The organism is Streptomyces sp. NPDC052023 (assembly GCF_044548465.1).
In the GTDB taxonomy this organism is placed as follows: domain Bacteria; phylum Actinomycetota; class Actinomycetes; order Streptomycetales; family Streptomycetaceae; genus Streptomyces.
Genome location: NZ_JBIUBW010000019.1, coordinates 1 through 57,042 on the forward strand (window position 1 = coordinate 1; position 57,042 = coordinate 57,042).

At 69.8% G+C, this 57,042-nt stretch carries 49 protein-coding genes and 3 pseudogenes; 26 read left to right on the forward strand and 26 right to left on the reverse strand.

The features are described 5' to 3' along the window. Positions 1-546: 546 nt before the first annotated feature. The 3 genes from ACIHCM_RS29255 to ACIHCM_RS29265 form a co-directional block, all read right to left on the reverse strand. Positions 547-1,218, reverse strand: coding sequence for an enoyl-CoA hydratase-related protein (locus ACIHCM_RS29255; protein WP_399902133.1), 672 nt, complete (start codon positions 1,216-1,218; stop codon positions 547-549). 118 nt (positions 1,219-1,336) lie between these two features. Next, entirely contained in the window at positions 1,337-2,371 is a 1,035-nt protein-coding gene (locus ACIHCM_RS29260) for a hypothetical protein (protein WP_399902135.1), read from the reverse strand. A gap of 80 nt (positions 2,372-2,451) precedes the next feature. Further along, positions 2,452-3,468 carry an alcohol dehydrogenase catalytic domain-containing protein gene (locus ACIHCM_RS29265; protein WP_399902138.1) on the reverse strand — a complete coding sequence of 339 codons (1,017 nt, stop codon included), beginning with the start codon at positions 3,466-3,468 and terminating at the stop codon, positions 2,452-2,454. A gap of 218 nt (positions 3,469-3,686) precedes the next feature. On the opposite strand from ACIHCM_RS29265, the gene ACIHCM_RS29270 reads away from it, so the two are divergent. Continuing rightward, entirely contained in the window at positions 3,687-4,259 is a 573-nt protein-coding gene (locus ACIHCM_RS29270) for a TetR family transcriptional regulator C-terminal domain-containing protein (protein ID WP_399902141.1), read from the forward strand. A gap of 727 nt (positions 4,260-4,986) precedes the next feature. Here the strand turns inward: ACIHCM_RS29270 and ACIHCM_RS29275 are convergent. After that, the gene (locus tag ACIHCM_RS29275; RefSeq protein WP_399902144.1) at positions 4,987-5,451 is read right to left on the reverse strand and encodes a hypothetical protein; all 465 of its coding nucleotides are present in this window, start codon (positions 5,449-5,451) and stop codon (positions 4,987-4,989) included. A gap of 249 nt (positions 5,452-5,700) precedes the next feature. Further along, on the reverse strand, positions 5,701-6,588 hold the full coding sequence (locus tag ACIHCM_RS29280) for a septum formation family protein (protein WP_399902147.1): 888 nt from the start codon (positions 6,586-6,588) through the stop codon (positions 5,701-5,703). A 397-nt stretch (positions 6,589-6,985) separates the two neighbouring features. On the opposite strand from ACIHCM_RS29280, the gene ACIHCM_RS29285 reads away from it, so the two are divergent. Then, complete coding sequence (locus ACIHCM_RS29285) at positions 6,986-7,276, forward strand: hypothetical protein (protein ID WP_399902150.1); 291 nt, start codon at positions 6,986-6,988, stop codon at positions 7,274-7,276. Between the two features lie 317 nt (positions 7,277-7,593). On the opposite strand, the gene ACIHCM_RS29290 is transcribed toward ACIHCM_RS29285, so the two are convergent. Together ACIHCM_RS29290 and ACIHCM_RS29295 are read right to left on the reverse strand one after the other, a co-directional pair. Further along, the gene (locus ACIHCM_RS29290) at positions 7,594-9,183 is read right to left on the reverse strand and encodes a hypothetical protein (protein WP_399902153.1); all 1,590 of its coding nucleotides are present in this window, start codon (positions 9,181-9,183) and stop codon (positions 7,594-7,596) included. 272 nt (positions 9,184-9,455) lie between these two features. Beyond that, positions 9,456-9,716 (reverse strand): inner-membrane translocator, encoded by a 261-nt coding sequence (locus ACIHCM_RS29295; RefSeq protein WP_399902156.1) that lies wholly within the window; start codon positions 9,714-9,716, stop codon positions 9,456-9,458. Between the two features lie 459 nt (positions 9,717-10,175). On the opposite strand from ACIHCM_RS29295, the gene ACIHCM_RS29300 reads away from it, so the two are divergent. Together ACIHCM_RS29300 and ACIHCM_RS29305 are read left to right on the forward strand one after the other, a co-directional pair. Next, complete coding sequence (locus ACIHCM_RS29300) at positions 10,176-10,691, forward strand: peptidoglycan-binding protein (RefSeq protein WP_399902159.1); 516 nt, start codon at positions 10,176-10,178, stop codon at positions 10,689-10,691. 132 nt (positions 10,692-10,823) lie between these two features. Continuing rightward, positions 10,824-11,204, forward strand: a complete 381-nt coding sequence (locus ACIHCM_RS29305) for a hypothetical protein (RefSeq protein ID WP_399902162.1) — start codon at positions 10,824-10,826, stop codon at positions 11,202-11,204. A gap of 99 nt (positions 11,205-11,303) precedes the next feature. Here the strand turns inward: ACIHCM_RS29305 and ACIHCM_RS29310 are convergent, their stop codons facing one another. Then, positions 11,304-11,789, reverse strand: coding sequence for a GNAT family N-acetyltransferase (locus ACIHCM_RS29310; RefSeq protein ID WP_399902505.1), 486 nt, complete (start codon positions 11,787-11,789; stop codon positions 11,304-11,306). A 531-nt stretch (positions 11,790-12,320) separates the two neighbouring features. Between ACIHCM_RS29310 and ACIHCM_RS29315 the strand changes: the two are divergent. The 9 genes and pseudogenes from ACIHCM_RS29315 to ACIHCM_RS29355 all read left to right on the forward strand — a co-directional run. Continuing rightward, positions 12,321-12,827 (forward strand): annotated as a pseudogene (locus tag ACIHCM_RS29315) (hypothetical protein); the annotation flags it as partial. Positions 12,828-13,128: 301 nt separating this feature from the next. Then, on the forward strand, positions 13,129-13,377 hold the full coding sequence (locus tag ACIHCM_RS29320; protein ID WP_399902165.1) for a helix-turn-helix transcriptional regulator: 249 nt from the start codon (positions 13,129-13,131) through the stop codon (positions 13,375-13,377). A 394-nt stretch (positions 13,378-13,771) separates the two neighbouring features. Beyond that, on the forward strand, positions 13,772-15,214 hold the full coding sequence (locus ACIHCM_RS29325) for a family 2B encapsulin nanocompartment shell protein (protein WP_399902168.1): 1,443 nt from the start codon (positions 13,772-13,774) through the stop codon (positions 15,212-15,214). Positions 15,215-15,233: 19 nt separating this feature from the next. Further along, positions 15,234-16,292 carry a family 2 encapsulin nanocompartment cargo protein terpene cyclase gene (locus ACIHCM_RS29330; RefSeq protein ID WP_399902171.1) on the forward strand — a complete coding sequence of 353 codons (1,059 nt, stop codon included), beginning with the start codon at positions 15,234-15,236 and terminating at the stop codon, positions 16,290-16,292. Between the two features lie 82 nt (positions 16,293-16,374). Continuing rightward, the gene (locus ACIHCM_RS29335) at positions 16,375-17,241 is read left to right on the forward strand and encodes a geranyl diphosphate 2-C-methyltransferase (protein ID WP_399902508.1); all 867 of its coding nucleotides are present in this window, start codon (positions 16,375-16,377) and stop codon (positions 17,239-17,241) included. Positions 17,242-17,412: 171 nt separating this feature from the next. Continuing rightward, positions 17,413-18,339 carry a restriction endonuclease gene (locus tag ACIHCM_RS29340; protein ID WP_399902174.1) on the forward strand — a complete coding sequence of 309 codons (927 nt, stop codon included), beginning with the start codon at positions 17,413-17,415 and terminating at the stop codon, positions 18,337-18,339. Between the two features lie 139 nt (positions 18,340-18,478). Further along, positions 18,479-18,835, forward strand: a complete 357-nt coding sequence (locus ACIHCM_RS29345) for an ArsR/SmtB family transcription factor (RefSeq protein ID WP_399902177.1) — start codon at positions 18,479-18,481, stop codon at positions 18,833-18,835. Beyond that, positions 18,832-19,146 carry a hypothetical protein gene (locus ACIHCM_RS29350; RefSeq protein ID WP_399902181.1) on the forward strand — a complete coding sequence of 105 codons (315 nt, stop codon included), beginning with the start codon at positions 18,832-18,834 and terminating at the stop codon, positions 19,144-19,146. Before ACIHCM_RS29345 ends, ACIHCM_RS29350 begins: the two co-directional genes overlap by 4 nt. A gap of 199 nt (positions 19,147-19,345) precedes the next feature. Beyond that, a complete protein-coding gene (locus ACIHCM_RS29355; protein WP_399902184.1) occupies positions 19,346-21,448 on the forward strand; it encodes an MMPL family transporter in 2,103 nt (700 codons plus the stop codon). Positions 21,449-21,612: 164 nt separating this feature from the next. On the opposite strand, the gene ACIHCM_RS29360 is transcribed toward ACIHCM_RS29355, so the two are convergent. From ACIHCM_RS29360 to ACIHCM_RS29380, 5 genes are all read right to left on the reverse strand, one after another. After that, on the reverse strand, positions 21,613-22,374 hold the full coding sequence (locus ACIHCM_RS29360; RefSeq protein WP_399902187.1) for an MIP/aquaporin family protein: 762 nt from the start codon (positions 22,372-22,374) through the stop codon (positions 21,613-21,615). Between the two features lie 38 nt (positions 22,375-22,412). Then, complete coding sequence (locus ACIHCM_RS29365; RefSeq protein ID WP_399902190.1) at positions 22,413-24,299, reverse strand: amidohydrolase; 1,887 nt, start codon at positions 24,297-24,299, stop codon at positions 22,413-22,415. A gap of 193 nt (positions 24,300-24,492) precedes the next feature. Then, the gene (locus ACIHCM_RS29370; protein WP_399902193.1) at positions 24,493-25,203 is read right to left on the reverse strand and encodes a YoaK family protein; all 711 of its coding nucleotides are present in this window, start codon (positions 25,201-25,203) and stop codon (positions 24,493-24,495) included. Positions 25,204-25,381: 178 nt separating this feature from the next. Continuing rightward, a complete protein-coding gene (locus ACIHCM_RS29375) occupies positions 25,382-26,059 on the reverse strand; it encodes a hydrolase (RefSeq protein WP_399902196.1) in 678 nt (225 codons plus the stop codon). A gap of 338 nt (positions 26,060-26,397) precedes the next feature. Next, positions 26,398-27,207, reverse strand: coding sequence for a hypothetical protein (locus ACIHCM_RS29380; RefSeq protein ID WP_399902199.1), 810 nt, complete (start codon positions 27,205-27,207; stop codon positions 26,398-26,400). 333 nt (positions 27,208-27,540) lie between these two features. Here ACIHCM_RS29380 and ACIHCM_RS29385 point away from each other — a divergent pair, with 333 nt between their 5' ends. Then, a complete protein-coding gene (locus ACIHCM_RS29385) occupies positions 27,541-27,999 on the forward strand; it encodes a hypothetical protein (protein ID WP_399902201.1) in 459 nt (152 codons plus the stop codon). Between the two features lie 97 nt (positions 28,000-28,096). Here the strand turns inward: ACIHCM_RS29385 and ACIHCM_RS29390 are convergent, their stop codons facing one another. Together ACIHCM_RS29390 and ACIHCM_RS29395 are read right to left on the reverse strand one after the other, a co-directional pair. Next, complete coding sequence (locus ACIHCM_RS29390) at positions 28,097-30,241, reverse strand: ThuA domain-containing protein (protein WP_399902204.1); 2,145 nt, start codon at positions 30,239-30,241, stop codon at positions 28,097-28,099. Position 30,242: 1 nt separating this feature from the next. Continuing rightward, positions 30,243-33,086, reverse strand: coding sequence for a carbohydrate-binding protein (locus tag ACIHCM_RS29395; protein WP_399902207.1), 2,844 nt, complete (start codon positions 33,084-33,086; stop codon positions 30,243-30,245). A gap of 428 nt (positions 33,087-33,514) precedes the next feature. On the opposite strand from ACIHCM_RS29395, the gene ACIHCM_RS29400 reads away from it, so the two are divergent. The 4 genes and pseudogenes from ACIHCM_RS29400 (at position 33,515) to ACIHCM_RS29415 (ending at position 42,147) form a co-directional block, all read left to right on the forward strand. Continuing rightward, positions 33,515-36,043: an alkaline phosphatase D family protein gene (locus ACIHCM_RS29400; RefSeq protein WP_399902210.1), complete on the forward strand. Its 2,529-nt coding sequence runs from the start codon at positions 33,515-33,517 to the stop codon at positions 36,041-36,043. A 644-nt stretch (positions 36,044-36,687) separates the two neighbouring features. Further along, positions 36,688-40,458, forward strand: coding sequence for a S8 family serine peptidase (locus ACIHCM_RS29405; protein ID WP_399902212.1), 3,771 nt, complete (start codon positions 36,688-36,690; stop codon positions 40,456-40,458). Positions 40,459-40,790: 332 nt separating this feature from the next. Then, positions 40,791-41,350 (forward strand): annotated as a pseudogene (locus ACIHCM_RS29410) (DUF4328 domain-containing protein). A gap of 149 nt (positions 41,351-41,499) precedes the next feature. Further along, positions 41,500-42,147 (forward strand): GntR family transcriptional regulator, encoded by a 648-nt coding sequence (locus tag ACIHCM_RS29415; RefSeq protein WP_399902215.1) that lies wholly within the window; start codon positions 41,500-41,502, stop codon positions 42,145-42,147. A gap of 81 nt (positions 42,148-42,228) precedes the next feature. Here ACIHCM_RS29415 and ACIHCM_RS29420 read toward each other — a convergent pair whose 3' ends face one another. Both ACIHCM_RS29420 and ACIHCM_RS29425 read right to left on the reverse strand, forming a co-directional pair. Then, positions 42,229-43,029, reverse strand: coding sequence for a carbon-nitrogen hydrolase family protein (locus ACIHCM_RS29420; protein WP_399902218.1), 801 nt, complete (start codon positions 43,027-43,029; stop codon positions 42,229-42,231). Between the two features lie 39 nt (positions 43,030-43,068). Continuing rightward, positions 43,069-44,448: an MFS transporter gene (locus ACIHCM_RS29425; RefSeq protein WP_399902221.1), complete on the reverse strand. Its 1,380-nt coding sequence runs from the start codon at positions 44,446-44,448 to the stop codon at positions 43,069-43,071. 97 nt (positions 44,449-44,545) lie between these two features. On the opposite strand from ACIHCM_RS29425, the gene ACIHCM_RS29430 reads away from it, so the two are divergent. After that, the gene (locus tag ACIHCM_RS29430; RefSeq protein ID WP_399902224.1) at positions 44,546-45,232 is read left to right on the forward strand and encodes a DUF2848 domain-containing protein; all 687 of its coding nucleotides are present in this window, start codon (positions 44,546-44,548) and stop codon (positions 45,230-45,232) included. Positions 45,233-45,291: 59 nt separating this feature from the next. Here ACIHCM_RS29430 and ACIHCM_RS29435 read toward each other — a convergent pair whose 3' ends face one another. Beyond that, complete coding sequence (locus ACIHCM_RS29435) at positions 45,292-46,137, reverse strand: transglutaminase domain-containing protein (protein ID WP_399902227.1); 846 nt, start codon at positions 46,135-46,137, stop codon at positions 45,292-45,294. Positions 46,138-46,297: 160 nt separating this feature from the next. Next, positions 46,298-46,474 carry a hypothetical protein gene (locus tag ACIHCM_RS29440; protein WP_399902230.1) on the reverse strand — a complete coding sequence of 59 codons (177 nt, stop codon included), beginning with the start codon at positions 46,472-46,474 and terminating at the stop codon, positions 46,298-46,300. A 204-nt stretch (positions 46,475-46,678) separates the two neighbouring features. Here ACIHCM_RS29440 and ACIHCM_RS29445 point away from each other — a divergent pair, with 204 nt between their 5' ends. The 3 genes from ACIHCM_RS29445 (at position 46,679) to ACIHCM_RS29455 (ending at position 49,607) form a co-directional block, all read left to right on the forward strand. Next, positions 46,679-47,857, forward strand: coding sequence for a spore photoproduct lyase family protein (locus ACIHCM_RS29445; RefSeq protein ID WP_399902232.1), 1,179 nt, complete (start codon positions 46,679-46,681; stop codon positions 47,855-47,857). Positions 47,858-48,065: 208 nt separating this feature from the next. Continuing rightward, a complete protein-coding gene (locus ACIHCM_RS29450) occupies positions 48,066-48,749 on the forward strand; it encodes a DUF899 family protein (RefSeq protein WP_399902235.1) in 684 nt (227 codons plus the stop codon). A gap of 195 nt (positions 48,750-48,944) precedes the next feature. Beyond that, the gene (locus ACIHCM_RS29455; protein ID WP_399902511.1) at positions 48,945-49,607 is read left to right on the forward strand and encodes a GAF and ANTAR domain-containing protein; all 663 of its coding nucleotides are present in this window, start codon (positions 48,945-48,947) and stop codon (positions 49,605-49,607) included. 425 nt (positions 49,608-50,032) lie between these two features. On the opposite strand, the gene ACIHCM_RS29460 is transcribed toward ACIHCM_RS29455, so the two are convergent. From ACIHCM_RS29460 to ACIHCM_RS29490, 7 genes and pseudogenes are all read right to left on the reverse strand, one after another. Further along, positions 50,033-50,869 carry a hypothetical protein gene (locus ACIHCM_RS29460; RefSeq protein WP_399902238.1) on the reverse strand — a complete coding sequence of 279 codons (837 nt, stop codon included), beginning with the start codon at positions 50,867-50,869 and terminating at the stop codon, positions 50,033-50,035. Positions 50,870-50,992: 123 nt separating this feature from the next. After that, on the reverse strand, positions 50,993-52,024 hold the full coding sequence (locus ACIHCM_RS29465; protein ID WP_399902241.1) for a hypothetical protein: 1,032 nt from the start codon (positions 52,022-52,024) through the stop codon (positions 50,993-50,995). Positions 52,025-52,305: 281 nt separating this feature from the next. Continuing rightward, complete coding sequence (locus ACIHCM_RS29470; RefSeq protein WP_399902244.1) at positions 52,306-52,605, reverse strand: hypothetical protein; 300 nt, start codon at positions 52,603-52,605, stop codon at positions 52,306-52,308. Continuing rightward, positions 52,605-52,838 (reverse strand): amidase domain-containing protein, encoded by a 234-nt coding sequence (locus ACIHCM_RS29475; RefSeq protein WP_399902247.1) that lies wholly within the window; start codon positions 52,836-52,838, stop codon positions 52,605-52,607. Before ACIHCM_RS29475 ends, ACIHCM_RS29470 begins: the two co-directional genes overlap by 1 nt. An 86-nt stretch (positions 52,839-52,924) precedes the next feature. Next, positions 52,925-53,188 (reverse strand): annotated as a pseudogene (locus ACIHCM_RS29480) (DNRLRE domain-containing protein); the annotation flags it as partial. After that, the gene (locus ACIHCM_RS29485) at positions 53,077-53,544 is read right to left on the reverse strand and encodes a DNRLRE domain-containing protein (protein ID WP_399902250.1); all 468 of its coding nucleotides are present in this window, start codon (positions 53,542-53,544) and stop codon (positions 53,077-53,079) included. The pseudogene ACIHCM_RS29480 and the gene ACIHCM_RS29485, both read right to left, overlap by 112 nt. An 86-nt stretch (positions 53,545-53,630) precedes the next feature. Further along, complete coding sequence (locus ACIHCM_RS29490) at positions 53,631-53,897, reverse strand: hypothetical protein (RefSeq protein WP_399902253.1); 267 nt, start codon at positions 53,895-53,897, stop codon at positions 53,631-53,633. A 147-nt stretch (positions 53,898-54,044) separates the two neighbouring features. On the opposite strand from ACIHCM_RS29490, the gene ACIHCM_RS29495 reads away from it, so the two are divergent. The 4 genes from ACIHCM_RS29495 to ACIHCM_RS29510 all read left to right on the forward strand — a co-directional run bounded on the left by ACIHCM_RS29495 (position 54,045) and on the right by ACIHCM_RS29510 (position 56,992). Then, positions 54,045-54,362 carry a hypothetical protein gene (locus ACIHCM_RS29495; RefSeq protein ID WP_399902256.1) on the forward strand — a complete coding sequence of 106 codons (318 nt, stop codon included), beginning with the start codon at positions 54,045-54,047 and terminating at the stop codon, positions 54,360-54,362. A 112-nt stretch (positions 54,363-54,474) separates the two neighbouring features. Continuing rightward, positions 54,475-54,915: an RrF2 family transcriptional regulator gene (locus tag ACIHCM_RS29500; protein WP_399902259.1), complete on the forward strand. Its 441-nt coding sequence runs from the start codon at positions 54,475-54,477 to the stop codon at positions 54,913-54,915. A 145-nt stretch (positions 54,916-55,060) separates the two neighbouring features. Further along, on the forward strand, positions 55,061-56,266 hold the full coding sequence (locus tag ACIHCM_RS29505; RefSeq protein WP_399902262.1) for a globin domain-containing protein: 1,206 nt from the start codon (positions 55,061-55,063) through the stop codon (positions 56,264-56,266). 156 nt (positions 56,267-56,422) lie between these two features. Beyond that, on the forward strand, positions 56,423-56,992 hold the full coding sequence (locus ACIHCM_RS29510) for a group III truncated hemoglobin (protein WP_399902265.1): 570 nt from the start codon (positions 56,423-56,425) through the stop codon (positions 56,990-56,992). Positions 56,993-57,042 lie beyond the last annotated feature (50 nt).

The following is a 57,042-nucleotide window of genomic DNA, read 5'->3' on the forward strand; positions in this document are numbered from 1 at the left end:
CCCTCCCCGAGAAGTCCACGCCGAACATGTGAAGTTGCGAGCCGTCGCGTGAAATAGACAGTCAGATCCCTGTCCGAAGAACACGAGGCCCCTCAGTCTTCGACCGCGAACCGTTGCCCGCCGGCCATCCCCTGCGCTCCGCACCGAATGCCGTGGTGACTCCGCACATCGGATACGTGAGCCGGAATTTGTATGAGGTCTTCTACCGGGATGCGGTCGAAGACATCGCAGCTTGGGCCGCGGGCTCTCCACCTCGCCTGCTGGTATGAAAGGCCTGCCGGCACGGTTTCCGCCGCGACGGCGAAGATGGTGCCGGCCTCCGGCCCAAGACCGCGGCCACGTCACGCTCTATGACGATGGTCAGCACATCTGCCTGCTCAACGGCACGCGGCTCTCTGCGCCGTCCCGCTCATGACGTCCCGTGCCGGGCAGTACGCTCACACGTCGCGCACCCGTGGGTGAGCGGGATCTGTCACCGTGACCCAGCGGCAGGACGTCATGGCGGAACGCGCTTCTCGCAAGCGGGAAGCGGTCGGCCGTACGGAGTCAGCCCAGCGTGTTGGTCGTGTCGCGGAGCAGGATGAGCGCCGGAGCGTACATGCGCGTCTTGATGCTTCCGAGGGTGTCGCCGGCCTTGCTCGCGTGAGCCAGGGCAAGCTCGAGGCCGGCGGCGCGCAGCTCGCCCTCGCCCACGGCGTGATCGACGATTCCTGCGGCGGCGGCTTCCTGGCCGCCGTAACGACGGGCGGAGACCATGGCATGGTGCGCCGTTTGCGGGGTGAGCCGGGACTGGATGAGGGACGACATGGCCGGGGTGAAGGAGATGTTGATGTCTGCCTCGGGCAGGCACCAGAAGCCTCGGTCGGCGCGCATGAGACGGAAGTCATGGGCCAGGGAGAACATCGCTCCGGCGGCGAACGTGTGCCCCTGCAGCGCGGCTACGGTGATCAGCGGGAGGGACAGGACCCTTGCGAACAGGGCGTGGACGGAATTGACGTAGTCCTGGTGCTCCTCGCTGTGCGCACCGAGCCATTCGAGGTCCAGACCGTTGGAGTAGAACTTCCCCGACGCAGCGGTCACCAGGGCGCGTGGGCCTTCCGCCTTCTCCACCTCGTCCAGGGCCGCGTTGACCGAGGCGATCCAGTCGGGGTGGAAGCGGTTCTCTCCGTCACCGAGGTCGAGAACGAAGACGGCGTCCTGGCGGTCAAGCGTGGGCATGGTGGCTCCTTGGGACGTTTCGGTGGGGCAGGGCACGTTGGTCGGGTGCAGTCCTGGGGGCAGTTGGGCCGCGACCGGGGTCGCGGGCTGTCACCGGCGGAGGATGGGGCGGCGGAAGTCAGCTGGGAGGTGTTCGCCGTGCCCAGTGGTACAGGGTGGCCGCGGCCAGCAGGGCCAGTGCCAGGGTCGCGCAGGCGAGGAGGATGCCGGTAATGGCCGACGCGCCGGGAGGTGCGCAGGCGTGTATCCAGCGGATGGCGAAATTGGTGCACGCCGCTATCGGGAAGCTGAAAAGCCACAGGCCCGGATGGAACGAGGGCTGGCGCAGTTCGGGGAGGAGAAAGGCGACGAGGAGGACGGTGAAGAGCAGGGTCCCGGCGAAGCCGTAGCCGACGGCGTCGAAGGCGCCCTTGTGAGCAGCGGTCCAGGCGATTCCACCGGTCGCCGGTGGGATGGTCAGGATGGTGAGGGTCGGCCGGGCAGGTCCGGGCAGGGGGCCGCCGGTGACGAGGCCGGCAAGGATGACGGTGCCGAAGGCGAGCCAGTACAGCAGCCCCACCCCGAAGGCGGCGTCGGCGACGCCGGGGAGGTTGAGCGTGGAGGCAACGGCACTCGCCACGAACGGTGCCGAGGAGATCGGCAGCAGGTAGCCAGGGTGCAGGATCGTCGTACTCAGGGAACCCGTGAGCCAGTGGGCGAGCAGGCGTGCGGCGATGAGGGCGGCCGCGGTGACGAACACCGCGTAGGCCCATCGGGGGCCTGTGATCCCGTACTGCGCGAGGTGGCCTGCGATCAGCATGCCGATGATCGGGACGTACCCAAGGGTGAAACCGCGACCGGGATGACGCAGGTCCTGGCGGATGTTGCGCCATCGGTGCCCGCCATGACGCAGGTACTGGGCCAGCAACACGAGCCAGATCACACCGCTGACGGTGAACAGCACGTCGCTGACTCGCATTGCCGCCGGGACGGTGGTCGCCGCCGCCTGCCAGGCTCCGCCGAGGCCGGCGATGCCGAGGGAGACGGACATCAGCCCGATCCGCGCGACGCGGTGCTCGTCGACGTCGGGGATGATCTCGGCGGCTGGACGCGTCGGCCCGCTGCCGCGCGGGGCCGCGCTGGTGCGCTCGGCCGTGTCGGCCAAGTCGGCCATGTGGGTCATCGTGGAACCTTCGGGGGGATCGAGAAGGGCGCGGGACAGGACTCAGCCCGGCGGCTCAGGTCGCGGCGTGGTCAGGCGGCCATGTCCAGGACAACGCGGAAGCGCGCCTTGCCCGAGAGCATGCGCTCGTAGGCGTCCATGGCGCGGGTGAAGGGCATGATCTCGGTGGCGGGGCGGATGCCGTGGGCGAGGCTGAAGGCGAGGTTGTCCTCGTTCTGGATCGACGACCCGGTCAGACTGCCGATGATGCGGCGGGTGCCGAAGATCAGGTCGGCCGTGGCAACGGTCAGGGGGTCGGGGGCGGCACCGACCACGACCAGGCTGCCGCCCGGGGCCAGTCCGCGCAGGAGCGGGTTCATGGACGTACCGCTGGACGCGGTGGCTACGACCAGAGCGGCGCCGCCCATGTCGGCAAGCGCGGTGCCCGGGTCGGTGCCGGTGCTGTCGATGTACTCGTGGGCCCCCAGTTCCCTGGCGAGCTTCTCCTTCTCCTGGCCGCGGGCAATGGCGGCCACCCGGTATCCGAGGCTGCGTGCGTACTGCACGGCCAGGTGCCCCAGTCCGCCGATCCCCTGCACGGCGACCAGGGCGCCCGCCCGGGTGGGAGCCTGCTGGAGCGCGGTAAGGGTGGTCAGCCCGGCGCACAGCAGCGGGGCCGCCTCGGTGGCCGGGATGCCGTCGGGAATACGCACCAGCCCGCTCGCGCGGGCGTACGTCACCTCCGCGTACCCGCCGTCGATGGTGGTTCCGGTCTGTTCCTGGTTCAGGCAGTTGACGAAGTCGCCCCGGCGGCACGGTTCGCACTGCCAGCAGTGCCCGTTCAGGAAGCCGACGCCGACGCGGTCGCCTGGCTGCCAGGCGGTGACGCCCGCCCCGACGGCATCGATCACGCCGACGATCTCGTGACCGGGGATGATCGGTCGTGACGGGTCGGCGCGCAGCCCCTCGACGGCCAGTACGTCGGTGTGGCAGACGCCGCATGCCTCCACCCTGAGCCGGACGTAGCCGGGCTCCGGGTCGACGAGCTCGCGCTCGGCGAGGCGGAGGTGGTGAACGCCGGTGGCCTCGAATGCTCGGTATGCGGGCAAGACGCTTCTCCTCGGTGCTGCCCCTGCCGGCACGTGAGGGCCGAGGGCTCGCGACTGGTTCCCATCCAATATGACCGGTCGCTTTAAACTGAGTCAAGCAGGTCGGTCGGCACAACGGCGGTCGTTCGCGGTCAGGATGTCTTCCACGCGGGAGTCACACCCCGGGTTTGACCTGAAGCAAGCCGACCGGACATATTGGACTGGAGGTGGTGATGAGGATGGCACGCGCGTCCAAGCGTGAGGAGATCGCGCAGGCAGCGCTGGAGCAGTTCCACACCCGGGGCTTCCATGCCACGGGCATCAGCGATATCACTTCGGCGGCAGGGGCTCCCAAGGGCTCGTTCTACAACCACTTCGCCAGCAAGGAGGAGTGCGCGCTGGAGGCCCTGGATCGCTACAGCGCCGGATTGCGGTTCGACCTGCTGGACACTCCTGGGCGCCCTGCGCTGGCGCGGCTCCGGGCGCACTTCGAGTTCCTGGGCGCGGGCACGGTCGACAACGGCTTCGCCCGCGGATGCCTCGTCGGCAACCTCGGCGCCGAGGTGGCGGACCACTCCGAGGCCATCCGCTCGGCCCTGCAGAGTGGCTTCCAGCGGTGGGCCACGCGCCTCCGGCAGGTGCTCGCCGAAGCCAAGGAGGCAGGAGAGCTCAATGCCGATCTCGATGTCGATGAAGCCGCGCTGTTCATCCTCAGCGCCTGGGAGGGCGCGCTGATCGCGGCCCGGGCGGACAAGTCCTCCGCTCCCCTGGACGCCTTCTTCCGCATGGTCTTCGACGTCCTTCTGCGCTGATCGCCGGCCGTGCCTGCTGAGCACTGGCAGGCCCTCTCCTCCACACCACTTGCTCTGCCCCGACGACTGCGACAAGGCAGGTGTGGGCACCTGATGCGCTGTGCTGTCAGGGCCGGTCCCAGGAGTCGACGGTGGGCGCGGACCCGGCAGGTACCCGGCCAACGCCCATTCAGGCTCGGCCAGGAGTCGACTGTGGCGGATCAGCGGGTGGATCCCCCCGTACCACCACGCGCTTGTGCGGGATGCGCGGCATCGCGGGCCCGGCAAGGTCGGCAGGAGAGGTCTCTCGGATCCGTCAGGGGTCAGGCGAGACACAATCCGAGCGCGTGGAGATCTGACGGACGGGGAGTGGGCGGCGCTGGAGCCGCTTGCTGCCAAGAGGCAAGAAGCCCGGCCGACCGCCGATATGGACCAGGCGGCCGTTGATCGACGGTAAACGGCTTCGGGACCGCACCGGCATCCCCTTGCGGGACATACCTGTCGAGTACGGCCACGAGTCCGGGTGTATGACCTCCAAGGGCCTGATCACCTGAGACATCGCCGTCGATTCCACTGTCGTCCGCGCCCGCCAGCACGCCGCCGGGGCACCGAAAGGGGCGATCTCCAGAAGGGGCCGTCCGGCGGCACCACCGTCGAACCGGCCGACGACGCTGTCGAACAGGGGCAAAAATCGAGTGCGCGCCGACAAGGCGTAGGCCTCCCGGAAGAACGGCGCCTACTTGCGACGTCAGGTCAGGCTGCGGCGTGCCAGGGCTAGAAACTCCGTCTTGAACGGCTCGAGGCGCTCGGCCAGGTTCCCCTCGTCACGCTCCTGCCAGACCTCTTGATTGAGGGCGCGGGCATAGGCGGTCGTCGGTGAGTGAAGGCCAGGGGCGCACAGCAACTCGACGCTCTTCTCGGCTATTCGAAGACCGTCCATCGCGGGCCTGGCCGTCACATACCAGTCGTCACCGACCTCCCATTGAGGCGGCCGCGCATGCGCCACGCCCTCGGCCTCCAGCGCGCACCGGATGAACTCCAGCACGGTCCTGATCTGCTCGGCACGCCGCTCCTCCGCCCGCGCCGCAGCCCGTCTCCGTTCTTCAGCCCGGTCGGCCGCCCGCTGCGTCGTGCGCTGGGTCAGGTACGTCAACGCACCACCTACAGCCACACCGACCATCGACATCACTGGGTTCCACAGGTCTCCTGCCACGGCCGACTACTACCAGTACCAGCCCACCTACCGCTGCCGATCTTGCAAGACGGGCGCCTGTCCAGACACCGGGCCGTTCCAAGACCCACTTCCGACGCACGCCCCTCCCACCAGCCGACCGCATCGTTCGCGGTTCTCTCGCGTAGAGCAGCCGTTCATGAACTGGCCAGTGCGACGGGATTGCGGACACGACCCGGGAAGCCGGGGCCGGGTCCTTGGCGGACACGGCCCGGCTCATCCGGCGGAGCGTCAGCCCGCCCAGACCTCTGCCTCGTCGGCCGGGACGGTGGTGGCCAGGCCCAGCTCCTTGCGAGCGGCTACCGACTCGTTCGGGTCGATGCCGGTGAACGCCGGGTCGTAGGCGATGTAGAACGCGTCGGCGTCGGCGGCGTTCGCGGCCTTCTTCCAGTTCCCGGCCGCCTCCGCCAGGGTCGCGCGCAACTTGCCGACTTCGGTGCCCTCGATGCCGTCGAGGCCCTTGACGTGTGCGTCCAGGGCGGCCGCGACGGCCTTGGCCTGCGCCTTGTAACCGGCCAGGTCGTCCTCGACGGTCTCCTTCTCCGACTGGTTCGCCCACAGGGCCTCGTAGACCGCGTTGGAACCCTTCAGGTACGTGCTCTGCTCGGGCTTGAGGGACTTCGCGGTGTCCAGCGAGCCGCTGAACCTACCCTTCTCCGCGGTGTAGGTGCAGCTCACCGCCCGGTCCCCCGTCGCCCAACTCTCCTTGGTGGGGGTGTAGTAGAAGAGAGCGACGCCCTTGGGAAGCGCCCAGGTGTCCGGTGCGTACTTCTGCGCCTCGACCGGGCAGCGGCTGTCCGCGATCGCCGAGACCCCGGCGTCGCCGGGGAACTCCTTGCCCTCGTCGATCGCGAACTCGCCGACGACCTGACCCTCGTGTGCCTCGCCGCAGGGCACGACCTCGACGGCGTATGCCGTCCCCTCAGCCTCGCCGTTCGGGTTGTAGCAGTCGCCGATGTCCAGCGAGAAGACCGACTGCTGGCGAGCCACCTTCTTCGCGCTGTCCTTGGCGCCATCGACGGCGTCGGAGACCTCCGAACATCCCACCGCGCCGATCGCGAGTACGGCGGCAACGGCGGATATGCCGCGAAGGGAGCGATGTGAGGCACGGATTGACATGACGTGTACATCCTCTTATGTAAGCTTTATAAGGGTTGGGCGCATCGTATGTCATTTCTGTGGCCCGGTTGTGCGGGGGCTCTCACCGCGCCGCGGCGTCTCAGACTCACGACCGGCCGCGAGGGTTGTATGCGGATCGTGCGCCACAGAGGCCTACTCGGCGCATTGGCGTTGCCGAGATCGGCGTTCATCGGCCGATCGCCGGTCCGCGCCTACGGCGGGACCCTCCGGACTTGTTGACGACGTGTGGCATGAGCCGACAAGGAGTTGGCGCTGAGTGCCAACGACAGGCAACCTCACCTCGGCCAGGATCCCTGCAGTGCACCGATACAGCTCTCCAAGTTCACATCACAACGCACTGGCACGTCGATATCGTCCCTCGCATCGAAGGAACACCATGACCAACGCAGTACAGCGTTTGCGACCGGCCGCCCTCGCTCTACGCCTTCTCGCAGCTGCCGGCCTGTGCCTGGCCGCACTTGCCGTACCGACCGAGGCATCCGCGGCCCCCAACACCTGCGGCCTGCCCACGTCCGCCAAGCCTGGCAGCACCTTCGTCCGGTCGTTCAGCACCTGCGGCACGTGTCTCGTGCAGGCAACCAACGACAACCAAGGGCCGGGTCCGTACTACTACTGCACCTACAACCCCCGCAACGGCCTCTCCGACGAGCACTACCGCTGGTTCTGATCCCGTTCCCTCCTGGCGTCACCGCAGCACGCCACATGCGAGAGGGAGAATCCCGGCGTCCCGGCCGCTGAACCGGCTGGGACCTCGCGAGTCCTGCGCCTGCTCGCTCTCCGGCGTCACGGAGTGGACGTACGGGGTACCGCGGCCAGTGAGCTCAGCACCGCGGTCCGCGTCCGGTCGGTGCGGTCTGGAACAGTTCGCCACGGCAGTCGGTGTGCCGTCAGCCAGAAGCCGCACTCCTGATCTGGACAAGCCTCTTGAGGCGACCGCTGGCTGCAGTTGGCACATCGTAGTGGCGGCGGTTGCTGCCGAACCGGTCAGCCCTGGACCGTGCAGTCCAGGATCCGACCGTCCACCGTCCCCACGACCAGCCGTTGTTGCTCCGCCCGGTACGCGGCGGACACCGGTGTGACCGGGTGGTCGTGCGCGCCCAGGGTGTGCCGGGCCCGCACCTCACCCGTCGCCGCGTCCAAGGTCTCCACCTCACCGGTGAGATAGACGACGTACACCCTCCGCTCGTCGCCGTCGAGATCGGCGAGCGGCTTGTCGGTGCCGTACACCCAGCGTGCCTCTCCGCCGGGCAGCCGGCGGCAGACGACATATGTGCCCTCACGGGCGTCCACGCAGGTGGCGCCGCGTTCGTACGACCGGCCCGCGTGGACGAGGGCGTGTGTCAGCTCGATGGCGGGGCCGTACGAGGGCTGGAGTGCGGACGCCGGGTCCCAGCGCAAGGGGAAGAGAGCGCGCCGAGTCGCGGGGCCGTGGGCACCCGGAGGGTCGATCACGTGGATCCACGGCGCGTCGTCGTTCGGGCCCGGGCCGTCCACGTACAGCAGACGGGCGCTGTGTCTGACGCGCAGCGCCGGGGGGTGGAAGCGGCTGGGGGCGAGCGCCAGGCGTGCCGCCTCCTGGTGCGTGGGGGCGAACAGCAGCGCGGCGTGTGCGTCGCGCCCTTGCGGGCGCAGGGCGAGCCAGCCTTCGTCCGCGGCGTGCAGTGCGGGGACCGACGGCACGTCCACGCGGTCCACCGCATCGCCGGCCGCCGTCGATATCCGCCGAACTGTGGTCGCGCGGTCAATCGGGCGACCCGTCACCTCGTCGTGCCGGTAGCCCCGGTACGTCACCCACGCCGACTCGCCGTCAGGGGCCGCCTCGACCCGGACGCTCCCTTCCCCGTCCGCGGGAAGAGCCCACGTCAGCGCGCCCGACGGATCCCAGCATTCGAGGTCCGTGTGTGAGCCGGTGGCGAGCACCCGGCCGTCGGCCAGCACCGCCAGGTCCCGTACCTCCGCCCGCCGCCGCCACCGGCCCCCCGTCAGCCGCGCGAGGGTGTCCTCCACATGAGGGTCGTAAAGGAGTCCGCTCCCGGTCGTCGGATGGCGTGCGTGGTCGGGGTCGACCAGACCGGCCGGAGCGGACAGCCAGTCGTCCACCGCGACGGCCAGCTCGAAGCCCTTGCGGAAGCCGCCGTCCTTGTCCTCGGGCGAGAGCAGCATCGCCAGCCTGCCGTCCTCCAGCCAACGCAGGCGGCGCACTTGGCGGCTCTTGCTCAGCAGGTCCGTCACGCGCCCGGTCTCCAGGTTCAGCAGGAGCAGCTGTCCCTGAAAGTCCCACGAGCCGTCGTAGCGGCCGGTGCCGACCGCGACAAGCGGCAGCTCGGGGTGAGGCTCGACGGCACATACGGGGTGACTGGAGGCGACGATGTGGCGCGGACGGAGGGTGCAGGCCTCGTACACACCGATCCGGTGGCTCAGCCAGTGGCCCCTACCGCGCCACATGACATGGCCGAGGTCACCGGCCGCGATGACGCAGCCGTGACGCGCGTCGGCCACCGCCCACACGGGCCGGCCGATCTCGGCGAACGGCTGGTCCCCGAGTATCCGGTGGACGGTCAGCTCATCAGGCACGACAGTCTCCCCCCAGGTGGCGCACAGTCTGCCAGGCCCGGCACTTTCCTGGGGTCTTCCCAGGGGAATCGACTTACCTCTGTACGTGATCGGGCGCCGATCCACGAGAGGCGCATACCGCGGCGAGCCAGATTGCAGACTGTGCGTACGACATTGTCGGCCAACGGCACCGACCTCGAGTCGATGTGCAGCCGACGAGGCCGGACCGGCGGTCTCCTGGCCCCAACCGGGCTCGGCCCGCTGCCCGGCGCATTGGCCGGCCGCTCGTGGGGTCACGTCCAGGCCCCCATCGCGTGGCCTGCTACGACGAGGCAGACCACGAGTTGCCCCGTCCCGATCACTCGGTGACCCATTCTCAGCAGCACGAGGCCCGTCAGGCCGATCGCCAGGGCCAGAGCACCGAAGCACACCAGCGGGGCCAAGTCCGCGGGCGGTGGGCCGGCCGCCCCCTTCGACACGCCGGCGTCCAGCCGGCCCAGTCCTCGTACCGCGAGCAGGATGACCACCAGCAGGCCGGCCGCAACGTCCGCCACAAGGACGAGCAACAGCAGACAGCCGGAGGTGAGGGCAGCTGTCTAGTCGGCGGGTTGTGTGTCGGCAGGTCCGGACATGTCCGTACGGTCGCGCGGAAGGCGCCCTTCCAAACGGGCCGATGCCAAGGCGCAACCCAGGCGTACCTCACTCTTCACGGACCCCTGCGAAACCGGAACGCCCGTCGCGGCAGCGGCAAATGCCGGCCCGGCGAGGACGTCGGCCTTGGCGCCAGTAGCCAACGAGTTGGCACGCAACGCCAACGACATGCCCGCTCGGCACCGCCGACACTCGGCGACGTGCACAGCGGCCGGGGGAATCACCCCGTGACGCGCCGGTCCCGCTCCCCGAGCGGTGTCCGGCGCGTCACGGGCCACGCCTGCCGGTCTGCCGTACGCCCGCAACCCCATACACGACCTCGACGGCCCCGCACGCCCGGCCGTCAAGTGAAGGGATACGAGTTGAGACTCTCCAAGCGCATCACCGGCGCTCTCATCACCGCGGCCATCGTCTGCGGCGGAGTCATGTCGGCACCGACGGCCGGTGCGTCGGTCGCCAGCGGCTCCATCAACGGCGCCGACTGGGGCAACACCGGTGTGAGGAACGACTGGGGCGACGAGGGGCCGTTGGACTACAACTCGCACGACTACAGCAGGGCCGTGGCGCTGTGGCAACTGGTCCTGCGGGCGGAGGGCTTCTACACCGGAGCCATCGACTGCGACTTCGGCCCCGCCACCACCGAGGCCACCAGGGACTTCCAGAGGTGGTACGGCCTCACGGCCGACGGAAGTGCGGGACCCAACACACTGAGCGTGGCGGACAACTCCCTGCTGGATCGCGGCAATCAGCGCGACATCAGGTACGTCGCCTGGGAGGGAATGGGTTCGGTGGACTTCCGGCGCATCAACGGCGTCTACCACGTCTACCTCAACGGGGCCTGGCGGAGCGCTTCCTACACGTCGGCCTCCGGCTGCTGAACGGCCGCCTGACAACAGGGGCGGACGGGCGCCACGAGTCCTACGGTGCCCCGGCGCCCCTGCCGTTGCAGGGCCGGACGGACCGTCCAGCCGGTGGACGGCTCACCACCAAGGAAGGAAAACAACATCATCATGCGCAGCAAGAGACTGATGGCCGCGGGCCTCGCGCTCGCCTGCGGCACGTTCGGGCTGACGATCTCGAACGCGCCCACGGCGAGCGCCGAAACGGCGTTCGGCTGCGGATACCCGCGAGTCTGCTTCTACAAGACACAGGCGGACTGGAACGCGAGGCGGTATACCGCCGCGTACAGGGACATGACCGAGTCCTACCAGAACCTCAGCTCCGCCGCCGCCGGCGCCTACGCGGTGTTCAACTCGCGCAATGACGACGGAGCACGGCTGCATTTCACCAACGGCCCCGCCGAGTGCCTCAAACCGAACACCCTGATGCTGACGAACGGCTTCGTGGTCGACAAGATCCGGATCATGGACTCCCCGTCCTGCTCGTACTGACAGGCCTCCCCGTTCGCGCGGCCCGCGGACCCGCCGCCCCCCTTCGGGCAGGGCGGGCGGGTCCACCCCGTGGCTGTCTCCCAGCCGTGGACCTTCCCCTCAAGCAGGTGGAACCCGGCAGGCAGGAACCTCGAAGACGAGTTCGAGGCCGTCCTCCTCATCCCACTGCTCTCCGACCTCGACGAAGCCGAAGCCCGAGATCGTCGCCAGGGATGCCACGTTGTCGGGGCTGATCGTCGCCCGCACGGTCGTGACTGCGGTTTCGGCTGCTGCCCGGCGGAGCAACTCGATCAGCGCGGCTCGGGCGTATCCCTGGCGACGGTGGTCAGGGGCGACGGAGTAGCCGATCTCGACCATGCCGACCTCATCGGGCGGTCCGTGGAACCCGGCATGTCCGACGACGAGACCCCTGTCACCGACGACCGCTTGCCGCACCATCCACCGCGCATGGCCGGGATCGGCGGCCATCTGGTCGAGCCGGAACTGCCACAGCCACCGTGCTCTGTCGGTCACGAAGTACTCGGTCAGCAAGACCCCGGCCATCTTGCTGGCTTTGGGAAGGTCTCCATCGAGCAAAGCGGACATCGTCTCGCCGGACAGCTCGACAAAACGGACTCGTTTCGGGCTTCGCACAAACGGTCCCTGGTGATCGGCTTTGTTTGTCACCTGGCGGATGCTCGCTGGCTGAACCCGAAGGTGTCCACCGATTTCGACCCAGTCCGGCAACCACCCCGCGGCAAGCGACGTGATCCACTGGCGCTGTCCCACCCCTGCTGAACAGCTACGGGGACATCGACACCGCGCATCGCGTGCTCAGCGGCGCGATAGCCCTGCAGGGCACGCCGTACGACCCGACCGACGCGACGCTGCTGGACGCGATGTTCACCCTGTTGATGGTGTGCTTCTACGGCGGTCGCGCCGAGCTGTGGACGGCCTTCGACGAAGCGCTGGCCGACTTCACGTCGCCGCCGGAGCTGCTGGAGGTGAGCCGGGCCACCTTCGGCGACCCCGCGCACGCGGACCCCGCCGCCCTTGCCCGTCTGGACGCAGCCGTCGGCTCCTCGCTCGGCGCGTCGGATCCGGTGGGGGTCGTGCGGGTCGGTATCGCCGCATCGTGTGTCGACCGCCTCGGCCCGCTGGAAGCGCCTCTGTGGCGCATCGGCTACGGCGAACGGGCGGCCGAGAACGTCTCCCCCCGCCATCCAGGCCCTGGTTCTGTTCTGCCACCACGCCTGGTTCGCGGGACGCTGGGACGAACTGCGTGCCGCCGCCCGCGACGCGCTGGACCTGAGCAAGGAGTACCAGTACACCCTGCGTTCCTGGCCCGCGAAGTACCTTCTGGCCAACGTGACGGCCGCGGCCGGCGACTTCGAGGACGCGCGCCGTCTCGCCGACCAGAGGGACCAGTGGGCCGGGTCCCGCCGCGCACACACCGTCCGCTTCTACGCCGCCCACGTCCGCACGCTGATCGCCCTGGGACAGGGAGACTTCGAGGCGGCGTACCGGCATGTGACCACCATCGCCCCGGCCGGGTCGATCCCGCCCTTCGTCCGGAAGGCGCTGTGGGTCCTTCTGGACACCGTGGAAGCCGCCGTGCGCTCCGGGCGACGCGACTTGGCGCTGCGGCACATCCACGCCGCCCGTGAGACCGGATTGCACAGAACGTCGGCTCGGCTGAACTTCGTCCTCCTCGGCGCCGACACCGTGGCCGCCGGAAGCGACGAGGAGGCCGAACTCCGGTTTGACGCAGCCCTGTCGGTGGAAAGCCGCGAACGCTGGCCGTTCGAGCTGGCCCGCATCCACCTTCACTACGGCGAGTGGCTGCGGCGCGGCCGCGCCCCGGCGCAGGCGCGCGGACACCTGGACACCGCCGCCCAGATGTTCGCCCGCCTCGGCGCGACACCCCTGGGCCGACGGCGCCGCCATGGAACTCCGCGCCTGCGGCAGCACGGTACGCGACCTGTCCGCCGGGGCGGAGGCCATCGCCCTGACCCCTCAGCAGCGGGAGATCGCGAGCCTCGCGGCAGCAGGACTGACCACCAAGCAGATCGGGGAGAAACTCTTCCTTTCCCCACGGACCGTGTCCACGCACCTCTACCGGCTGTTCCCCAAGCTCGGTATCACCTCACGCGCCGCCCTGCGCGACGCACTGGAGTCACTCGACCGCCGCTGACCCATGTCGCGGGCATCTCCGACGGTGGCCATCGTCGCCGTCGACCACGTCTGGCCACCCCCTGGCACCAACCCTTCCTCGGTGACCCGGCCCCCGCAGCCCTCACGCACGACGGCTGTGCTCCCGTTCGGCCCTCTGCTGGGCCACGGGGCGTTCGGCGTGTCACGTCTGGTGCGGCCGGCGCGAGCAGTGAGTTGTGGGCGAGGGGGCGTGCGTGCGGTGCTGGGATGCGCCGTACGCCTCATAAGGTGTGTTTGGGCCTCAAGGGTGCAAGCCCGCCCCTCTCACGCCGTACCGCCCACCGGCGACGGCTGGTTGTCTTGCTGGGGTGCACGGCCCGTCACGCACCACCGGCCGTTCGCACTGACCGCTGCCCGTCCACCTGGGAGGGAATGTGTCCGCTCCGGACAGCGTCACTGGTCCCGCCACCGAAGAACCGGCCCCCGCCGCACCCGCCGAGAACCAGCCCACCAGCCTCGGAACCCGCGCCGCACGTCAGCTGGCGACCACCACCAAGTCCGAGCCACAGATGCAGGCCATCAGCTCCCGGTGGCTGCTGCGCAAGCTGCCGTGGGTGGATGTCAGGGGCGGCACCTACCGGGTCAACCGCCGCCTGCAGTTGCGCGTCGGGCGGGGCCGTGTCCACTTCGAGCACAACGGCGCGGACGACGTCCGGGTGATCCCGCAGACACTCGCCGAACTGCCCGCTCTGCGCGGCTACACCGACCACGAGGTCCTCAAGGAGATCGCCGGCCGCTTCACGTTGCGGGAGGTTCGCGCCGGGCAGGTCCTGGTCGAGGCCGGACAGCCCATCACCGAGGCGTACCTGGTCGTCCACGGCCGCTTCACCCGCTTCGCCGTCGGCAAGTACGGCGAGGAAGAGGTGATCGGTGTGGTCACCGACGGCGACCAGATGGGGGACGAGGCGATCGGCCAGTCGGATCCCCTGTGGCCGGCGTCGGTGCGCGCCGAGACGGCCGGCGTCCTGCTGGCGCTGCCCTGGGACGCGGTCAGGGAGTTCACCGACCGGGTACCGTCACTGGCCGCGCACCTGGCGGCCTACGCGGAGCGGCAGCGGCTGCCGATGAACCGCAGGGGCGAGGCGGACGTGCCGGTACAGGCCGGCCACAGCGGCGAACCCACGTTGCACGGTGGCTTCGTCGACTACGACCTCTCACCCCGCGAGTACCAACTGTCGCTGACGCAGACCGTGTTGCGCGTGCACACCCGGGTCGCCGACCTCTACAACGACCCGATGGACCAGACGCGGCAGCAGCTGCGGCTCACCATCGAGGAGATCCGCGAGCGCCAGGAGTGGGAGCTCGTGAACAACCGGGAGTTCGGCCTGCTGCACAACGTCGACCACGGGCAGCGCATCAGCACCTTCACCGGCCCGCCCACTCCCGACGACATGGACGAGCTGCTGTCCATGCGCCGCAAGACCCGCCTGTTCATCGCCCATCCCAAGGCGATCGCCGCGTTCTTCCGGCAGTGCAACAAACGTGGGCTGGTGCCCGGTTCGGCGACCGTCGACGGGCACGAGGTGCCCGCGTGGCGGGGAGTACCGATCTACCCGTGCGGCAAGATCCCGATCTCGGAGTCCCGCACCACCAGCATCCTCGCGCTGCGCACCGGCGAGGCCGACCAGGGCGTCGTCGGCCTGTACCAGACCGGCATCCCCGAGGAGTACCAGCCCGGGCTGAACGTCCGCTTCATGGGCGTCGACAAGGCCGCCATCATCAACTACCTCGTGACCGCCTACTACTCGCTGGCCATCCTCGTGCCCGACGCGGCCGGAGCCCTGGAGAACGTCCAGATCAGCCGGACCGCCGACTGACCAGGTGGAGCACACGTCTATGAACAGCCCTTCGAGCAGCCCGGCCGCATCGCCGCTGCCTGGTCCGCCGAACCTCGTCCGGAGCCTGCGGGGCAGGAGCAGCGGAGCGATTCCCGGACTGACGTACCGGCCCGTCCCGCCCGCCGACCCGGAGAAGGTCGCGGAGATCGACCGCAGGCTCGAGGCCTGGGCCCGTGGCCTTGACCTGTTCCCCGCGGAGTGGAGCGGCGACTTCGCGCAGTTCCAGTTCGGCCGCGCTGTCGTCCTGCAGCACCCGGGCGCCACCGACCTGGAACGCCTCACCGTCGCCGGCAAGCTGCTGCTCGCCGAGAACATCGTCGACAGCTGCTACTGCGAGGAGGACGAGGGCAGAGGTGGTGCACGGCGGGGCCTGGGCGGCCGGCTGATCATGGCCCAGTCCGCGCTCGATCCGTTCCATGCCACCCCCGAGGCGGAGGAGGAGTGGCGCCTTGGCATCCAGGCCGACGGCCCCCTGCGGTCCTATCACTGGGCGGTGAAGGACTACGGGGCGCTCGCCACGCCGAGCCAGGTCGACCGGATCGTGCACGACCTCGCGCGGCTGCACCTGGGCTATCTCGCGGAGGCCTCCTGGTCGGAGACGCGTCACATGCCGCGGGTCTGGGAGTACCTGGTGATGCGGCAGTTCAACAATTTCCGCCCCTGCTTGTCCATCGTCGACGCCGTGGACGGCTACGAACTGCCGGAGGCCGTCTACGCCCGTCCGGAGGTGCAGCGCATCACCGTCCTCGCCTGCAACGCCACCACCATCGTCAACGACCTGTACTCCTTCACCAAGGAGCTCGCGAGCGACCCCGACCACCTGAACCTGCCCCAAGTGGTCGCCGCCAACGACCAGTGCGGCCTCAAAGCCGCCTACTTGCGCAGCGTCGACATCCACAACCAGATCATGGACGCGTTCGAGAGGGAATCCGCGCTGCTGTCCGCCACCTCGCCGCTCCTCGAACGCTACGCCCGCGGCCTCGCCGACTGGGTGGCGGGCAACCACGAGTGGCACGCGACCAACACCCACCGCTACCGACTGCCCGACTACTGGTGACCCACGCCCACCGCACCACCACCCGTAGGCCTGCCAGCACTTGCACCTGCACGACCGCACGAAGGAGTCAGCGTTGACCACCATGCACACCGGCACCCCGTCCGCAGTGGTACCCACCCAGTCCACCTATCAGAACCGGGTCGCGGATTACTGGAACGCCGAGGAGAACCCGGTCAACCTCGAACTCGGCAAGCTCGACGACCTGTACCACCACCACTACGGCGTGGGCGACGCCGACCGGTCGGTACTCGACGAGCCGGACCCCGACCTGCGCCGGGAGCGGATCACCCACGAACTGCACCGGCTGGAGCATGCCCAGGCCGAACTCCTCGCCTCCCACCTCGGCGGCCTCTCCCCCGACGACCGCGTGTTCGACGCCGGCTGCGGACGCGGCGGCGGCAGCGTGGTCGCGCATCTGCGCTACGGCTGCCACGCCGACGGGGTCACCATCTCCGCCAAGCAGGCGGACTTCGCCAACGAGCAGGCACGCAAGCGCGGCATCGACGCCAAGGTGCGCTACCACCACCGCAACATGCTGGACACCGGCCTGACCACCGGCTCCTACGCGGCGTCCTGGAACAACGAGTCCACGATGTACGTCGAGCTGGATCTGCTCTTCGCCGAGCACGCCCGGCTCCTGCGCCGGGGCGGCCGCTATGTGGTGATCACCGGGTGTTACAACGACGGTTACGGACGGGCCTCCCGGGAGGTCTCCCTCATCAACGCCCACTACATCTGCGACATCCACCCCCGCTCGGCCTACTTCCGTGCCATGGCCCGCAACCGGCTCGTCCCCGTGCACGTCCAGGACCTCACCGCGGAGACGATCCCTTACTGGGAGCTGCGCCGGGAGGCCGACCACCTGGTCACCGGCATCGAGGACACCTTCCTGTCCGCCTACCGGAACGGCAGCTTCCAGTACCTCCTGATCGCCGCCGACCGTGTCTGACGGTGGGGGCCGCGCCGGGGGCTGTTACGGCCGTGACGGCTGAGTGAGGCGTGTGGTGGTCCGGCGGCGTTGCGCCGCCGGACCGCCTTCCGTTGGCAAGTTGATCAAGTTCGCGATCTCGGGGCAGGCGGCTTGGTGATCTTCGTCGACCAAGGAGGGCGTCTCACCACCGTGACCACACCCACACGCCGAATACGCCCCCGCGACCGCCGACGGGCCTTCGACCTGCGCGCGACGGCCGTGTTCTTCGGTCTTCTCGCGCTCCTGCTGAGCGGCGCCGGCTTCGTCGTCCGTTCGGCGGCCGGTGCGCTGCGGCACCGCCCGGTATGGGTGGCCGTGCTCTGCCTCGTCGTGACAGCGACCGTTCTGGTCCTCCGCAGGCGCACGGCCCGGCGCAGGTTCTCCGCGCGGCGGACCGCACAGCGGGCGGCCGCAGCGCTGCAGGAGGCCACGCACACGGCTCTCGAATCGATGGAGCCGACTCCCGCCCCCGCTGCGGTGCCTCGGACGGCGGCCGGCTCCGCGTCGACCGGTGGTCCGGTCACGCTCGATCGCCCCGGCGCCGACACCGAAACGGAGTTGCCGGTACCGCTCCAGGCGTCCTGGACGGCAACCGGTTCCGAAGCGGTGGAGCACGCGGCCGGCACCGCGGTGGCTCCTGAACCGGTTGCACCCGGGGACACCGGGGACGCGCTCGAGTACGAGGCGCTGGACGCCGACGAGTTCGAGCGGGCGATCGCCGGGCTGTGCGAACGGGACGGATGCTCTCCGGTGGACGTGGTCGGGGGCGCGGGTGACCTCGGCGCCGATGTCCTCGCCGTCACGCCGGACGGACGGCGCGTCGTCATCCAGTGCAAGCGCTACTGCGACAGCAATCGCTGCGGCTCCCAGGACCTGCAGCGCTTCGGCGGCACCTGTTACACCGTCCACGAAGCGGATGTCGCCGTCGTCGTCACGACGAGCGACTTCACTGCTCCGGCCGTCGAGTACGCCGAGCAGAGCGGAATCGTCTGCGTCAACGGCGAGGCCTTACGCGCCTGGAGCACCGGCATCGGACCGGCTCCCTGGGACGTGCCGCCCCCGGGGCACTGGCACTGAACCCGCGGTCGTGGACCGTGGCGGAGCGCGTCGTCCCTGAGATGTCCCCCATCTGTCCCTGAGATGTGTCAGGAATCTTTGACAGGTGCCCATGGGTACTGTCAGCTTCCTCTTACAGGTACGACGGAAAGGGGCCACGATGCCCGACGTCCCGCCTCCGGCAGCGACGGGCGACGAATTGCTGAAGGTGCTGTCCGCGCTGGGCAACCCGCACCGGATGCGGATCGTCGCCGCGTTGCTGGAGCGCCGGAACTACGTCAGTGCGCTGGCTCGGGAGATCGGCATCAGCCGCCCGCTGCTCCATATGCATCTGCAGCGCCTGGAAGCGGCGGGCCTGGTCGTCGGCACCCTGGAACTCGGCGAGGACGGCAAGTCGATGAAGTACTTCGACATCACGCCCTTCGCCTACGAGTTGACACCCGATGTCGTGGCCCGCGCGGCCACGACGCTCACCGAGGCCGCGAAGACCGGGGCCGAGAAAGAGGAAGCGAAGTGAATGGGGAACAGGTGACGCTCGCCGAGAGCGCCGACACCGTCGGTGCTCTGGTCGGAGCCGTGGGCGCGGCCGGGGTCTTCACCCTGCTCATCGTGATCGTGTGGCAGGTCGCCGCCACCTGGCGGGCCCGGATGCTGGCCGCGCGCGAGGAGCAGTACAAGGACCTCGCGGCGAGGTACGCCCGGCTCCTGGAGGACACCGTGGAGTTGCAGCGCCGTACGGCCGAGGGGCAGCGGCAGGCTCTGGACGAGCTGACGAAGACCCGGCTCGCGGTGTCCTCGATGGAGAAGATGATGCGCGAGATCGAATAACGCCCACCCGCACCGGGGACAGACGTACGGCCGGGAGCGGCAACTCCCGGCCGTACCGGGAAGAACACACCGTCCGAACACACCCACCCGTGCATCACGGCAGGTCGTCACACCTGCAAGCGCCGTGATGCGGGTCCCGTGCGCCCTGATGCCGGCCGACTGACCGGCGGCGCTCCTTCCCTACGTAAGGAGACTACTCATGCATGCGCTGCTCCAGCGCGTCGCCCGCGCGCCGGGCGGCCGACGCGGCAAGTGGCTGGTCCTGGCGGCCTGGCTGATCCTCGCCGTCGCCCTCGGTCCCCTGGCCGGCAAGCTCGGCGAGGTCGAGGAGACGGGCCCCAACGCCTTCCTTCCCCGCGGCGCCGAGTCCGCCCAGGTCAACACCGAGTTGCAGAAGTTCCGTACCGACACGGTGATGCCGGCCGTGGTCGTCTACACAGGCGGCGGGGACACCGCGGCCGCGGCCGCGGCCGACCGGGGTGCCTTCGCGCGCCATGTGCCCGCGGGTCAGGCGGTCTCCGCTCCGATCCCGTCCGAGGACGGCAAGGCGCTGATGACGGTCGTCCCGCTGGACCGTGACGACGACCTCACCGGCACCGTCGACCGGCTGCGTCAGGTGGCCGGCGCCGACGCGCCGCCCGGAGTGGACGTGCGGGTCGGCGGCCCGGCCGGCTCCCTCACCGACTCGGTGGCGGTCTTCGACGGCCTCGACACGACGCTGCTGCTCGCCACCGGCCTGGTGGTGGCCGTTCTGCTGCTGCTCACGTATCGCAGCCCGGTCCTGTGGCTGTTGCCCCTGCTGTCCGTGGGCTTCGCGGCCGTCCTCACGCAGGCCACCACGTACCTGCTGGCCCGGCACGCCGGGCTTCCGGTCGATCCACAGAGCGCCGGCGTGCTCATGGTCCTGGTCTTCGGCGTCGGAACGGACTACGCCCTGCTCCTCATCGCCCGCTACCGCGAGGAGTTGCACCGCCACAAGGACCGTCACGAGGCGATGCGGATCGCGCTGCGCCGCTCGGGTCCCGCCGTGCTGGCCTCCGCAGCGACCATCGCCGTCGGCCTGTGCTGCCTGGCGTTCGCCGACATCAACTCCTCCCGCTCGCTGGGGCTGGTCGGCGCGGTCGGCGTCGTATGCGGCCTTCTCGCGATGGTGACGGTGCTTCCGGCGCTGCTCGTCATCACAGGCCGCTGGGTGTTCTGGCCCTTCGTCCCGCGCAACGGGACACCCGCACGCGACGCGCGCACGGTCTGGTCCCGGCTCGCGGCGGCGGTCGCCCTGCGCCCGCGATGGTCCTGGCTGATGTCGGTGGCCGTCACCGGCGTCCTCGCGATCAGCGCGCTGGGCATCACCATGGGCCTGACGCAGGCGGAGACGTTCCAGGACAAGCCCGAGTCGGTCGTGGCGCAGGAGAGGATCTCGGCGCACTATCCCTCGGGGGCCTCCGACCCGGCCGAGGTCGTCACTCGTACCGAGCGGGCCGTCGAGGTCAGGGCGGCCGCGGCCGCCGTGGACGGTGTGGCCCGCGTCGAGGACGCCGCAGAACAGACACCGGACGGAGACCTCACCGCCGTGTCCGTGGTGCTGCGGGACGCGCCCGACAGCCGGGCGGCCAAGGAAACGATCGACGAGCTGCGCGAGGCGGTGAACCCGCTCGGCGCCCTGGTCGGCGGCACCACGGCCGAGAGCCTCGACACCCAGCGGGCCGCGGACCGTGACCTGACGACGGTCGTCCCGGTCGTGCTCCTGGTCGTCCTCGCCGTCCTGATCCTGCTGCTGCGGGCCCTCGTCGCCCCGCTGTTGCTCCTGGCCACGGTGGTGCTGTCGTACTTCGCGGCGCTCGGCGCGTCGAACCTGCTGTTCGAGCACCTGCTCGGCTTCGCGGGTGTCGACTGGGCGATCCCGCTGATGGGCTTCGTGTTCCTGGTCGCGCTCGGCATCGACTACAACATCTTCCTCATGCACCGCGTGAAGGAAGAGACCGGGCGGCTGGGCCACGAGCGGGGCGTCCTGGAGGGCCTGACCAGCACCGGCGGCGTCATCACCTCGGCGGGGATCGTCCTGGCCGCGACCTTCGCGATCTTCGCGGCACTGCCGATGGTGACCATGGCCCAAATGGGCGTGCTCGTGGGTATCGGCGTCCTGCTGGACACCTTCCTCGTGCGGACGGTCCTGGTGCCCGCCCTCGCCCTGGATCTGGGCCGCCGGTTCTGGTGGCCGGGCCGCCTGTCCCGCCTCGACGGGGACGGCCCCGTGGGCACCTCGTCCCCGGCACCGCGGGAACGGCCCCACGAGGTGGCGTAGGGCCGGCGGGCTCTCGGCAGCCTCGGCGCCCGCGCAGCAGCGAGTCGTGCTGCCCAGGCGCCGAGGCCCCCCGGTCGCTACCGGGCCGACCTGTCGGAGCGTCAGGCCGGCATCAGCGGTTCGGGCCGGTCCCACGTCGCGCCAGTGCTCACCTCCAGGCGCTCCTACCCGTGGATGTGGGCGCCGTGCAGCCGGTGGGTGACCACCTGACGGTGGCCGAGGAGGAGATCCCTCACCGGCTGTGCCAGGAGGGCGCCGAGCATGGGAGCGAGCAGATAGACCCACAGGAAGGCGTACTGCCCGGCGGCCAGCGCCGGACCGAACTGGCGCGCGGGGTTCACACTGCCGCCGGTGCTCGTGCCCAGCAGCACGATGGCCAGTGCGATGAGGAGTCCCACCAGATAGGGGATGAAGCGGCCAAGCCTGGGAATCGAGAGGAACAGTCCTACCAGGAGCACGATGACGCCCATGGACAGCGTCTCGGCCAGGAAGAGCCCCGTGGCCGACCAGCCGGGGGCAGGCTGCAGGGCAGCGTGGGCCACCGGAGGAGCACCGGCCACGCTGCCCCACACGCCGCGCCCCGCCAGCACGCCGAGCAGGGATCCGGCGAGCTGGGCCACGATGTAGGGCGCCACAGCCGAGCCCGGGAAAACGCCGTAGCGCCACATCGCGAAGGAGATCGCCGGGTTCATGTGGCCGCCGGAACGCTTCCCCGCGGGGCTCATGATGAGTGCGACGACGAGCAGGCCGACGGCCACACCGACCACCAGCAGCTTCAGCTGGATTCCGGGCAGCGCGTCGGAGACGGCGGACGGGCCGATGACCCAGCGCACGATGGTTGCCACGCCGAACAGCAGCAGGAAGGTCAGAAAGAACTCCTGGGCGCTGTGGCGCAACGTCGTAAAGGATGCCGTGGGGTCGTTCATGACATGCTCCTGGGCTGCTGTAACGGGGCTCCCCGGCATCAGAGGACGAAACAGGTGTCGAAGATTTCGGTGCGTTCCTCGGGGATGAATCCGCGTGCGGCGCGCCACTGGCGGTGCTGCTCGGACTCGGCGACGGCCTGGCCGAGGAGTTCGGCCTGACGGGCGCCGGAGATGCTCGGTTTGACCGTGGCCTGGTAACCGCCGAAGTGGGCGACGGGGCTCCACTGCGGGCTGATCGCCGGGAGTTCTTCGTCCAGGCCCTCGTACTCACCGGTGGCGTAGACGATGCGGCCGCCGACGACGGTCAGCAGCGACTCGATGTGCGGGATGTCCTGCTCCGGCACGGTGAAGAAGTCGTCGGAGAGGATGGCCAGGTCGCCGTAGTAGCCCTGGCGCAGGATGCCCTTGACGTCCTCCTCGCCGGTGAGCTTGGCGCCGCCCTGGGTGTAGAGGGCCAGAGCGGTCTCCCGGTCGACGCGGTTGGCAGGCGAGTGGATGGTCAGGTCGCCGACGGTCTTGCCGGAGACGAGCCAGTGGAGCGCGACCCAGGGGTTGTAGGAGGAGACGCGGGTGGCGTCCGTGCCGGCGCCGACGGTCAGCCCGCGCTCCAGCATGGCCCGCACCGGTGGGGCCTGCTCGGCTGCGGCGGCACCGTAGCGGCGGACGAACGCCTCGCCCTGGAAGGACAGCCGGTTCTGGATGGACAGTGCCCCGCCGAGCGCGGCGATGCGGTCCAGGCTCTCCGGGGTGACGGTCTCGGCGTGGTCGAACAGCCATCGGTTGCCGGCCGGGAACAGCCCTTGGGCGGCGAGCTTCTCGAAGACCGCCAGGTCGCGCCGGATGGTCTCGTCGTAGGTGGCGTGCAGGCGAAAGCCCCAGCCGTTCGCCGAGAGCAGGTGAACGGCCTCCTCGAACTCGGCCTCGTAGCTGCCGAGCTGAGGGCGGGGTTCGGTGAAGTTCTCGAAGTCGGCGGCCGCCCAGGTGAGGTTCTCGCCGGCACCGTTGAGGCGCAGCCACTCGTCGCCGTCACCGGGCCGGACCATCTCGATCCAGCGCTTGAGGTCGGCGATCTCCTGGCCGGGGGTCTGCGGGAAGAGGTGGTAGGCGATCCGCAGGGACAGCCTGCCCTCCTTGGCCAGTTCGGTTACCGTGCCGTAGTTGTCGGGGAAGTTCTGGAAGCCGCCTGCGGCGTCGATGGCCGAGGTCAGGCCGAACCGGTTGAGCTCGCGCAGGAAGTGCAGCGTGGAGGTCTTCTTGTCCGCGCCCTCCAGCAGCGGAGCCTTGGCCAGCGTCGAGTACAGGAGCATCGCGCTGGGCGCGGCCAGCAGGAGGCCCGTGGGTTCACCGTCGCGGCCGCGGACGATCTGTCCGCCCTTGGGATCGGGGGTGTCCTTGGTGAACCCGGCGGCCTGCAGCGCGGCGCGGTTGAGAATCGCGGACTGGTACAGGTGCAGCAGGAAGACGGGGGTGTCCGGGGCCGCGGCGTTCAGTTCCGCGACCGTGGGCAGGCGGCGTTCGGCGAACTGGTCCGCGGTCCAGCCACCCACCACCCGCACCCACTGTCCTTTGGGGGTACGGCCCGCCTGCTCACGCAGCATCGCCAGGCCCTGCCGCAGCGACGGCACACCGTCCCAGCGCAGTTCGAGTACGTAGTTCAGTCCGCCGCGGATGACGTGCAGGTGCGCGTCGTTGAGGCCGGGAACGACTCTGCGGCCGAGTGCGTCGACCACCCGGGTCCGTGGCCCGATCAGCGGTGCCATGTCGGCATCATCACCTACGGCGGTGACGCGGCCGTTCCGGATGGCGACCGCATCGGCATGCGGAAGGGCGGGGTCGGCCGTGTAGACCTTCGCATTGCGGACCACCACGTCCGCGGCGGTGTCGGTGGCGACGGGGATCAGCCCGCCGACGGGAATCGTAGCCATGGGAATCTCCTGCAAGTAGGTCAAGAGGGGCCGGAGCGGGTTCCGGTGAGTGCGTTGCGGGTGCGAGGCCAGGACCGTCGTCCGCGCTGAGTGCTTGCCGTGCGGGAGCCTGGACCGTCGTCCGCGGTGCGTGCTTTCCGGGCGCGAGGCCTGGAGCGTCGTCCGCGGATGCAGTCGCCGGTGTACCGTCCGGTCACGCGCTGCGGGGCTCCGCCACGGGGCCGCGGAGGAGTACGAGGGCCGTCACCGCGACGCCCGCACCGCAGACGAGCAGGGGCCAGCCCAGCCCGTGGTGCAGCACGAGCCAGGCTCCGAGCAGGGCGCCGGCGAGCATGGCGAGGACCGCGATGATGCGGCGGGCGGCCCGGGGGTTGGTGCCGCCCGCGAGCGCGGAGTCGGAGGCGAGTCCGGTGACGGTGAGAGTGAGCACGGTGGTGGTCATGTCGGGGATCGCCAGCTTGCGTATGGTGCCGTTGCGTATGCCCATCGCCAACGCCGTCAGAACGATCAGCGGATAGCGCGCCGCGTGCGGGACGGCGAACGCCACGGCCGCGGCCGTGAGCAGGAGCACCGCCTCGACGGCCAGAGCGCGGCAGACCCAGCGATGGCGCGGCTGTTGACGCGACATCAGTTCCATGCGCCCTGCGAGCACCGCACCACCCATGAACGCCACAAGGGAGACCAGGGATGCCAGAAGCGAGAAGCCCGGCGCCCCTGCCGCGGCGAACGCGATGATGACGACGTTGCCCGTCATGTTCGCGGTGAAGACGTGGCCGAGTCCGAGGTAGCTGATCGCGTCGACGAGTCCGGTGACGACGGTGAGACCGGTGAGTGCGACGCGCAGTCGATCAGGACGGACCAGCGCGTGCCTTGGAGCATCACTGCCGGAGGTGCTGCTGTTCACAACGGGGTGGAGCTCCTTCGCAACGTGCGCTGTGTCCGACGAACTGTGCACTGTGTCCGATGCCCGGGACATGAGGCCGCGGAGCCGGCTGGTGACGGTTCGCCGGCCCGCCGGCGAGTCCGGCCGACAGGCCGGGGACGGAGGGTGTCCGGCCCCGGCCTGTCAGGCTCGGGCTGGATCAGCCGGCGGCGTTGGCGCCGATGAACCTCTGTGCGTAGACAAGGCCGAGGCCGTAGGAGCCGTCGTGCTCCTTCACGGTGTCGACGACAGCGTTGTAGGTCTCGGTCCGGGCCCAGTCACGCTGCAGCTCCAGCAGGACCGGGATCCAGTCGACGATGTCGGCGCCGGCCTTGGTCATGCGCTGGATGGCGTGCGCGTGGGTCTCGGGGGTCAGACCGCCACAGGCGTCGGCGACCACGTACACCTCGTAGCCCTGGGCGAGCGCGGAGAGGGCGGGCAGGGCGACGCACACCTCGCTCCACAGACCGGACAGGACGATCTTCTTGCGGCCGGTCGCCTTGACCGCCTCGATGAACGCCTCGTCCTCCCAGGGGTTCATCGTGCTGCGGTCGATGACCGGCTCCTTGGGGAAGACCTCGGCGAGCTGCGGAAGGAGCGGGCCGGAGAAGGTTTCCGCCGCGACGGTGCTCAGGATGACCGGGACGTCGAACGCCTTGGCGGCCTTGGCCAGCCCGACGGTGGCGTTGACGATCGCCGTCCGGTCGCCGCTGCCGACACCGAAGAACATCTGCGGCTGGTGGTCGACGAACACGAACACCGAATTGTCCGGGGTCAGCAGGTCCGCGCTCGGGGTGGGGGTAGCCACGATCTCGGTGTTGCCGAACTCGCGATTCATGCGGAATCTCGTTTCTCGATGGCGGAGGGGGACGCACTCAGCGCGTCACCTGGTCCCTCCGTTGGTGACTGTCTACTAGCAAGACCGGCCGGGCGCAGAAAGTGTGACCAGCGATGCCGGCGGGTCCGGCGGGTGCCGGTCCCGGGACGCTGCGAGGACGGCTCACCAAACTGGTCTCCGTTGGGCGTCCTGGTCCAGGTCGACAACGGCATCGAGGGGCTGGTCCACCTTCACGGCCACCGACCTGCACAGGTACTGCGAGCGTGGCCTCGGCCGCGCTCAGGAGGCGGGCTGCAGAGGACAGCCATATCGGTTACTGGCGGCGCCGCATCTCGCTGTCAGTACGCACCGAAGGACCAGAAGACACCGACCTCGTCGTCAGTCACCGCGATCAGACCCAGGTCTTCGAAGATGTCGAGGCCGTTGACGTACTCGCCGGTGTGGAAGCGGTGGCTTCCGATGCCCTGGAGGCCCGCTGCGAGAAAGTCCGGGGCCGGATCAGAGGCGGCGTTCGTCGCGTTGGTGAAGTAGCGCGCCCCCGGCCCGTAGCGGTCGAGCAGGGTCCGGGCGTCGGCGAGTACGGCGTCCCGGTCCGGGCGGGACCGGACGGGCGCGGGTTCCGACTGCCATTCCTCAGCCATGACGGCGAGCGCGGCGACCGCCGCCCCCGCCTCCAAGGGGTACAGGAGACCGGGCAGCTCTGACGGGCCGGGAGGGTCGAAGGGGTAGGCAGGCACGGTGTGGCGGGCGTCGTTGGTGCGGTCCCAGTCCAGTCGTACCCAGCCCCGGGGGTCGGGGACGGACCGGTGGAGCACTGCGTGGACGTCGTGCGCCCAGTCCTCGTGCCGCCGAGCGCCGGTGGCCACGAAGGTGTACGTGTCGTTGAGCAGCCGCAGTGCCGCCGCGTTCCAGGGGCTGCGGCGGGAGCGGAACTCCTCCAGCAGAGAACCGATTTGACGGCGAAATACGTCCGTAGGCTCCCGGGGGACGCGGTGGAGGTGGTCCAGGGCCCAGCGGACGAGCTCGCCCTCTTCTCCCGGGGTGTGGAGGGCCGGTCCCTGCGGGAGCGGGAGTTCCCTACCGTCCCAGAGCGCCTCCAGGTACGCATCCAGCAGGTCCAGGGCGGACCGGGGGGAAGACAGGAGCATTGCGCCACTCCAGGCCGTCACCTTGGGGGCGTCCCAGGCCGTATCCCGTCTCACACTCTCAAGCATAGCGATCGCTTTACTTGTACAGCCGTCATCCATAGCATTGAGAGAAAGCGGTCGCTTTACATAGAGGGTGCGCGCGCCCTCAGGGCGTGAGCCGAACCACCTGGGCCATGAAGCGACTCGCTCCACCTCACACTCGCGCGGAAGGCCATGACATGCATGCAATCCAGGACCACCGCTTCGGCGCCTACGACGTACTGCGAGCGGTCGACATACCCAGACCCGTGCCTGGCAACGGCCAGGTGCTCGTGCGGATGGCGATGGCGGGCGATGGCGGGCACCGACCCCCTGGACGACACCCTGTGGCGAGGAAAACTGCCCCTCGGCTCGACCAAGCCCTTCCCTCTGACTCCAGGAACTGTCGGCGTGGGGACGGTCGAGGAACCGGGTGAGTCGGGGCTGTCGGCGGGCAGCCGGGGCATGATATGGACCTGCGACAACACCAAACGCGCCGAGAACGACAAGCAACGCCTGCACCGTCCGGCCACCCTCTTCCGGCTGGACGGCGGGAAATGGGTGAGTATGGGGGACCAACCGGCAACGGCGGTCCGTCTGCTGGGCCAGGGCGAGCGCATGGTGCTGACCATCCCGGACTGCGTGGGCAGCAGCTCTGCGGAGGACAGCGTCACTTACTGCCACACCGGCCCCCTCCTCCGCGAGCACGACGGCAAGCGAACCAAGATCGCGGAGGGTGTCCTGTCCCTCTCCGCTCCGTCCACCGCCTCGTGAGCGCCGTCGCCGCGATGAGGCCACCGGCCGGCCGAGCCTGGCAAGGGCCCCCGGCCGGTCCGCGCCGGCCGGAGGCCCTCAGGGGTGCCGGGGGGCCTCAGCGCGGGGCTGAATGACGGAAGCGGTTCACCCAGTACGCGGTTCGGTCCAGGTAGGCGGTCTCCGCGGCCTGACCGGTCAGTCCGTAGGCCCCGTCGTACGTCCGGTAGCCATGACCGCCCGGCGGTGTCGAGTCGGCGGGTTCGATGGAACTCCCCTCATGCCATTCGTTGAAGGAGGTCACCGACACCCACGACGGCGAGCCGCCGATCGCCGGGTCGAGGGCGTTGGTCCACTGCCGGTCGTAGGCCGCGCCGTTGGCCCGCTCCACGGTGGGCGTGGAGTTGCCCGGCACCGCCCGGTCGTCGATGTAGCCCGGCGCGACGGACGGGGCCCAGATCAGGCCGTTGGCGCGGGCGTAGTCGCCCGCCTGCTTCCAGCCGGGGGCGGTCGCCCCCGCGATGCCGTCGTAGGTGTACATGCCGGAGAAGTGCGCGATCTTCGTGGTGTCGGTGGTCTGGGCGAGGACGATGCTGGTGTCCGTGACCTGGTCCAGCGGCGTCCAGTCGGTGATGTCCAGGCTCTGGAAGACGTAGAACACGCTCCTGCCGCCGTGCTCCGGCGAGCGGTGGAAGGCGGGGTGACTGCCGTAGGTGCGGTTGATGTACCCGATGTCGGCGACCGTCGAGGACGCCGTGCGGCCCGCGTACGGCTCCAGGTGCCAGGCCACCTGGATGCCGTGCTCCTGCGCCGCGTCGAGCACGCCCCGCACGAGCCGGTCCTCGTAACTGTCCCGGCCCCACCAGCTGTACACGATCACTCCGGCGCCCGAGCGGGCGACCCACTCCATGTGCTGGGCGACGGCGCCCTCGTGGTCGGCCGAGTCGTAGGGGCCGAGCGCCGGGTAGAAGTCGGCGCCGACGTCGTCGGGCGGGGTGCGCCCGCCCTGCTGCCAGTGCCGCCAGCCGCCGTTGACCGCCGGGCTGCCGTACCACGGGTAGTAGAAGAGATGGACGTCGTCGGACGGCGTGCCGGAGACGGGTTCGGCGCCCAGGCTGAAGGTGTCGATGTCGAACAGGGCGCCGCTGCCGCCGGTGAATCTCAGGAAGAGCGGTCCGGAGGCGGCACCCGTCAGGGTCGTCGTGACCGTGGTGAAGGTCTCCCAGCCGCCGGTCACCGGCACGGCCACCGAGCCGAGCAGGGTGCCGGTGGCCGAGCCCGAGCGGACCTCGATCGTGCCGCCCGCGCCGGCGGACGACACCTTCGCCGTGAACGTCTTCGCCCCGGCCGTGGAGAGCCCCGAGTAGCCCGCCCAGTCGCCGTTGTCGATGTAGCCCAGGGTCCGGCCGCCGCTGGCGGGGGCGTGCGCGGCCACCTGGACGCCGGAGCCGGACGTGTACGACTCGGCCTCGACCGGTACGGTGCCGGCCGGGGCCGAGCAGTTGGCCGGAACCTGGCCGGCCGCGTACCGCACCCCGCCCAGCAGCAGGGAACGGAAGGCCGGATCGGCGTAGGACTCGATGGTGTGCCCGAGTCCGGTGTAGAAGGAACGGCCCTGGCCCTGCCGGTGGCACCAGGTGATGGGATGGTCGGCGCCCATCGAGCCGCCGCTGTAGGTGCTTTCGTCCAGGGTCTGCAGGACGTGCACGCCGCCGCGCGGGTTGGCGCGGTAGTTGTACCACTCGTCGCTGCGGTTCCAGGTCGCGCCCAGGTGCGAGGTGGCCGGGTGGGTCCGGTCCTCGTTCCTGATCGTGGCCTGCTGGATCGCGGGATGGCTCTGGAACCAGGCGCCGACGAGCTGCCCGTAGTACGGCCAGTCGTACTCGGTGTCCGCCGCCGCGTGCACGCCGAGGTAGCCACCGCCGGAGTCGACGTAGGACTGCAGAGCGGTCTGCTGCGCGGAGTTGAGGACGTCGCCGGTGGTGTTGAGGAACACCACCGCCTCGTAGTTCGCGAGGTTGCCGGAGGTGAAGGCGCCGGCGTCCTCGGTGGCCGTGACCGTGAAATCGTTCTGCCCGCCCAGGGTGCGCAGGGCGTCGATGCCGGCCGGGATCGCGTCGTGCCGGAATCCCGCGGTCTTGGAGAACACCAGGATCTCGAAGGAGGCCGCGTGCGCCGTGCCTGCCGGGACGACGAGGGCGCCGAGCAGGGCCAGGATCAGGGCCGCACCGCCGCGGCGCAGGCGCCGCATGAGGGAGGTCATGTCATCGCCCCTTCCGTGTCGTCGGGGAGGTGAGTGTGAAGGTGTCGACGTCGAACAGGCTGCCGGAGCCTCCGGTGAAGATAAGGAAGAGCGGGCCCGTTCCGGTGCCGTTGAGCGTGGCGTTGACGGTGGTGAAGGTGTCCCAGCTGCCGGTCACCGGCACCGTCACCGAGCCGAGCAGCGGCCCGGTCTGTGAGCCGGAGCGGAACTGGAGGGTGCCGCCGGCGCCCGCCGAGGAGACCCGCGCGGACGCCGAGGTGGCGCCGGCGGTGGAGACCGAGGCGTAGCCGGCCCAGTCGCCGTTGTCGATGTAGCCGAGGGTGAGCCCCCCGCTGGCCGCACCGTGCGCGGCGGACTGGACGCCCGATGCGGAGCTGTACGACTCCGCCTCCCACGGCGTGGTCGTGGTGGAGCCGGTGCCGAGGGTGAAGGCGTCGAGGTCGAACAGGTTGCCCTGCCCGGTCGGGCCGCGGAAGACCAGGAACAGCTCGGTGGTGCCGGAGGGCGCGCCGGAGAGATCGGCGGTGACGTCGGTGAAGGACTCCCAGCCGCCGGTCACCGACACCGTCACGGTGCCGAGCAGGGTCCCGGTGGTGGAACCCGCGCGTACCTCGATCCTGCCGCCCGCACCTCCGGAGGACACCCGGGCGGTGAACTTCGTGGCGCCCGCGAGGACGTACGGCTTGAAGGAGATCCAGTCGCCGTCGTCGGTGAAGCCGACCGTCCTGCCGCCCTCGGCGGTGGCGTGGTCGGCGGTCTGGATGCCGGACTGGGCGCCGAAGTGCTCGCCCTGGCGGTGGCGGGGCTGCAGGGTGCGTATCGAGTGCGTGGTCAGGCCGCTCTTGTCGGTGTACTCGGCGTCGAAGACGCCGTAGAGGTTCGCGGCGCTGTCGTGTTCGCCGTCCTGCGGGATGGTGAGGTTGCCCTCACAGCCGTTGGTGGAGGTGATGGCGTGGGTGTGGCTGTCATGGCCGAGGAGATAGGTGACCTTCACCGTGGAGCAGTCGATCGTGCCGTCCTCGGGGTCGCTGACCTGCACTCTGAAGGGCACGGTGTCTCCGAAGGAGAACAGTTGCCCGTCCGGTGGCTGTTGCAGGGTCACCGACGGCGCGGTGTTGCCCGCGGTGACGACCAGACTGGCGGTGCCGGTCAGGCCCTGTGGGTCCCGGACCGTGAGGGTGGGGCGGTAGGTGCCCGCGGTGGTGTACGTGTGGCTGGGGTTGGCCTGCGTGGACGTCGTGCCGTCACCGAAGTTCCAGGAGTAGCTGAGCGCCCCGCCCTCGGGGTCGGAGCTGCCCTGGGAGGAGAACCGTACGGTCAGCGGCAGGGCACCGGAGGTGCGGTCCGCGGAGGCCTGGGCGATCGGGTTTCGGTTGCTGCCCCCGATGTACTCGACGCGGTACAGGCCCGCGTTGTTGCTCCCGGTGCCGTAGTCCAGGACGTACAGCGCACCGTCGGGGCCGAAGTCGGTGTCCATCACCTGGGTGCCGTTCCAGGGGACGTCGTCGATGGCGCCGTAGGTGCCGTCGCTCTTGACCTCGATCGCCTTGATCCACTGGCGGCCGTACTCGGCGGCGAAGTAGCGGCCGTCGAGGGACTGCGGGAACTTCACCGTCGAGGTCGAGTTCGGGTCGTAGCGGTAGACCTCGCCGCCCATCGGGGACTCCGAGCCGCCTCCGAACTCGGGCGGTGAGTCGTCCAGGCCGTACTTGATCCAGCTGGGCTTGGCGGGCGGCAGCTGGGCCTGGCCGGTGTTGCGGAAGGAGTTGTTCGCCGGTCCGCCCGCGCAGTTGTACTTGGCGCCGGACGGGCCGCTGGGGAACGTGTACTCGTTGTAGGTCTCGCCGGCGGTGTTGGTGCCGGTGCAGTAGGGCCAGCCGTAGTTGCCGGGCGAGGTGATGCGGTTGAACTCGACCTGGCCGCCGGGTCCCCGGTTCGGGTCGGTGGCGCCGGCGTCGGGACCGTAGTCGCCGAGGTAGACCGTGCCGGTGGGGCGGTCGACGGACATCCGGAAGGGGTTGCGGAAGCCCATCGCGTAGATCTCGGGCCGGGTGTTCGCGGTGCCGGGGGCGAAGAGGTTGCCCGCGGGGATGGTGTAGCCGCCGGCGGCGGTCGGCTTGATCCGCAGCACCTTGCCGCGCAGGTCGTTGGTGTTGCCGGAGCTGCGCTGGGCGTCGAACTGCGGGTTGCGGTTGCCGCGTTCGTCGATCGGCGCGTACCCGGCGGAGTCGAACGGGTTGGTGTCGTCGCCGGTGGTCAGGTAGAGGTTCCCGGCGGCGTCGAAGTCGATGTCGCCGCCGACGTGGCAGCACTGGCCACGGTCGCCCGGCACTTCGAGGACGACCTTCTCGCCGGCCATGTCCAGGGTGCCGTCGGCGCGCAGCGTGAACCGCGACAGGTTGAGGTGACCCTTCCAGGGCGCGAAGTCGGCGGCGCTGCCCGTGGTGGGGGCGTCGCCCGCGGGGGTGTTCAGCTTCGGGGAGTAGTAGAGGTAGACGTAGCGGTTCGTGGCGAAGGCGGGGTCGACGGCCACGCCTTGGAGGCCTTCCTCGTCGTGCGTGTAGACGTCGAGCTTCCCGGCCTGTTTGGTGTTGCCCGAGGCGTCGGTGATGCGGATCGTGCCGTCGCGCGCGGTGTGCAGCACGGAGCGGTCGGGCAGCACGGCCAGCGACATGGGTTCACCCAGCTCGGCCGCGCCGGTGGCGAGCTGTATCTGCTGGTAGTCGGAGGGCGGGAGGTCTGCGGGGGCGGCTGCCGCACCCTGGGGTGCGGTCAGCGCGGCTCCGGACAGGACCAGGGCCAGTGCGGTGAGCCATCGTAGCCCTGCGCGAGGGCGCTGAGACATGACAGAGCTTTCCTTCCTGACGGTGGGGGAAGTCAGGCAGGCGCGCGCCGGCCGCGCTTGCCGCATCGATCAGCGGTGCTCTTTCTGCAGAGCAATTGCGTGGTCCGTACCGAAGATTGTGCGGCTCTGCGAGATATTTGCACACTGGCGGCGACGGGTCTATTTGTCAAGGCCCTGTCATAAATCCGGTCGGCAGGGGTGGAGAGGGAGCCGAGGCCAGAATCCGGGCCACACCCGCTGCTGTCGGGCAGGCGGCGCGCCGTGTAAGCGATTGCGGCGAACTCCCCGGCATGTCTGTGGTTTCGCCCCTTCCGTTCAGTCGGCCTTCATGCGTTCATCGCCCTGATTACGGACGCTCCGTTGGTTGCCCCCAGAACGCATCTGCACGACCTTCACGACCCGCCTCGCACCCGAGAAGGACAACCACCGTGCCCTTTCCCTCCCTGGACAGACGGAAGTTCCTGGCGCTGACGGGCGGCACCCTCGGTGCCGCCATGTCGTCTCAACTGCTGGGAGCCCCGACCGCGGCCGAGGCGGTGGAGCTCGACCCGGCACCCTTCACCCTGGGCGTCGCCTCCGGCGAACCCGACCACGAGAGCGTCGTGCTGTGGACCCGGCTCTGCGCCGACCCCTTCGACGTGGACACCGGCGGCATCCCGGCCGAGCCCGTCACCGTGCGCTGGGAACTGGCCCGCGACGAGGATTTCCGGCATGTCGAGCGCTCCGGCGAGGTCGCCGCCGTCCCCGAGTCCGCGCACACCGTGCACGTCCTCACCGAGGGACTGAAGGCGGACCGCTGGTACTGGTACCGCTTCCAGGCCGACGGCGTGCACAGCCGCATCGGCCGCACCCGGACGCTGCCCGAGCCGGGCAGGAACGCCGACCGCATGCGGTTCGCGTTCGTCTCGTGCCAGTCCTGGGCGGGCGGCCCGTACCCCGCCTACCGCGACCTGGCCACACAGGACGTCGACTTCGTCGTCCACCTCGGCGACTACATCTACGAGACCAGCAAGGGCTCCCTGGCGGAGTTCCGTCGGCTGTACGCGCTCTACAAGACCTCGCCCGACCTGCGGGAGGCCCACGCACGGTTCCCCTTCTTCCACACCTGGGACGATCACGAGGTCCAGAACAACTACGCCGCCGGCGTCCCCGGAGGCGCGGGCGACGGCCGCCCGTTCCTGGAACGGCGCGCCAACGGCTACCAGGCGTTCTACGAGCACCTGGCGCTGCGTGGCGCGCAGCGCGCCGACGGTCCCGACGCGCTGATGTACCGCACGCTCAAGTACGGCCGGCTCGCCCAGTTCAACATCCTCGACACCCGCCAGTACCGCAGCGACCAGGCACTCGGTGACGGCCGCAAGGAGCCGACCGACGAGGTCCACGACGAGTCGCGCACCATGACCGGCCCCGATCAGGAGCGCTGGCTGCTGGACCAGCTCGACCGGTCCCCGGCCCGCTGGAACGTCATCGCACAGCAGACGATCATGGCCGCGTTCGACTACGACCTGGGCCCCCGCATGAACGTCAACCTCGATCAGTGGGACGGCTATCCGGCCGCACGCTCCCGCATCCTCGACTTCATCGCCGAGCGCCGGCCGTCCAACCCGGTCGTCCTCAGCGGCGACTGGCACACCCACTGGGTCAACGACCTCAAGACCGACTTCACCGACCCCGACTCGCCGGTCGTCGCCACCGAGTTCGTCGGTACGTCGATCTCCTCCGGCGCGGGCTGGGACGACGACGTCCGGCAGGGCCTGGGGGCGAACCCGCACGTGAAGTTCTACAACGGCAGCTATCGCGGCTACGTCCTCTGCGACGTCACCAAGGAGCGGTGGCGCAGCGACCTCCGGATCGTGCTGAACCCCCGGGACCCCGCCTCTCCGGCTCACACCATCGCCTCCTTCGACGTACGCGACGGTGTCCCGGGCGCGCGGCGGCGCCGGGACGACGGCGACGGGGCGGTGGGCCGCATCGCGGACCGCTGGGGACGGCCGCTGCGGAACGTCGCGGTCACGGTCGCCGACCAGGCGGGCACCCTCATCGCGGACACGACGACCGACCCGTCCGGCGAGTTCATCGCCTTCGCCCCCGCGGGCACGTACGAGGTCACCGCCAACGGTGTCGGATACGAACCCGTGATCCGCGAGGTGACGGTCCGCCGGAGTGGGGCCACCAAGGTCGAACTGCGGCTGGAGCGGACCACGGCGGCGTACGCCGCGACCGGGCGCACCGTACCGGGCCCCCAGTCCGAGGGGACCACTTCGGACATCGTCCTCGGCAACGACCTGCTCGCCCTCGCTGTCTCCGCCGGATCCAACGATTCCCAGCTGCCGAACGTGACCGCCGGCAAGCCCCGCGACCTGGCCGCCGTCGGCCACCTGGACCAGCTGGACTGGCTCAACCTGCCCTATGCCTCGACGGCCCGCCCCCGGGGCGGCAACGCCTGGCAGCAGCTCACCGTCAGGTCCGGCGCCGTGGACATCGTGAACGCAGGCGGCACGAGCGCCGTGGTGCGCGCGACCGGCGCCAGTACGCAGGTACCCGGCCTGGACGTGGTGACGACGTACACCGTCACGCGGGGTGAGCCCTGGGTCCTCGCGGAAAGCGTCTTCACCAACCGAGGGGCGGCGGAGCAGACCTTCTGGACCGGCGACGTGATCGACCACGACGGCCTCGGCCAGCGCACCGGCGTCCCCGGGACCGGCATCGTCACCGCCGGAACGCCCGCCGACTTCATCCCGGCCGCGCCCTGGATCGGGATGACCGGCCTGGACGGCCAGACGTACGGACTCGTCTACGACGACACCGCGTTCACCGCCTACGCCTGCGGCATCTGGGTCATGAGCCAGCGGCAGGTCACCCTGCCGCCCGGTGCGACCTTCACCCTGCGGCGGCGTATCGTCGCCGCCGACAACCGGGACTCGGCGGATCCCTTCGCCGTCCTCGGCGAGCTCTGACAGCGGCATCCTCTCGGTGGGCGGCACCTGATCCCGGCGCCGCCCACCGGCGTACCGCCGCCGACTATCGCTACTCAGGCGAGGCTTCGCCCTTGGCGGCGGACCGAACCGATCAGCGTGAGGTAGCTCCGACGCTGCGAACCCACACGGTGCAGGGCACCGTGTCCGGCGCGGTCACGGGCTCGGGCGGCTCCGGCCGATCGGGCACGTCTTCGAGATCCGACCACGCCACCACACCCGGCTCGCTCGGCTGCCACGTGTTGGTCTCCCACTCCGGCCGGCGTTCGGCCGGCTCCAGCACCAGCGGCTCGTCGGCTGTCTCAGCGATCCATGTCAGCAGCACCCCGGAAGTCCCGGCACGGCTCGGTCACGTGGGGCAGTGCCAGACCTCGCTCCTCCGGCGACGACGGCGACGGCAGCGACAGGCCACCGCGCTCCGCTGCCCGCCGAGGAAGAAGCAGCTCATCCCGTTCCCCGCTCCCTGTCGCCCTTGGGACATGTCCCACCTGTGCCACGAGAAACCGGTGACACGCCCTTCGACAGCGGCGGATTCTTTCCAGCACCTACGGCACCGACAAGCCGCATGGACATCACGGAACCGCGACGCCAACGCCTCGCGTACGAAGACGGAAGGTTCGCGACTGATGAGACGGATACGCCTCGCGGCTGCTGCGGCGGCGGGGTTGAGCATGCTCACCGGTGCGGTGACGCCGGTGGCGGCGGACCAGGGTGACGGCGCGAGAGCGAGCACGGAGCAGGTCACCGCGCCCGCGGCCGCGGATGCCGGTGCCGACGTGCGCCTGATCACCGGCGACCGCGTCACGGTCTCCGTGGGGCCGGACGGCCGGCGGACGGCCTCGGTGCGGCCGGGGAAGGGGCGGCAGCACATCCTCTTCCGCACCATCGAGCAGGACGGGCATCTGACGGTCCTGCCGTCGGACGCGATCGAACTGGTCACCGCGGGACGCCTGGACCGCGAACTGTTCGACGTCACCTCGCTGATGGCCCAGCGCTACGACGAGGCGCACACCGACACACTGCCGCTGATCGTCGGGGACGCGCCGGGAGTCGCCGACTCGGCGCTGCGCAAGGCCACCGCCCTGGCCGCGGACGGGACTCCCGCCCGCCGCTTGCGGAGCATCGACGCGGAGGCCGTGCGGGTACCGGCCGAGGACCTCGGCGCGTTCTGGAAGCGTCTGCTCCCCGCCGGCGAGGGCGCGGCCCGCGCGGCCGGCACTCCGCGCGTGTGGCTGGACGGCCGGGTCAGTGCCTCTCTCGACCGGAGCACCGCACAGATCGGCGCGCCGGAGGTGTGGAAGGCCGGCTACCACGGCGACGGCGTGAAGGTCGCCGTCCTGGACACCGGTGCGGACGCGAACCACCCCGACCTGGCCGGACGGATCAGTGAGGCGGAGGACTTCTCGGGCAGCTCCGGGACCGGTGACGCCTTCGGGCACGGCACGCATGTCGCGTCCATCGTCGGCGGCTCCGGCGCGGCGTCCGGCGGCAGCCGCAAGGGTGTGGCTCCCGGTGCGGACCTGCTGATCGGCAAGGTCCTCGGCGACGACGGCTTCGGCACCGAGTCGCAGGTGATCGCCGGCATGGAGTGGTCCGTCGCGCGCGGCGCGAAGGTCGTCAACATGTCGCTCGGCTCCGACGCACCCAGCGACGGCACGGACCCGATGAGCCGGACCGTGAACGAACTTTCCGCGTCCACGGGCACGTTGTTCGTCGTCGCGGCGGGCAACGCCGGTCCCGGGCAGGGCACGATCGGTTCCCCCGGCGCCGCCGACGCGGCACTGACCGTCGGCGCGGTGGACCGTGACGACTCCCTCGCCGGCTTCTCCAGCCGCGGTCCCCGGGTCGGTGACGACGCGGTCAAGCCCGACGTGACCGCTCCCGGCGTGGGCATCGTGGCCGCTCGTGCCGCGGGCACCACGATGGGCGAGGTGGTCGACGGCTCCTACGTCGCCGCCTCCGGCACCTCGATGGCGAGCCCGCACGTGGCCGGAGCGGCCGCGCTGCTGGCACAGCAGCACCCGGACTGGACGGCCGGCCAACTGAAGGACGCGCTGACCAACACGGCACGCACCATCGGCGGGCAGAAGGTCACCGAACAGGGCGCGGGTCGCGTCGACCTCGCCGCGGCCGCGCGCACCCCGCTCACCGCCACCGGAACCCTGGCCCTCGGCACGTACGAGGCCGAGGACAGCGGCACGTCCACCCGGACTGTGAGCTACACCAACCACTCGGACGCCCCCGTCACCCTGAGCCTGCGCGCCGAGCTGGCGACCAGCAGTGGCCGCAAGGTCAACGACGGTGCCGTCAGCCTCGGTTCCGGTTCCCTGACCGTCCCGGCGGGCGCCACGGCCGAGCTGCCGCTCACCGTGGACCCCTCCCGCGCCGCGCAGGGTGACTACTACGGCTATCTGACGGCGTCCTCCGCGGACGGCAAGGTCTCGGTGCACACGACGCTGAGCCTGATCGTGCGCGGCCCCGTACACAAGCTGAAGGTCGTGTCGTACGACCTCGACGGCGAGCGCGTCCATTCCCTTCCGACGATCTGGGGCCCCGACGGGTTCGTGGAGTACACCGACCGCGAGAACGCCGTCGCCGAGGTGGAGGAAGGCACGTACCAGATCGTCTCGGGCGGTCTGGAGCGGGAGAACGGCAAGGAGGTGCTGCGGCACATCGTCCTGCCGCAGGTGCGCGTCACCGAGGACACCACCGCCGTCGTCGACCCCCGGAAGACGACCAAGGTCGAGATCCGCACGCCCCGGCCCGCCGAACAGCGCGGCATCCTGAGCTTCCAGACGTACCGGGAGATCGACGGGCACGGCTGGATCGACGGAACCATGTACTTCGACATCGCCGAGGAGCTGTACGTCAGTCCCACCACCCAGGTCACCGACGGCACCTTCGAGTTCGCCTCCCGCTGGCAGCTGGTGGCGCCCCAGCTCGAAGCCGAGGTCGTCGGCGGTCCGCGGGATCTCGGCGCGTTCTACATGCCGCACTCGCCCCTCTTCGACCGGCGGGGTGAGCGGCTGACCGCGGTGGCCGCCGGCTCCGTTGCCGAGCCCGACTTCCGCCGCGTGCGCGGCAAGCTCGCCGTCGTCACCGACGAAACGGGCGAGGGCGGGGCCGAGTTCATGGAGAGGGCCGCCGCTGCCGGTGCCCGTGCCGTCCTCGTGGTCCACTTCAGTGACATCGGCTGGACCCGCTGGACGCCCCACGGGGACCGCTGGAAGATCCCGGCCGTCCGCGTCGGCTCCGGCACGGGAGCCGCGCTGCTGAAGCGGATCGCCGAGCGCACCACCACGGTCGCCTTCAGCGGCACCGCACGCAGCCCGTACCTGTACGACGTCATGCAGGTGTCCGCGCAGCGCATCCCCGAGCGCGTCATCCACACGGTCTCCGAGCGCAACAGTGCCGTCGTCCGCTCCGTGTACGCGGACAACGGAGGCGAGCCGTGGGCGGCGGAGCAGCGCTTCGCCCGCCGTCCCTACCAGGACTTCACCTGGCTTCAGTACACCCGGCACGTACCGACCGCCTTCGAACGGACCGAGTACGTCACCGCGGGCGACACCGAGTGGTACCAAGTGGTGCTCCACCAGACCGTGGGAGAGGGGGACATCGACAGGCCGCTCACCACCGGCCTGCGGGAGGCGCCTCGTACCTACCGGGCGGGCGAGCAGGTCCGGCATACCTGGCAGGGCGCGGTCGTCCGTCCCTCGATCCCGCGCGGCGCGGACCCCAGCACGCGGGACGGCAACATGCTGCGCCTGCGGATACCCGAGTTCACCGACTCCGAGACGGGTCACTGGTCCCGCCGGATGGTGCTCGGCGGTGGGCTCGGCACGGAGCCGACGTCGCGCGACACGGCGAACGCCGAACTGTTCCGGGACGGCGAGAAGGTCCTCGACATGGCGGACGCGTGGCAGGACGTCGAAGTCCCCGCCGGGAGCGCCGAGTACCGGCTGCGCCTGGAGACGATGCGGTGGTCCGCCGAGTGGGACTACGCCACCGCGACGGACACGTCCTGGTCGTTCCGCTCCGGCTCGACCACGGAGGCGACGCGGCTGCCGCTGCTCCAGGTCGACTACGACGTCCCGGTCGACGAGCGCAACGCCGTGGGCCCCGGCCGCACGTACGCGCTGGGTCTGACGGTGCGCCATCAGGACGGGCTGGGCGCTCCGCGCGGTGTGCGCACCGTCGTCGAGGTCTCCTACGACGACGGTAAGCATTTCAGCCGGGTGCCGGTCAGAGCCAAGGGAGCCAACGTCTTCTCGGCCACCGTCCACAAGCCGTCCTCCGTCCGCGGTGACGCCTTTGTGACGCTCCGCGTCACGGCCGAGGACGCGCACGGCAACTCTGTCCGGCAGACGGTGAGCCGGGCGTACCTGCACCGAGGCTGATCCATGGTGGCGGGTGAGAGGGCCGATGCGCCCTCTCACCCGCCACTCCGCGTTGTCCACGGACCACGTGCGTCCGGTCCGGTCCGGTTGTCATGGACGGGCCTCCCACGGCCGGCATATCTTTCCCTCTGCGCGCGCTCTTCCGCGGGCAGTTCCGTTTCCGTGCCCGGGGGGCCACCGTCATGTCCGCGTCCAGCGATCTCCGTCCGCGTCCCGCGCTGCCCGGCCGGGTACCGCGCTCACCGCGCGTCCTCATGGTCTGCGTGTCGGCGCTGCTCGCGGCCGTCGCCCTCAGCGACCTGTTCGCCGTCTACGCCGGCGTTCGGGTGTACATGCTGATCGACGCGGACGGGGGCTTCGCCTACGCCTCCCAGCAGGAACTGGACGGTGCCGACGCGCTGTACCGGACGGCAGGAGAGGTCCAGGTCGTCACATTTCTCGCGTGCGCGATCGTGTTCATCGTCTGGTTCCACTTGATGCGCCGGGTTGCCGGGGTTCTCGGACCGGACCGATTCCGCAACGGCCCCGGCTGGGCGATCGGGTCCTGGTTCATCCCGGTGGCGAACCTGTGGATGCCGTATCGGATCGCCGTCGACATGTGGGGGGGGCCTGCACGCGGCTGCCGGCCGACGGCGAGTCGTACAAGGTCTCGTTCTGGCCGGTGAACCTGTGGTGGGGCCTGTTCGTCACCGCGACGCTGTTCAACCGGTACGCCGCACAGGGGTACCAGGACGCCGAAGCCGTCGGAGACGTCCGGGACGCCGTGCTCCAGGTGATGGTGGCGGACGCCCTGGACATGATGGCGGCGGCGGCCGCGGTGTACTTCGCCGTCCGGCTGACGGCCATGCAGCGGCTGAAGACGGCCGAGGGGCCGTACGGCTCGGCGGCCTGAGCCGATCACCAAGGATGCGTCCGCCTCACAGGCGCCGCGCGCAACGTTTCGCTGAGCGGTCGATGTGACCGCACACCGTGGCCTGTTGCCAGAGAGGGCCGACCCCCGGTCCTTGGCCTCCCGGATGGCGACCGGCGTATACTCGTTGTATGCAATCGCTGGGAATGGCTGCGGCATCGGGGCGGGAAAGGGCGTACGCGTTCCTGAAGGATCACGTCCTGACCGATCCTGAGATGCAGGGGGCGTTCCTCTCGGAGCAGGAGCTCGCCGATCGCATCGGGGTCTCGCGTACGCCCATCCGCGAGGCGCTGCTGCTGCTCGCGGCCGAGGACCTCGTGCGGCTCGTACCCAAGCGCGGAGCGCAGGTCGTGCCGTTGACGGGGCGTGAGATCACCGAGTTGATGCAACTGCGCGGGATCGTCGAGCGGTACGCCGCCGAGCAGGTCATCGCGGACGGCCGGGCGCCGCTGGAGGACCTGGAGGAGATCCTGGAGCGCCAGCGGGGGCTGAGCAGGCCCGAGTTGGCCAAGGAGTTCATCGCCGAGGACCATCTCTTCCACGCGACGCTCGTCTCGGCTGTGGGCAATTCCCTGCTCGACCGCCACTACGAGGGGCTGCGCAGCCGCCAGATCCGGGCCGGGGTGGCGGCGCTGTTCCATCAGCACGGGCGGCAGGCGACGGTGCTCGACGAGCACAGGGCGATCCTTTCGGCGATCGCTTCGGGGGACGCGCCGGCGGCCCGGGCAGCGATCGACTGCCACCTGGACTCCACCCTCAAGGTCCTTCTCGCGGGTTAGCGGAGGCTTGGCCGCAGCGCGAAGGGCCCGCGCTCCACCGAGTTGTGGCTTGGCGGAACACGGGCCCGGGGGGGTCAAGTCTCAGGACCGGGCCAGGGCCCGGTTGGCCAGCACCGGCACGTTCCGGCGCACGGAGGCGACCTCGTCGAGGTCGAGGTCGGCGATCAGCAGCCCCGGTCCCTCTTGGAGTTGGTCCCGTACGGTCCCATCGGGGCCGATGACCGCGCTGAGCCCGATGCCGGTCGGGGCCTTCTGCGGCACCGATGTGCCGGAGGCCGCCGGGTCGGCCTGGTCCACGGCGGCGAGCCAGACCGTGGCGTCGAGGGCTCTCGCTCGGGTCAGCAGCTCCCACTGGTCGCGCTTGCCCGGGCCGGCACCCCAGGACGCCGGCAGCAGTGAGACGACGGCTCCGGCATCGGCATGGGCGCGGAACAGTTCCGGGAAGCGGATGTCGTAGCAGGTGGCCAGGCCGACACGGACGCCGTCCACATCGACGGTGACGACCTCGGAGCCAGGAGCCACCGTGTCGGATTCGGTGAAGCCGAAGGCGTCGTACAGGTGGATCTTGTCGTAGGACGCTTCGACCCCGGAGCCGGTGACCAGCAGCGTGTTGGTCACCTTTCCGGCTTCCGCGGGGGTGAACATCCCGGCGACCACCACGAGTCCGGCCGCCTTGGCGATTCGCCTGACCTCCGTCGCCCAGGGCCCGTCCAGCGGTTCGGCGAGCGGGGCGAGCGGGGTGGCGAAACAGGCCATCGTGGCCTCGGGGAAGGCGACGAGCCGTGCGCCGGACTCCGCCGCCCGGTGTGCCTGTTCCCGTACGGCGGTGAGGTTCTTCTCGGGGTCGGGGCCGGTGGTGATCTGACTCAGCGCGATGCGCATGAGGTGCGGGGTCCTTCCTCAGGCAGGGGTGCCAGGACGTCAGGCGACCGGGGCCGCTGTGCCAGTGCGGGCGGCGGAGTCCGCGATGACCGCCGCACTGTCGTCGCAGGGCGCGTCACGGCCGAGCAGCAGCCCGGTGATCGTGACGGCGGCGGCCGCCGCGATGTACAGGGCCAGCGGAACCCAGGAGCGGTAGGTGTCCAGCAGTGCCGTGAACAGCAGGGGCGCGACGGCTCCGCCGATGACGCCCGCGAGGGTGTACGCGAGGGAGGAGCCGGTGGAGCGCAGCCGCGCGTCGAACTGCTCGGCGACGAAGGCGGCCTGCGGTCCGTACATGAAGGAGTGGAGAACGAGTGCCACCACGACACCGAGCGCCAGCAGTGGCCAGCTTCCGCCGCTTGTCATCGGGAAGAAGACGAAGGGCCAGACGCCCGCGGCCACCGCTGAGATTCCGTACAGCAGCCTGCGGTTGACGCGATCGGACAACGCGCCGGCCAGGGGGATCAGGAAGATCTGCAGCGCGGAGCCGACGAGCACGGCGGCGAGAGCCGAGCCCCGTGACATGCCGAGTTCGGCGGTGGCGTACGTCAGCACGAAGACGGTGAACAGTGCGTACAGCACGTCCGGGGCCACCCGCGAGAGGATCGCGGCCACGAGCTGACGGGGGTGGGTGGTGAAGACTTCCTTGACGGGCGCCGTCGGGCGCTGCTGCGTGGCTTCCATGGCCTGGAAGACGGGGGTCTCCTCCAGCTTCGCCCGGATCCACAGGCCGAAGACGACGAGGACCCCGGAGAGCAGGAACGCCACCCGCCATCCCCAGGAGAGGAACGCCTCCTCGGTCAGCAGCACACCGAGCGCCGCGAGCACTCCGTTGGCGAGCAGGTTGCCCGCCGGGGGCCCGACCTGGGCGGCCGAGGCGTAGAAACCGCGCCGGCGTGGATCGCCGAATTCGCTGGAGAGCAGGACCGCCCCGCCCCACTCTCCTCCGACACCGACGCCCTGGGCGAAGCGCAGCAGCACCAGCAGGATCGGAGCCGTCACGCCGATGGTGGCGTAGGCGGGCAGGAGCCCTATCAGCAGGGTCGCGGTTCCGATCATGACAAGGGTGGCGATGAGCACCTTCTTGCGGCCGATCCGGTCCCCGAGCCGGCCGAAGACGAAGCCGCCCAGGGGACGGGAGACGTAGCCGACGGCATAGGTGGAGAAGGCGAGGAGCGTGCCGGTGGTCGGGTCCTCGGAGGGGAAGAACAGATCACCGAAGACGAGTGCCGCGGCCACCGAGTAGATCGCGAAGTCGTACCACTCCAGGGCCGTGCCGGTCAGGCTGGCAAGGAAGGCGCGGCGGACTGCGCCGCCGCTCTCAGGCTTGTTCACGTTGTCCGTCCGTCCGGGTTCGAGGCGGTGTAGCTGCGATCGCATGGTCGACCTCCCGGCATACTTCTTGTATACAGGTCGTATGCGCAAGCCCTTGGCGCAAAGTTCACCGCTCCGACCATGCGACGAATGGTAAGAAACCATGTCACAGTTGACCTTCATGCTTCCGGACGGCTCGATGCGAGACGTCGAGGTCGTCCAGGTCCTCAACGCGGGGTACGCGGGCCGCGACCAGGAGCATGTCTCCGCACACATCGCCGAGCTGGCCGAACTGGGCGTCCCCGCCCCGTCCGTCACCCCCGCGCTCTATCCGGTCTCGCCCTACCTCGCCCAGCAGACCGAGCGGGTCAGCGTGCAGCACGGCCGCACCTCCGGCGAGGCGGAGTGGGCCCTTGTGGTGGACGACGCAGGCGAACTGCTGCTCACGGCGGCCTGTGACCACACCGATCGCAAGCTGGAGGTCCACGGGGTCGCGTGGAGCAAGAACGCGAGCCCCGACGTGCTGGCCCGCCGGGCATGGCGTCTGGCCGACGTCGAAGCGCGGCTCGATGAGCTGACGCTGCGCGCATGGGTGACGCACGAGGGTGCGGAGTCCCTGATCCAGGACGGCACACTGGCGGAGCTCCTCACGCCCGCCTACTGGGCCGAGGTGCTGCGCGAGCGCGGCGAACTGGTGCCGGGAACCGTCCTGATCTCGGGCACCATTCCCATGGTGGAGGGCGTCGACCAGTTCGCCGAGCGCTGGCGTGTGGAGCTGGCCGACCCGGGCACCGGCGAGACGATCGAGCTCGGCTACGACGTGGTCCCTCTGCCGGTGCCGATCGGCTGACAGCGGTCGGGGGCTGCCTGCGTGTGTGCCCCTGTGGGCGCGCCGCGGCCGCTCACACGTCAGGGTCCCTCGTGTCCCGCCGGCTTCTGGGAAGTCCGGCCGCCGCTCCTCCGGTTGCCCAGCATCGGCTCGGCCAGCAGCCTCGCCATGGGGCAGAGGGTCTGGCCGTGCCGGGCGAACAGGTCGTCGCGGGAGTCGAAGTGGCCCAGGTCCGCGAGGACGTGGGACGAGAGGTCGCAGGATCCGTCGCGGCTGCCGGCCGGGCAGACCGTGGCTCCGTCCCAGTCGACGGCCGTCCGGGACAACGCGTCGAACAGCGTCTCCGCGTCGCCGTTGGTGAAGCCACCGCCCGCCCGCAGGCTCAGTTCGCCCAGGTCACCGAAGATCTCGGAGGCCGTCAGCCAGCGCGCCGCCCGCTGCCCCTCCCCCGCTGCCGGCGCGATGCGGAACTCGGGCCACGCGAGGACGACCTGGTCCGGGACGAGGTGCCGCATCCTCGGGAAGCGGGGGTACCAGAACGCACCGTCGACCAGCAGGCCGCGCACCCGGGTGGGAATGCCATCGGCCCGTGCGACGGCCTCCAGGACGGCGAGCCGCTGGCTGCACGAGCCGCGGCCGCGGCGCAGCACCTCGGACACGGGCCTCTCGTCCTGCACCGAGTACACCGGGCGCACCGCCTCGCTGATGACCCGATGGGCCCGCCGCAGGGCCTCCACCTGCCCGGCGGTCCGCCTCCCGGCGCCTTGGCCGTCCGGCGCGGCACCGATCGTGCCGATCATTGCCGTGACGCGACGATGACGCCAGTCCAGGATGCGGGTGGGCGCCGTGCTCCCGGGCATGTCCGCGCCGGTGGGCGCGGTGCCCGGGAGTACGCGCCGGCCCGGCATGAGAAGCGAGCTCGTCATCGAAGCCGTCCTTTCCGGCCGGCGGTTGACTGCCGGCGGGAACATCCTCGCAGACGTTTTGAACGCGTTCAACTCTTCGGGAGAGCGCATCGACCGCACCCTCGCTCGCCCTCGCTGCCTCTCACGCGCCTTCCCTGTCCGTCGCGCGCCCCTGGCCTCGTCAGCGCCTGCGGCCCCGCCCGGACCAGCCGCCTCCGACGCCCGCGACGTGCAGGGCAAGCAGCATGAGACCGATCAGCATGACATTGGTCGAGGCGAAGACCTCGTTGGTCGAGATGTCCGCCGCGTTGATGAGGAAGGCGATGAAGAACAGGACCGCCGCGATGATGCCCAGCACGATGTGCCTCCTGGAGAGGGAAGTACCACGGAAATGACGGGGTCAGGGCCATGTCGGCCGCCGGTGGTGCCGTGCAACGCGTATGCCCCCGGGCGGCCCCCTCACGCACCCCCGTTCGCGCGAGTACGCGACGGCGGGTATGTGCCCCGTACAGTGGAACGACGGTCTCTCCGGCCCCTCGCACCACCCCGTACGGGAGCACTCATGCACCACCCGTCCGGCAGCCCGGACGACAACGACTCGGGCACGCTGTTCGGGCTCGACGCCCTCGGTCCCGGACCGGCCGCAGCAGACGAGCGCCCGTCCTTCCGGACCTCCGCCGCTGCCCGTCGGCTGCTGCCGGTACGGGAGATCCACGCAGAGCCCGCCGCAGCCGCGTCCCCGCGCGGGCGGCAGATCATCGCCCGCTTCCCCGAGGCGCGAGTGACGCCGGTCGAGTCCCACTGGCGCATTCCCGGGCTGCACGGCAACGAGGGCAACGTCGAGCGCTGGGTGCGCGTCAAGGGCGGGACGCTGGTGCTGGGCGAGAAGAAATCCCTGGTCACGCGACCGAACGGCCGCTCGGCCGACTGGATCGCACCGGGCGCCTCCAACGGGTGCGCGATGGCCTGCGCGTACTGCTACGTACCGCGGCGCAAGGGGTACGCCAATCCCGTCACCGTCTTCACCAACATCGACCGGATCGTCGCCCACATCGCCCGGCACGTCGCCCGGCAAGGGCCCAAACCCGAGCCGAACCAGTGCGACCCCCTCTCCTGGGTCTACGACATCGGCGAGAACGGCGACTGCTCCGTGGACGCCCTGATCTGCGACAACACCGCGGACCTGGTGCACACCTTCCGGCAGTGGCCCACCGCCAAGGCGTCCTTCGCCACCAAGTTCGTCAACCCCGACCTGCTCGCCCTCGACCCGCGCGGTCGGACCCGCGTCCGCTTCTCGCTGATGCCGGCGGAGGACTCCAGGCTGCTGGATGTGCGCACCTCACCCGTCGGCGAACGCATCGGTGCCGCGGCGGACTTCCTGGACGCGGGGTACGAGGTGCACTTCAACCTGTCCCCCGTGATGCTCCGCCCCGGCTGGGAGGCCGCCTGGGCGGAGCTGCTGAGCCACCTCGACGACGTACTGCCGTGGCGGGTGAAACGGCAGGCCGCCGCAGAGGTCATCATGCTCACGCACAACCGTGAGCTCCACGAGGTCAACCTCGGCTGGCATCCCCGCGCCGAGGACGTCCTGTGGCGGCCGGACCTGCAGCAGGCGAAGCGCTCCGAGAACGGCGCCCTCAACGTGCGCTACCGCAACGGGATCAAGGGGGAAGCGGTGCAGACCCTGCGCGACCTGATCGACCGCCACGCGCCGTGGCTGGACGTGCGGTACGCCTTCTGAACGCCCGGAAGGAGCCGTGCCGTGCACAGCACCCTCCCCGCCCCGCCTACGTAGCGCGAGCCCCGACGGCGCGTCCCCGCCCGCAGGGCGTCAGTGCGTGGCGCTCCATAGACTCGAAGAACCGGTTCGGGAGCGCGGTCCTGCACCCCGGGTGCCAGGCCGCTCGTAGTCCGAACCGTGGACCGGGGGCGGCACCGAGGAGGGCGTGATGTTGCGGCACACCAGACTGGCCGGCGAATCGGCGGACTATCTCGACGCCCGCGAAGAGCTGCGCCTGGCCGAGATCGAACTCATGCGGCACCGCGAGAGGGTCGCGGCCCAGCGCCGGGCACTCCCCCAGGGGCCACCGGTCGACGACTACGTCCTCATGGAGGGCCCCGCCGACCTCGGCGTCGGCGACACACCGGTCCGCGAGGTCACTCTGAGTGAGCTGTTCACGGCCCCGGACCGCCCGTTGATCGTCTACCACTTCATGTACGGCAAGCTGCAGACCGACCCCTGCCCCATGTGCACCCTGTGGATCGACGGCTTCAACGGCATCGCGCACCACATCTCCCGCAACGTCGACTTCGCCGTCGTCGCGGCCGCCGACCTGCCGACCCTCCGCCGGCACGCCCGCAACCGCGGCTGGCGCCGGCTTCGCCTCCTGAGCGGCGGCGACAGTTCGTTCAAGTACGACCTGGGCAGCGAGGACAAGGACGGCGAGCAGGACTCCACCGTCTCGGTCTTCACCCGCGACGGCGGCGGCACGGTTCGCCACTTCTACTCCACGCACCCACGCATGGCCGACGACATCGACGAGCGCGGCATCGACCTCATGGCTCCCGTCTGGCACATCCTCGACCTGACGCCGAAGGGCCGTGACGACTGGTACCCGAACCTCGACTACTGACTGCCGGCTGCCTGCGGCGCATGCCTCAGCAGGGTGAGGCCTTTGTGTGACGCCGCGCCGAAGGTGCCGACGCCCCCTCCCGTGGCGGCCCTCGCACAGACGCAAAGGTGAGGCGCGCGTGGAGAAGGGGCAGGAGACGTCGAACCGCAGCGAGCAGTGGAGGACGGAGTGGACTGGAGTCGGTTCGCACAACAGATGGCGTCACTGGCACGAGATCTCCTGGCACAGGGATCGGTGAGCGCCACACTCGACCGCATCACCGGATCAGCCACCGAGCTGGTCGAGGGCTGTGACGCTGCCGGAATCCTCGTCCTGCACGGCAAGCGCGTGGAGACACTCGCCCCCACCGAGCAGCCGGTCATCGACAGTGACCAGCTGCAGGAACGGCTGGGGGAAGGGCCGTGTTTCGACGCCGCGCGCAGTTCGCTGGGCGAACGGGTCTTCCGTATCTCCGACGTCACTGACGAGCGGCAGCGGTGGCCCGCCTATGCGCCGCAGGCACAGGCGCTGGGTATCGGCAGCATGATGGGCTTTCTGCTGTTCACCGAGGATGAGGACCTCGGCGCGCTGAACCTGTACTCCCGCAAGCCCGGCGCGTTCACGGAGATCGGCGAGCTGGCCGGCTGGCTGCTCGCCTCCCACGCCGCGGTCGCCTTCTCCAGCGCTCGCACCCACGCCCAGATGGAGCAGGCCGTTCAGACCCGGCACCTGATCGGCGAGGCCATGGGCATCCTCATGGGCAGCCGCCACCTCACCGAGGAGCAGGCCTTCGACGTGCTGCGCCGCTACTCGCAGGAGCAGAACATCAAGCTTCGGGAGGTCGCCCGCCGAGTCTGCGAAGGGGGCAACATCGAGTAACGGCTGGTCGGGGCGGCCCCTCCGGCACTTTGGCCGAACCGGAGAAGCCTGCGCCGGGGCGGCCCCCTGGGAACGCCGCTCGCCCGGCCTGAGTACTGAGTTGCCCTTTTCCTCCCTGCCACACCTGTTTCAGCACTTCGCCGGCATCGCCTGCACCTGCATCCGCCGGAGCCGCCGCCCCGCGGGCCGGATCCCGACCCGTACTTCGGCGATCGGCGCGAACCGCTCAAGATCCTCCGTCGCGCAGTCGACACGATGTTCGACGGCGCGGCTGCCGACACGCGAAAGCCGACCTGGTGCGAGAAGACACCGTTCGACCTTCTGTTTGAGCTGCTCGCTGTCGGCGACTTCGCGACCGGGGCGACGTTCCCGGCACCATGGGATACGCGTAGCGGCCGCATTGAAGTGACCGGGCGTGTGCCGGTTCAGGGGCGGGGTGAGGTGCCCAGGAGCCGGTGCAGAGAGGCCGTCATGCCCTCGACGAAGGTGTGACGGGTCGTGTCGTCGACACGGTCCAAGGACAGGTACGGGTTGAGGTCTTCCAGCTCGACCAGCAGAAGGTCGCCCTCCTGGGTGCGGCAGGCGTCCACGCGCTGGATACCGTGGTCGAGCGTGTTCCAGTCGATGAAGCGGCGGGCGAAGAGGAGATCGGCTTCGGTGGGCTGGTAGGGCTCAAGAACCCATCGCCGGTCGGGGTCGGGAGCGTGAAGCGCGTACTGGAAGGCGTCGTCGATGAAGTAGAACGACACCTCGTAGCGGAAGTCGATGCGGGGCTGGACCAGGATGCCGGCGTAGGAGAGGCCGTCCAGTTGGTCCCGGGAGACGAAGTTGAGGCCGATGGAGTCCGCCCCTGCCTTCGGCTTGACCACGTACTGGTCGGTCTCAGGCAGCAAGCCGAGGGCCTGGGGCCGGTCGGCGGTGGGGATGACCGGGTAGCCCGCAGCCGTCAGGTCCAGCAGGTACTGTTTGCCGGCCATGTCGGCCCGGCCGGACAGCGGGTTGTAGAGCAGGGTGCCGAGCGTTGCGGCCCTGTCCCGGAAGGCGTCGTACTCCCGCCGGTAGTGCAGCACGGGTCCACTGTTGCGAACCACGACCGCGTCGAAGGCGTCCATGAGAGCGGCGGCGTCCAGCGGATTGCACAAGGCGACGTCGAAGTCGTTCCGCAGCCGCGACGACAAGAAGATGTCCTCGTCGCAGTAGCGTCGCCCCTGGGCCTGGTAGGCGAGATCAGTCACGAACAGAACGCTGGGGCGGCCGGGCACGGGGCATCTCCTGGGTCGGTGGCCACCAACTTACCCAGCCGCCGGACGCCGCCCTGCGTCCGGGCCCAATGGAATTCCCCGCAGAACCTGCTGCTCCACGAGCGCCCCTCGCCGTGCTCACCACTACTTCTCGGCCCAGTACGCGGCCCGCACCTCCCCCTCCACGAAGTGCCGGCGCGGCAGACGCAGCCCGAGGGACTCCTCCAGAGCGTGGAAGTACAGCTCGAAGGTGTTGGTCACTTCGGGGTGGTCCAGTTCGGCGCGGCGTACGGCGCGGTTGAGGAAGTCCAGTTCGCCGCCCCGCAGATAGGGGGCATGGCCGCGTTCGTACCAGATCAGCTCCAGCGCGCCCCAGTCGTCGTCCACGCGGCGACCGTCCCGCATGTAGTCGAAGGTGTAGATGGCCTTCGCGGCGGTGGCGGTCAGCCACACGCTCTCCATGATCCCGAGCGCCGCATATGCCTCCTGGTCGGCGAAGGCCCCTGGCGGCATGTCGTGGTGCAGCAGGAACGTCCACCCGCCTGCCTGACCGAAACAGCAGCTCTGCCACTGGCGGTCCCAGTGGACCCGGCCGCTGTCCACGGCCCGCAGGTCCTTCAGGCGCGTGCCGGCCGCGACCTGCACGGGGTCGGCCCCGTAGAGCAGGGCCAGCCGCTCGGCGTCGACGGTTCGCCCGGACGCCGCGCGGAAGAAGGCGAGGGTCGAGTACGGGTTCTGCTCGCGCCAGGGCCCGGCTATCCACGCGAGCCCATCCAGTGGGTCGCGCCCGCACGCTTCGACCGTTCCCGTATCGTCCAGGCCGCCGCTGCGGAACCGTCTGCCCCACGCCGGGTCGATCCGCTCCAGCGTGGCGGCCACCTCCTCGAGACTGCCGCCGCGCCGACGCACCGCGGCCTCGGCGATCAGGTAGAGCGCCTGTTCGAGGTCGCGGGTGGCGAAGACCTCCCGGTAGGGGCCGTAATAGCCGCGCACTGTGCCGTTCTCGTCCAGCAGCAGGTGCAGGCCGTCGTCCTCCGCCTCCTCGGCGCGCTCGGCGTACTCCTCCAACTCGTCCGCCGAGAACGCCACGGGCGGCAGCCCGACCCCGTGGAGCAGGGCGTGTCCAGCGGCCGTCCGCTGCCAGGCCTCCGCAAGTGTCCGCTTCGTGATCTCCATGGCGTCAGCATAGGAAGAGCCACTGACAACCGGCCGATCCTCTCGGCGGGTCAAATCCCGGCCGCCCAGAACGGATTGAGGCCCGTCCCGCCGCCGCGCCCCGTCCAGGGCGTGTGTGGGAAGTGTTCTAGGTTGGCTCAAGTGAGGACGAGGTGGCGGAGTTACACGATCGTGCACGGAATCGCATCGACACCCATACAGAGTTGATGAAGGGCCGGGCCCGCAATACGGGCCCGGCCCCCGGCCGGTCACCTGCCGGCATCAGGCGTAATGCCCGCCGGTCACCACAGAGAGATGTACGGGGACATCGCCGGATACCAGGCCAGCGCGAGGCACGGCAGCAGGCACAGCCGGGCCGCCGTCAACGACCAGCCGACACGTCGCGGCCACAACTGCTCACGCGAGACCAGGGCCAGAGTCAGTAGGAGCGAGACCGCGAGTCCGATGCTGGACCACTTCATGTACGGAACATCCGCGAGGAAGACGTACGGGTCATCTCGCCAGGTCCACAGGGTCCGGGCGACGAGAAGGGTCAGCACCGCCTCTGCGGCGACGATCCACACTCCGGGTCCGCGCCGCATCAGTACCACTCCGGCTTGGGTCGGGAGATCCATATCTTCATCTTCGGCTCTGCGCTCCTCTGCGCGGCAAGGCTCCGATACTTGTAGTTCTTGTTGTGCTGGGACACGTAGATCTTCCCATTGCTGATCTTGCTGATGATCGAGGCGTGATCGACTTTCCCGTCGCCCTTCCAGTCGTAGAAGATGATGTCACCGAGGAACGCATTGCTCGTGCTCCGCTTGGAATGGAGCATGTGCCGCTCCAGTAGTGGTTGAACCTGATCTTGAGGTGCGGTTCGGTCGAGCCGTCGCCGGAGACGTAGTTGGCAGACCGGAAGCGGCGCCAGGTGTAGGAGTCGGTTTCGTTGACGCCGCGGATCAGCAGGCCGTGGTTGGCGGTGCCACTGGTCCACGCCTTGACGATGGCGTCGATGTCGAAATTCATCGTGCCGGCCGGGCAGGTTGCCGAGTAGCCCTTGGCCTCGGTGTTGATCACCTGTCCTGTGGTGGTGGAGGCGGGCGGGTCGGCCCAGGTGACCGTGGACGACGACCACGACTCGGTGATCCGGCCGTGCCGGTGCCTTCGGTGCAGGAGGAGGACCAGTCCGAGTACAGCGCCAGGTTGGTGTCGATAACATTGACACCTCCGTGTGCCGACAGATCGAACTTCAGGAATGAACGCGCAACGGTTGCACCGCCGTTGTACGTGCCCGACTTCAGCTCCGGTGAGGAGATCTGTGAGTCCGGGTAGTTGGTGGCGACCCACGTGTCGGTGGTGACGGCGAGGGTGCTGGTCGGGTCGACGGTGACCGGGTAGGTCAGGTCCTGCGCGAAGTAGCCGGCATCCGGGCGCAGGACAAGGGTCTGCGAGCCGTCGGCCGCGGTCTCGATCTCGGTGTCGACGGGCGCGATGTGCTTGGACTCACCGGACCGTTCGTCCACCGAGGAGTCCCACATCATCGGCGCCGGCGCCTCGGCAACCAGCCTGCCTACGTTGTCCTTCAGCAGCAGGTGGCCAGAGTCCGCCTCGGAAAGGGTGAGGCCCTTCAGGGCGACCGGAATGCGGTAGGTGAGGTCGCCGCTGGGGACCTCGTCGAGGAGGACGTTCTGGGAGAAGCCTGCTTCAGGGCGGTGACCGTCAGGGTCTGCCCGTCGCCCAGGTCGTAGGAAGCCGTGTCATTTCTCACCGACGGCGTGGGCAGGGTGTCCTCCCAGCCCAGCGCCAGGGAGGTGGCGCCCTTCGAGACGGCGGCCAGCTTCTTGTCACCGCCGTCGGATACGGTGATGGCCGCGGCTGCGGTCTCTGGCTCCAAGGCGGCGCCCTTATCGACAAGGTCGGTGTCGGTTCTGGATCTTGACGTTGCGCCGGGCGGCCTCCTCTTCGCTCAACCGGAGCAGCTTCGCGATGTCCGGCTGGTCGTCATCGGCTGTGACGGCGCGCGCCGGACGGTTCACTATCCATGCCATCTGGTACCACCGACGACACAGACCTCCACACGGAAGCCGATTCGCGCACGCCGGCCGAGTGCGAAACCGTGTCCGTGTGGGCCACATGTCCGTCCGCGAGACGCGCTGTCGTAGCCGGCCACAAGAACAGGGACCTCCCCGACGACCCCGCCATTCTCGACGAAACGCGGCAGTACCTGCTGGACGCCATCCGGATTCTCGGCGAAAGCACCACCGCCCGCGAGCACTTCGACCAGATGACGGCGCGCCACCCGGATCGGCTCAACCCCGGACCGGTGTCGTACGGAGCGCTCGGATTGCTCGGAGAATGACCCCACCCGTCCTGGACGTCGAGTCGCTGCACGGACGCCACAGTCGCTGCCTGAGACCGGGCTCACACCGCTTAAATACGCATCTCAGATGCAACAATGCTACGGTTCGCTCGTGAGGCTGACCAGATACACAGATCTCGCGCTCCGGGCCGTGATGCGACTGGCCGTGATGGACGGCGACCAGTTGCTCACCACACGCCAGATCGCCGACGCCATGAACGTGCCCTACACGCACATGGCGAAGGCTGTCGCCGAATTGCAGCATCTGGGCGTGATCGAGGCTCGACGCGGACGTAACGGAGGACTGTCACTGACCGACGCGGGCCGGAACACCGCGGTCGGTCAACTGATCAGGACACTGGAGGACGACCGGGAGGTCGTCGTGTGCGAGGGCGACACCCCCTGCCCCCTCGCAGGCTCGTGCCGGCTCCGCCGCGCACTACGGCAGGCGCAAGAGGCCTTCTACGCCTCGCTCGACGACCTGACCGTGGCCGATCTGGTGCAGTCGCCGACGGGACCGGTACTGCTGGCCCTCGGCTCCTCCCTCACCTGACCGGCCGGGCATCGACCCCGGCAAGTCCCCGTCACCCCCGCCCACTCAACCGTCATCGACCCAGGGTCGCACCCTTGTCCGGCCACGACCCTAAATATGAATCACAGATACTAATTCACGGTACGCGAAACCAGGAGTGTGTCCGATGCTCTCTGCACGGTCGGTCCCCGTCATCCAGACCACGCTTCCCTCCGTGGGAGCCTCCCTGACCAGCATCACGGAGCGGTTCTACCAGCGGCTGTTCGAAGAGCGTCCCGAACTGCTGCGGAATCTGTTCAACCGGACCAACCAGGTCAACGGCTCGCAGCGGGAGGCACTCGCCGGTGCCGTGGCCGCCTTCGCCACCCTGCTCGTCGAACGGCCGGACGAACGGCCGGACGCCATCCTGTCCCGAATCGCCCACAAGCACGTCTCGCTCGGCATCACCGCCGACATGTACCCGCTCGTCGGCCGCCACTTGCTCGCGGCGGTCGCGGAGGTGCTGGGCGACGCCGTCACGCCGGAGGTCGCCGCCGCGTGGGACGAGGTGTACTGGCTCATGGCCAACGCACTGATCGCGGCCGAGGCCCGGCTGTACGCCGCGGCTGATGTGGCCGACGGTGACGTGTGGCGCCAGATGATCGTCACCTCGCGCATCGAGGAGTCCGCCGACGCCGTCTCGCTCGTCCTGAGCCCCACGGGCGGCCGGCCCACGAGGCCGTTCCGGCCCGGACAGTACGTCAGTGTCCGCGTCGAACTGCCCGACGGCGCCCGGCAGATCCGGCAGTACAGCCTCTCCACCGCGCCCGGACAGGAGACCTGGCGTATCACCGTGAAGCGGGAGAGGGCCGCCGACGGGACCGTCCCCGATGGCGAAGTCTCCTGCTGGCTGCACCAGTACGCGAAGGAGGGCTACGTGCTGGACGTCTCACTGCCCTCCGGTGACCTCGTTCTTCCCGAAGCCGACAGCCCGCTCCTGCTCGCTTCCGCCGGCATCGGCATCACCCCCATGCTGTCCCTGCTCGGCCACCTCGTCCACACCGCCTCCACCCGCCCCGTCACCGTCGTCCACGCCGACCGCGGGCCCGATCACCACGTCCGCCGTGCCGAGCAGACGGAGCTGGCCGGCCGACTGCCGGGTGCGGAAGTCCACTTCTGGTACGAGAACGATGCCCACGACGTGACGGGACCGCAGATCCACGCCGGCCGGGCCGCACTCGACCGCTTGGACATCGCGCGCGACACCACCGCCTACCTCTGCGGTCCGCTGCCCTTCATGCGCGAGATGCGCGGTCAGCTGCTGGCCCAGGGGCTCCACCCGTCCGTCATCCACTACGAGGTCTTCGGCCCCGACTTGTGGCTCAGCAAGTAGACACAGTGCGCTACGAACGCCGCGCCGACGCCTGCCCCCGAGCGCTGGGTGTTCGGTGCGGCGATGCCCGCCCACCCCGCGGCGTGCCGCACGTCGTGGCAGAGGTACTGAGACCGGCGGCTTTGCGGGAGCCGTGCTCGCCTTCGGAGGCTTCCGGTGACCGATGACGTGACCGACGGTGTGACAGACGACGTGACGGACAACGTGACAGACAACGCGCCGCGCGACCCGGCCGTATCGGCCGGCGACCGACCCGACATCCATGACCGTGCGGCTGTCGAAGGACTCGTCGCGGCGTTCTACGCCGAGGTCCTCGATGACCGCCTGATCGGTCCGCTCTTCACCGAGGTCGCACGCATCGACGTCGCGCAGCACCTCACCATCATGGTCGACTTCTGGGAGAGCGCCCTGCTGACTCCGGGCGTCTACCACGGCAACGCCCTGCGCGCGCACCGCGAACTGCACGCCAAGAGCCCCCTGCGCGCCGATCACTTCGAACGCTGGCTGCACCTGTGGACCGCGGTCGTCCACCGCAGGCACGAGGGCCCCGTGGCGGAACGCGCTGTGACCAAGGCCCATGCCATCGCCCGCGCCCTGCTCCACAACACGGCGGGCCGCGACGAATCAGCACGGCGCCCCGGGCCCGTCCTCCTCCAGATTCGGCGCTCTCCACAAGAGGCTGCCACGCACGGCCATCAATCTCAGATTGAGGCGACCCGTCAGTAAATAATTGCTTAATTACCGGACATACCCGTAAATTCCCTGCTGTGGCTTCG

Excerpts from the sequence above, each read along its gene's own strand:
- ACIHCM_RS29255 (WP_399902133.1), bottom strand. The coding sequence starts at position 1,218 with ATGCCCACGCTTGACCGCCAGGACGCCGTCTTCGTTCTCGACCTCGGT.
- ACIHCM_RS29260 (WP_399902135.1), bottom strand. The coding sequence starts at position 2,371 with ATGGCCGACTTGGCCGACACGGCCGAGCGCACCAGCGCGGCCCCGCGC.
- ACIHCM_RS29270 (WP_399902141.1), top strand. The coding sequence starts at position 3,687 with ATGGCACGCGCGTCCAAGCGTGAGGAGATCGCGCAGGCAGCGCTGGAG.
- ACIHCM_RS29280 (WP_399902147.1), bottom strand. The coding sequence starts at position 6,588 with ATGTCAATCCGTGCCTCACATCGCTCCCTTCGCGGCATATCCGCCGTT.
- ACIHCM_RS29285 (WP_399902150.1), top strand. The coding sequence starts at position 6,986 with ATGACCAACGCAGTACAGCGTTTGCGACCGGCCGCCCTCGCTCTACGC.
- ACIHCM_RS29305 (WP_399902162.1), top strand. The coding sequence starts at position 10,824 with ATGCGCAGCAAGAGACTGATGGCCGCGGGCCTCGCGCTCGCCTGCGGC.
- ACIHCM_RS29310 (WP_399902505.1), bottom strand. The coding sequence starts at position 11,789 with ATGTCCGCTTTGCTCGATGGAGACCTTCCCAAAGCCAGCAAGATGGCC.
- ACIHCM_RS29320 (WP_399902165.1), top strand. The coding sequence starts at position 13,129 with ATGGAACTCCGCGCCTGCGGCAGCACGGTACGCGACCTGTCCGCCGGG.
- ACIHCM_RS29330 (WP_399902171.1), top strand. The coding sequence starts at position 15,234 with ATGAACAGCCCTTCGAGCAGCCCGGCCGCATCGCCGCTGCCTGGTCCG.
- ACIHCM_RS29335 (WP_399902508.1), top strand. The coding sequence starts at position 16,375 with ATGCACACCGGCACCCCGTCCGCAGTGGTACCCACCCAGTCCACCTAT.
- ACIHCM_RS29345 (WP_399902177.1), top strand. The coding sequence starts at position 18,479 with ATGCCCGACGTCCCGCCTCCGGCAGCGACGGGCGACGAATTGCTGAAG.
- ACIHCM_RS29355 (WP_399902184.1), top strand. The coding sequence starts at position 19,346 with ATGCATGCGCTGCTCCAGCGCGTCGCCCGCGCGCCGGGCGGCCGACGC.
- ACIHCM_RS29360 (WP_399902187.1), bottom strand. The coding sequence starts at position 22,374 with ATGAACGACCCCACGGCATCCTTTACGACGTTGCGCCACAGCGCCCAG.
- ACIHCM_RS29365 (WP_399902190.1), bottom strand. The coding sequence starts at position 24,299 with ATGGCTACGATTCCCGTCGGCGGGCTGATCCCCGTCGCCACCGACACC.
- ACIHCM_RS29375 (WP_399902196.1), bottom strand. The coding sequence starts at position 26,059 with ATGAATCGCGAGTTCGGCAACACCGAGATCGTGGCTACCCCCACCCCG.
- ACIHCM_RS29380 (WP_399902199.1), bottom strand. The coding sequence starts at position 27,207 with ATGCTCCTGTCTTCCCCCCGGTCCGCCCTGGACCTGCTGGATGCGTAC.
- ACIHCM_RS29385 (WP_399902201.1), top strand. The coding sequence starts at position 27,541 with ATGGCGGGCACCGACCCCCTGGACGACACCCTGTGGCGAGGAAAACTG.
- ACIHCM_RS29390 (WP_399902204.1), bottom strand. The coding sequence starts at position 30,241 with ATGACCTCCCTCATGCGGCGCCTGCGCCGCGGCGGTGCGGCCCTGATC.
- ACIHCM_RS29395 (WP_399902207.1), bottom strand. The coding sequence starts at position 33,086 with ATGTCTCAGCGCCCTCGCGCAGGGCTACGATGGCTCACCGCACTGGCC.
- ACIHCM_RS29405 (WP_399902212.1), top strand. The coding sequence starts at position 36,688 with ATGAGACGGATACGCCTCGCGGCTGCTGCGGCGGCGGGGTTGAGCATG.
- ACIHCM_RS29415 (WP_399902215.1), top strand. The coding sequence starts at position 41,500 with ATGCAATCGCTGGGAATGGCTGCGGCATCGGGGCGGGAAAGGGCGTAC.
- ACIHCM_RS29420 (WP_399902218.1), bottom strand. The coding sequence starts at position 43,029 with ATGCGCATCGCGCTGAGTCAGATCACCACCGGCCCCGACCCCGAGAAG.
- ACIHCM_RS29425 (WP_399902221.1), bottom strand. The coding sequence starts at position 44,448 with ATGCGATCGCAGCTACACCGCCTCGAACCCGGACGGACGGACAACGTG.
- ACIHCM_RS29430 (WP_399902224.1), top strand. The coding sequence starts at position 44,546 with ATGTCACAGTTGACCTTCATGCTTCCGGACGGCTCGATGCGAGACGTC.
- ACIHCM_RS29435 (WP_399902227.1), bottom strand. The coding sequence starts at position 46,137 with ATGACGAGCTCGCTTCTCATGCCGGGCCGGCGCGTACTCCCGGGCACC.
- ACIHCM_RS29445 (WP_399902232.1), top strand. The coding sequence starts at position 46,679 with ATGCACCACCCGTCCGGCAGCCCGGACGACAACGACTCGGGCACGCTG.
- ACIHCM_RS29450 (WP_399902235.1), top strand. The coding sequence starts at position 48,066 with ATGTTGCGGCACACCAGACTGGCCGGCGAATCGGCGGACTATCTCGAC.
- ACIHCM_RS29455 (WP_399902511.1), top strand. The coding sequence starts at position 48,945 with ATGGCGTCACTGGCACGAGATCTCCTGGCACAGGGATCGGTGAGCGCC.
- ACIHCM_RS29465 (WP_399902241.1), bottom strand. The coding sequence starts at position 52,024 with ATGGAGATCACGAAGCGGACACTTGCGGAGGCCTGGCAGCGGACGGCC.
- ACIHCM_RS29470 (WP_399902244.1), bottom strand. The coding sequence starts at position 52,605 with ATGCGGCGCGGACCCGGAGTGTGGATCGTCGCCGCAGAGGCGGTGCTG.
- ACIHCM_RS29475 (WP_399902247.1), bottom strand. The coding sequence starts at position 52,838 with ATGCTCCATTCCAAGCGGAGCACGAGCAATGCGTTCCTCGGTGACATC.
- ACIHCM_RS29485 (WP_399902250.1), bottom strand. The coding sequence starts at position 53,544 with ATGATGTGGGACTCCTCGGTGGACGAACGGTCCGGTGAGTCCAAGCAC.
- ACIHCM_RS29495 (WP_399902256.1), top strand. The coding sequence starts at position 54,045 with ATGCCATCTGGTACCACCGACGACACAGACCTCCACACGGAAGCCGAT.
- ACIHCM_RS29505 (WP_399902262.1), top strand. The coding sequence starts at position 55,061 with ATGCTCTCTGCACGGTCGGTCCCCGTCATCCAGACCACGCTTCCCTCC.